We start from the raw sequence: 57671 nt of genomic DNA, 5'->3' as shown, positions 1-57671 counted from the left end.
AGCCGCTGGGGCAGGTGCTGGGCAATCTGCTCGGCTACCTGGATCCCGACGCGCTGGTGGTCACCGGCCCCGGGGCCAGCGCCGCGCTGACCGAGAAGCTGGCGGAGCGGCTGCGCGGCATCGTGCCGCTGGCAGGTCCCGACATCGAGTATTCGCCGCAGGGCGGGACCGGGGCGTTGGACGGGGCCCTGGCCGCCGCGCGCCGCCGAGCGCTGGCCGAGCTGTGGAGCGCCTACCGCCACGCGTGAGCCGCCACGTCGCACCATTGACCGCAGGCCGGGCGCTAGATATTGTAAAGAGTCCTTAATATTTTGAATGGAGTTCTTATGCCAGCTTCCGCCTCGGCCTCGCCCTATGCAGCCATCGGCCTGGATATGGGCGGCTCGTCCATCAAGTACGGCATGGTGGACTCTGAAGGAAAACTCGTCGAGAGCACCTTCAGCCACGCGCCCACCCCTGCCGGCGCGCATCCGGACGCCGTCGCCCAGGCGATGGCGGACATCGTGACCGGCCTGCAGGAGCAGGCAGGCAGCGACCTGGCCGGCGTGCCGGTGGGCGTCACGGTGCCGGGCATCGTGATCGGCGGGGTGGTGCACTCCGCAGCGAACATCGACAGCGCATGGATCGGGCTGGATGCGGTCGCCCTGATCGGCGGCGTGCTGGGCCGCGAGGTGAGCGTGTTGAACGACGCGGACGCCGCCGGCATGGCCGAGGTCTTCGCCGGCGCAGGCAGCCTCGACGGGAGGCCGCGCGCCGGCAGCACCCTGGTGCTGACCCTGGGCACCGGCATCGGCTCGGCGTTCTTCCGCGACGGGCTGCTGTTCCCCAACGTCGAATTCGGCCACCTGGAAATCGACGGGGCGGATGCCGAATCCCGCGCCGCGGCCCGGGTGATCCGCGAGGAGAACCTGAGCTGGGAGCAGTACGTCCAGCGCCTGCAGCGCTACCTGGCCCACGTGGAATTCCTGTGCAGCCCCGACCTGATCGTGATCGGCGGGGCGGTCTCGGCGGACCACGAGAAATTCATGCCGCAGCTGAAACTGCGCGCACGCATCGTGCCGGCGCAGTACAACAACGCCGCCGGAGTGCTTGGAGCCGCGCACCGGGCGATGAACCACTAGCGGCCACCCGCCACCGAAATAGGAACCGATGCATACCATTGACCCCGCCGCCCGCCTCAAGCTCGTCGCCGTCGACATGGACGGCACCTTCCTGGACGGGGCAGGGATGATCCCCGACGAGGCCTGGCAGGTCATTGCCGACCTGCAGGAGCGCGGAGTGCATTTCGTACCCGCCTCGGGCCGCCAGTACGCGACCCTCAGCGAGCAGTTCGCCCGGCTGGGCGTGATCCCGATCATCGCGGAGAACGGCACCGTGGTGATGCGCGGGCAGACCGAGGTGTATTCGAACATCATCGACCCCCAGCCGGTGGCGGCGGTCGTCGACGCGGTACGCGGCCAGCGGGAGCTGGACGCGGGACTGGTGCTGTGCGGACGGCGCACCGCCTACGTGGAGCGCGGCGATGCGGCCTTCGCCCGGGCCATCGCCCCCTACTACCGCGCGGTGGAAGTGGTCCAGGATCTGCACCTGGTGCAGGATGACATCATTAAGATGGCGGTGAACGTGGGCACCGGCAAGGTCGCGCAGATGGCCGCGGCGCTGGATGTCCCGCTTCAGGTCGTGGTTTCCGGAAGCCACTGGGTGGATGCCATGAACCACGGCGTGCACAAGGGCCTGGCCCTGGGCCGGCTGCAGGAGTCGCTGCAGATCAGCGCCGAGCAGACCGCGGTGTTCGGAGACTACCCGAACGACCTGGAGATGATGGGCCGGGCGCGCTATTCCTTCGCCATGGCCAATGCTCACCCGCAGGTGGCGCAGGCGGCGAACTTCACCGCCCCGGCCAACACCGAACACGGGGTGCTGCAGGTGCTGCGCGCCTACCTGGAGGGGCGCAGCAGCCTGTAGCCGCCCTTAGCAGCCCACGTAGTGCCCGATGCCCGCCAGTGCCGCGCGTACGCCGGTGTCCAAGGCGCCGCGGTACTCGGGCAGGAAGAATGGCGAATGGTTGCCAGCCGGCGCCGGGTCCGACGGATCCGCGCCGCCGAACATCCAGAACACGTTCGGCACCCCGATGGCGTCTCCCAGCGCGCCGAAGTCCTCGGAGCCCATCAGCGGGGCCACCAGCTTGACCCGGTCCTCGCCGAACTCGCTGGCCAGCGCGGTGGCGACATTGCCGGTCTGCTCCGGGTCGTTGAACAGGCGCGGGAAGCGGTACAGCGTGGTGATCTCGGGCTGTGGCGCGGCGGAGGCGGCCGCCTCCGCGGTGACGATGCGGGTCACCGCCGCCAGCACCTTCTCGCGCACCGCCTCGGTGAGCGTGCGGATGTTCAGCGTGAACACCGCCCGGTCAGGAATGATGTTCTCCTTCAGGCCCGCGTGGAAGGAGCCGCAGGTGACCACCGCGGCGTCCCGCGGATCCAGCTCGCGCGAGGTAATGGTCTGCAGCCGGGTGATGATGTGCGCACCGAGCACGATCGGGTCGATCGAGTCCTGCGGTTGGGAGCCGTGGGCCTGGGTGCCGTGCAGCGTGATCTCCAGCGAATCGGCCAGCGCCATGGCGGATTCAGGGGTTAAGTGGATGGTGCCTGCGGCGAAGGGGAAAACGTGCTGTCCCAGCACCACCTCGGGCACCGGGGCCTTGTCCCACAGCCCGTCGGCCAGCATGGCCGCCGCCCCGGCGCCGGTCTCCTCGCCGGGCTGGAACACCAAGACCACGGTGCCCGACCAGCCTTCGGTGCCCTGCGCCAGCACCGCCGCGGCGCCCAGCGCGCTGGCCACGTGGGTGTCGTGCCCGCAGCCGTGCATCAGCGGCACCTCGGTGCCATCAGCGAGCTGGCCTACCGCGGTGGAGGCGTACTCCGCGCCGGTGGCTTCCTTGATCGGCAGCCCGTCGGAGTCGGCGCGGAAGGCGATGACCGGGCCTGGCCCGTTGCGCAGCACGCCGACCACCCCGGTGCCGCCGCAGCGGAAGTGCTCGATGCCCAGCGCGGCCAGCCTCGATTCGATGTAGGCGGCGGTCTGGTGCTCCTGCATGGACAACTCGGGGTTTGCGTGCAGGTGAAGGTAGTCAGCGTGGACGGCGGCCTGGATGTCGGCGGTCGGTTTGAGGGAGTGGCTCATGGCGGGGTCCTGGTTGCTTGTAGTGGCTGGTTCGCGGAAGGCAGCTAGTGCTCGGAGGAAGCCTGGGTGGTGCGCTTGCGCAGCACCCAGGAGAAGACAATGGAGGCGATGACGACCAAAGCGGTGGCGAAGGCGCCGGTGGCCGGGGCCAGCGGGACCACCACGAAGTTCACCAGCAGGGCCGCGACGACCGCGACGATGGTCGGGCGCAGCGCCTTCATGGAGACGATGCACTGCACCAGCACCGCGCCCATCAGCGAAGGCAGGATGTACAGGCGGGCGACCTCGATGACCTCGACGGGGATGCTGTGCACCAGCCAGGTGCCCAGCACGCCCACGAACAGCAGCAGGCTGGTCAGGTGCACGGTGGCGGCGCCGCAGATGGCCATCACCGCGGCCAGGTCGCCGCGCTTGGTGCCCGGCTTCGCGTCAATGGCAGACTGGGCCACGATGGCCGCCGGGAGCAGCTTGTTGGAAATGTTGCCGATCATGAACGCCTGGTACATGGCGGCGGAACCGAGGATCGGGAAGTAGGTCAGCGGCTCGACTACCCACAGCACCCCGAAGGTGGCGGCCACTGCCAGCAGCGCCACCCAGACCATGCTGGCGGTCACTTCCATGCCGCTGAAGAACGCGATGTAGATCGGGCCGGCCAGCGAGAGGATCAACCCCAGGGCCATGGTGATGGAGCCGTAGCGGCTGGTCTGCCGGTCGAAGCGCTCCATGGAGGCTGCGGCATTGGCGGAAAGCGAGGTTGCGCTCATGGTCAATCCTTAGGCGGTATGCAGGTAGTAGGCGGATACGAGGGCGATGACGATGGAGATTCCCAGCGCCCATTCCTTGAGCCATTTCTGGTGCAGGGCCTTGGCCAGGTACAGGCACAGGCCCATAGCGGCGGCTGAAATCCCGACCAGGATCAGGTGCACGTTGGATTTCGGCAGTTCGGCGATGGTCAGCGCGGAGAACGCGCCGAGCAGCGCGGCGGTGGGAATCAGGGCCATGACCGCCGGGTTGCGCTTGGCCAGCGACTTGCCGCCCTTCTTCAGCAGCGGGGTCATGATCAGCGTGCAAAGCATCCACATCGCGCCGGACAGGCTCATGGCCATGAACGCGACGGCGAAGACCTGCTGGGTGTAGCTGTCCCCGCCCAGCGAGGCGCCCATGGTTCCGGCGGCGATGCTGGCCGAGGCGGTTTCGGCGGCGGCCGAGCCGATCAGGCCGATGCGCACCAGCACCGCCGGGGTGCCGAACAGCGCCAGCAGCGCGATGGCGACCAGCACCACTGCCAGCGACGGGCCGATGGAGGCCACCGCGCCAGCGCGGAACGCCTCCTTCAGCTCGCGGACCGGCATCTCGATGTGCGGTGCGGCGGCCGTGGCGGCCTTGGCGTAGAGCACTGTCTGGACGAAGATGACGGCGAAGACGCCCAGGACACAGATCCAGAGGAACGGCGTGTTGGCGATGGCCCAGATGTTCGTCGAGCTCGGGTCGGCGGCTGCCACTGCTAAAGGCGTTTGCATGGTGGTTCCTTGCGGGGGAGGTCGAGGTGCGGTGTGAGGTGGATCTCGTAGCTTTAACGGTGACCGAGCATGCCCATCGATGGCAAGAAATGGGGATTCTTGCCAAGTGTCTGACGATTTCCCGCATTTCGAGGGTCCAGATGTCGTTCAATAGGGCAATTGGCAACTGAATTCGTCATCTGCCGGTCAGCCGACGGACGAATGTTGCGCCCCGGTCGGATTAGCCCGAAAGTTGAAGTCATGGTTGATTTTCAGGAGTTGGGCGAACTCGAGCAACGCATAGTCATGGCCCTCCAGGTCGACGGCCGGGCCACCTGGCGCAAAATCGCCAAGGTCCTGGACGAGCCAGAACGCACGGTGGCGCGGCACGGGGCCGCGTTGTTGGAGGACGGCAAGGTGAACATCGCCGCCATCCGCCATCGTGCCGGAGCGGTGATCGCGGCCTTGAACTGCGTTCCGGGCACGGTTCCGGTGGCCAGCGAGGCACTGTCGGCCCGAGCTGACACGAGCTTCACCTATATGGTGACGGGGCAGAGCGACGTGGTCAGCGAACTGCACTACGACGGGGGACTGGAAGACATCCTGACCCTCCAGCTGCCGGCGACCCCGGGGCTGAGCCAGATCCAGGTGTATCCGATCCTGAAATTCTTCAAGACCATCAGGGGCTGGAGGGCCGGGAACCTGAGCACCGCGCAGTTGCGGATGCTGGAGCCGGAGGTCGGGGGCGAACGCACCGAATGGCATCCGACCGAGGCGCTGGACGCAACGGACCTGACGATCATCGATGCGTTGCGCCGCGACGGCAGGGCGAGCATCGAGGCGATCTCCCGCCAGGTGAAACTCGGGGAATCGTCGGTATCGCGCCGGGTGGAGGCGCTGCTGCGCGGGGAGCACATCAGCATCCGCACGCTGGTGGAGCCTGCCTTGCTGGGACTTCCGGTCGAAGCGCTGCTATGGGTGCAGGTCTCCCCGGAGCGCATCGACGAGTTGGGCCAGCGCCTGAGCCAGCTGCCGCAGGTGCGCTATCTGGCGGCCATCGCCGGGGACGCGCAATTGCTGGTCGACGTGACGGTGCCTTCCCAGCAGGACTTGTACCGCTTCATCGCGCAGACCGACTGGGGGCAGATGGTACAGCTGCGCACCTCGGTGGTGCTCGGTGCCCGCAAGCGCGGAGGACGGCTCGTCTCCACGGCCAGCGGACGGTAGCCGGACGCACCCGGCAGCCGACAGGACCCGATAGGTCCCGTTGGCGGGGCCAGCGCAGTAGCCCGGTTGCGGCGAACGCGAAGCCGGTTAACGGAAGGAGAATTCTTGGCTGATAGCCGATCATAATCCGTCATATGCGCTTCTGGCCCTCAAAAGGGCGCAAGATTTCGCCTATTGTCTCGATTAGAAGGCAGCGCAGGACGCTTCCGTCACCGATCGAGCATCGGTTCGTGCTGCAGAGCTGAGAGGACAACGGCAACCGTGACGATGAGGTTAGCCAAGAGCAACAAGCAGGCAATCGCGACGCCGGAGAGCGCGTGGAGAAAACGCAAAGACGCGTGGGAACACCTGGGCTACGTACTCAGCGAGATCGCCTCCATCCCGGTCGACGAAGCCGGACGACGGGAGAACGAGCAGGAAGCCGGGCGGCTGCTCGGGCTGCTGTCCGCGATCGAACCCTATTGGGCCAATCCGGGGCTTGAATACTTCAACCGCGTGGCCGCCCTGATGTCCGACGGGCACTACGAGGACGCCATGCATCTGGTCTACCAGGCCAACCAGACCTTCCGGACCCAGACCCAGTACTTCGATGCCGATGGCCATGACAGCGCCGCGCCCGAGCCTGCTGAACGAGGCGCCTCCCATGGCGGCCCCCAGCAGCACGGCGCGCGCACGGTTCCGCAGGTCGAGATCCTGCTGGTGGACAATGGCCCGGCGGAGGAAATCGAACGCTTCAAGGAGGAAATCCTCGAGCAGCGCCAGCGCACCGATCCGTTCCACTACAACTTCGTGGTGGTTCCCAGCGTCGAGGACGCGCTGGCGGCGATCGTCATCAACCCCTCGATCCAGTCGGTGGTGCTTTCGGCCAGGTATTCGCTGGAATCCAGCCGCCGGCTCAGTTCCACGCTGCAGAACTTCATCGCCGGGCGGATGGCGGGATACTTCACCTCCCGGCGCCAGATCCAGGGGCTGCTGGACCTGGAACAGATCCTGGAGAAGCTGCGCCCCGAGCTGCCGGTGTACCTGATCGCCGGGGTTGCGCTTGAATCCATCGCCCATGAGATCACCGGGCGCTTCCGCCGCATTTTCTCGCGCAATGACCGCATGGATTTGCATCTGTCGATCCTCGCCGAGATCACCGACCGCTACGACACCCCGTTCTTCGCCGCGCTGCAGAAGTACGCCAAGCGCCCGGGCGGGGTCTTCCACGCGCTGCCGATCTCCCGGGCCGCCTCGGTGAAGAATTCGCCGTGGGCGCGCGACCTGGTGGACTTCTACGGCAAGAACCTGCTGCTGGCCGAGACCTCGGCGACTTCCGGCGGGCTGGACTCGTTGCTGGACCCGCAGAGCTCCATCAAGAAGGCCCACGAACTGGCGGCCCGGGCCTTCCGGAGCCACCGCACCTACTTCGTCACCAACGGGACCTCGACCGCGAACAAGATCGTGCACCAGTCGATCCTCGCCCCGGGGGACATCGTGCTGGTGGACCGCAACTGCCACAAGTCGCACCACTATTCGCTGGTGCTGGCCGGGGCGAACGTGAGCTATCTGGAGGCCTACCCGCTCAACGAGCACTCCATGTACGGCGCGGTGCCGCTTCAGGAAATCAAGGGCCGGCTGCTGCAGCTGCGCCGCGAGGGGCTGCTGCACAAGGTCAAGATGCTGACGCTGACCAACTGCACCTTCGACGGCATCATCTACGATCCGCGCCGGGTCATGGAGGAATGCCTCGCCATCAAGCCCGACCTCGTGTTCCTCTGGGACGAGGCCTGGTTCGCCTTCGCCGGCTTCCATCCGGTCTACCGCCAGCGCACCGGCATGACCGCCGCGGCCCGTATGGAAGCGCAAATGGAGACCGTAGAGTACCAGGAGCGCTACGCGGCCCAGGCCGCCGCGCTGCCCGAGCCCGGTACCGCGCAGGATCCAGCCAACGACGAAGCCTGGTTGCGCACCCGGCTGATTCCGGATCCCGAGGCCGTCCGCCTGCGGGTGTATTCAACCCAATCGACGCACAAGACCCTGACCTCCCTGCGCCAGGGATCCATGATCCACATCTACGACCAGGATTTCGCGGCCAGGAACCTGAATACGTTCCGCGAAGCCTACATGACCCACACCTCGACCTCGCCGAACTACCAGATCCTCGCTTCGCTGGATATCGGGCGCCGGCAGGCGGAACTTGAAGGCTACGCGCTGGTCCAGCGGCAGGTGGACCTCGCCCAGTCGATCGCCAGGGCAGTCAGCCGGAACAAGCTGCTGAGCAAGTACTTCCGCATCCTGAACACCGCGGACCTGATCCCGGAGGAATACCGCTGCACGCGGACGGTGAATCCGGTGCGGGACGGGCTGGCGGTCTGGGACGAATCCTGGCAGCAGGACGAGCTGGTGGTCGACCCGTCGCGGTTGACGCTGGACATCAGCCGGACCGAAGTGGACGGGGACACGTTCAAGCACACCTACCTGATGGACGGGCATTCGATCCAGGTCAACAAGACCAGCCGCAGCTCGGTGCTGCTGATGACCAATATCGGCACGACCCGTTCGGCCGCGGCGCACCTGATCGAGGTGCTGGTGAAGATCGCCGAGGGCCTGGAACGCCAGAGCCGGATCGACGGCCGCGTGCTGGCCATGGGCACCGTGGAGGGGCCGGGACAGATCCCGCTTCCCGATTTCAGCTCATTTGCCCCGCAGTTCGCCGGTGGTGGCGGCAGCGGCAACATGCGCGCCGCCTACTACCTGACGTATCAGGACCCGGCCACCCAGTTCCTCTCCTCGGCCCAGATCAAGGAGCGCATCGGCGCCGGGCAACGGGTGGTTTCCGCGGTGTTCGTCACGCCGTACCCGCCGGGCTTCCCGGTGCTGGTGCCGGGGCAGGTCGTCACCATGGAGATCATGCGCTACATGGACGTGCTCGATACCCGCGAGATCCACGGATACCATCCGGACCTGGGCTACCAGGTCTTCACGAACCGCGCGCTGCGCGAATTCGCCGCCGACAGCTAGCGGCGCAGCCCGCCGCAACGCCCCGGACGCTGCCAGAGAGCGGCCGGGGCGTTGCTTTGCGGCCTACGGGTTCAGGCCGGGCATCCCAAGTGCCGTGCCACGGCCTCGAACGCCCGCAGGGTGGGGAAGAGCTTGGAAGCATCCTGCGGCAAGGGCCAGCTGGAGAGCTTGACCGCCACCAGCTTCACCGCGGGATCCATGTAGATCATCTGCCCGTGGATGCCCAGCGCCACCGCCGCATTCGTGGCGGGATTGGGGAACCAGATCTGGTTGCGGTACCGGCCACCGGGCATCAGGTTCTCTCCCGGCGACTGGGCGAACGCCTGGAACAGCTCATCGCTTTGCCGGAAGGTATCCTCAATCCACGCCGGAGAAAGCACCGCTTTCCCGGTCAGTGCGCGGCCGCCGTTGACGTAGAGGTGCCCGAAGCGGGCCAGATCCCGCAGCGTGGTGTTGAAGCCGCCGTCGAACATTCCGGTCCCGAATTGGTCCACACCCATCAGCAGATCCTGCTGGGCGCCGAGCTTCGACCACACGTATTCGGAGAGCAGCTGCTGCATCGGAGCTCCGCCAGCAGCCTCGCAGACCCAGCCCAGCACGTCGGTTTCACAGGACCGGTACTCAAACGGTCCGCCATGGGGTCCCTTGGCCTTGAGCGTCAGCAGGAAGTCGTACATCCCGACCGGGCCGATTGATCCGCGCTCCGGCGCCCAGCCGATGGCCTCTTCCAGCAGACGCACCTCGGCGTTGGGATCCAGATACTCCTCCGAAAACTGGATGCCCGAGCGCATATCGAGGATGTCGCGCACGCTGGCCCCGGCATAACCGGTGCGCGCCAGCGACGGAACGTAGCTGCACACCTGCCGGGACACATCCAGCAGCCCGGCATCGGCGAGTGCGCCGGCCAAGGTGCCCACCAGCGTCTTGCTCACCGACATCAGCAGATGGTCGCTCTGCGCGGTCATCGTGTTGTAGTACTTCTCCCATAGGATCCGTCCGTTGTGGATGACGAGCACCGCGTCGGTATTCGTCGCGTGGATGACTCCTCGCACCGTCAGGGCTGGATCGGTGAAGCTGGATTTGGCGACCTCGAGCTTGCCGAGCTTCTCCTCGGCCAGCGGCAGCTTGACGATCGGCCCATCGCCGCGGGAGACCCGTACGGTCGGGTGGATGCGTGCGATGTTCTGGAACGAGCGCTTGACGTTCTGCGGGGCCTGCCAGTTGGCGATGGACAGGGCGCCTGCGGGTTCAGGCCGGGCGGGAAGGACGCCATCGCCGGGAGGGCCCGCCGAATCAATGTCCATTGTCATTGGGAGGAACGTCGATGCCCTTGTACTGGGAGCGGATGGAGGAAATGAAATGCTTGGCATCGATGGTGAGTTTGGTTTTCTTTTTGCCTTCGTACTGAAGCTTGGCCTTGGTGACCAGGACCCCAAGATCGGCTCCCTTCCAACGGTAGTCGTGCTCGCCGTAGATGCGCAGGAAAAACGCTTCCTTGTGGTTCTGAAGCTGGTGCCAGTCCAGGGCCGAGCGGGAGAATTGCAGTTTGCCGCGGGAATCGAGGTAGTAGTTGCCCGTGCGCGGCGCGTGGGTCAGGTACTGGAGGATGTCGTCGGTTTCCTTGATGATCATGTGGCTCCATACGTCAGCCCCGGACATCTCCTGCCAGCGTTCGTTGATCTCGTCCACGTCCAGCTTGAAGTCCACGTCGAGGTACTCCAGCAGGTGGAAGAGGAACAGCGGAACGTCCGCGTAGGCGCCGGCGGTGACATTGGTGATTGCGCTGGCCCCTGAGATGCGCGGATTCAATTCGCCCAGGTACACCTCATCGGTGTCGGTGTCCACCAGCACGTCGACTTCGAAGAAGCCGCGGTACCCGGTATTCTGCAGGCCGCTGCCGACGTTTCGCACCAGCTCAATGGCCCGCGCTCGCTGCGAGTCCGTGAGGATATCTGGGTGCATTTCATTGCCGCACCACCCTCCCTTGTAGGGAGTGAGCTCCTTGTAACCGGCCAGTTCGGTGAGGATCGGTCCCACCACGGTGCCGCAGCGGGTCAGGACCGCCTCGACGGCCACCGGCTGGTTGTTGATGCGCTTCATGACCTTGAGGTCTTCGCCGAGAATGTACTTCGAATACTGGTTCCAGTTCTCTTCGTTGGCGATGAAGAATGTTGTCTTGCCCGAATCGCCGTAGGGGGTTTGCACCACCAGGTCGTTTCCGAGCTTGCCCTTGCGCGCCAAGGCCATCAGCTCGTGGTAGCTGGAAGCGGTGCCCAGCACATTGGGCACCGAGGGAGCTCCGGCGGCGTTGCCCAGCTTGGTAGTGACGATTTTTGAATCAAGTTCGGTGCGCAGCGCAGCCGGGGGAAGGATCAGGTCGTAGCCTAGCTCTTCGCAGATGGATTCGGTCTCTTCGTTGAAAAACACCATGGCGACCTTGGGCTTCGGCCCGCCGACGGTGCGCTGGGAGTCGATGAATTCGCGGACCTCCGAGTTCTCCAGCAGCCAGTTGTTGATCTCCTCGGCGCTGTCGAATTCGACATAGGGTTTCTCACTGGGGGTGAAGACGCGTGGATGTTGTCCGTCCCACCCGTCGTAATAGGTGATGTAGCTGAACTTTCGAACCCAGCGGTCCAGCCCCAGCAGGTTCACCGGGGTCGCGCCAATGAAATAGATCGGCGTCTGATTGGTCCGGAAGAAATGGCGCACCTCGCTCATGTTCTTCAGCTGCCGTCCGAAAGGCAGCACCTGCGGGGCCGCTTCGGGATGGGGCTCGTCGTTGTAGGCGGCGTCGGTAGCGACATTCGCGTTCAAGCCTTCGGTGGCCTGGACCTGATGGCGCAGCTTGGACAGCTCGCTGGGCTTCGGGATTCGTGGACGTGTGATGTGGGATGAAGCTTCGAGAACATTGGCCATGTCGGAGTCGGTCCTTCTCAAACGGTCAAGAGGCAGGTCACTGCGCGCACGGGGTGTGACAGTTTCATGCTCAGCGCTTGCGGTGAGCGCCGGAACACCGGGCGGTGAACGGCCGATGAACATTGGCCGGTGTCGCCCGCTGCCGCCCGGTGACATGGCGCGAAGCTGCGGGCAGCGCCTCGGCCTGAGCTTTTGTGACCCGAAATGACATGGCGAAGGCCGGAGGATCTACGAAAGATCCACCGACCTATCCCGGATCCGGCTAGCGACCAACGGTCGCCGCGAAATCCAGCTCCTTGAATTCGAAACCTGCGTCGCGAAGGACAGTGCTGGTCGCCTTGCGTCCTGTCAGGATGACCCGGGCATTGGTGCCCATGACCGCCGCGCCCACCGTGGGAATCAGGCTCCCGGTCGGCACACCGGGCATCCCGGCCAGCGAGCGCAGGGCTGTCATCACTTCCTCGTTGCGCAGCGGATTCGGGGCCGTGGCGTGCACGATTCCGTCGGGGATTTCAGGTGCTTCAAGGCGCAGCAGGCAACGGATGACGTGCAGCCAATCATCCATGCCGATCCAGCTGAACCACTGCTTGCCGTGGCCCAGCTTTCCGCCCAGCCCGGTGTTCGCCAGCAGATTCAGCGGGCCGAGCAACGGGGCGTCCGGATGCATGACCAGGGAGGTGCGCAGGATGTAGCGGTGCTCGGCATTGACCTGAGCCTGGGTGAACGCCTTCTCCCACGCGGCGGCAACACCGGTCATCTCGGGCAGCGCCTGCTCGCCGGTGGGGATGGGGCTGGACTCGGTGAGTTCCGTTTCGCCGGCATCGGAGAAGATCGCGGTGGTGCTGGACTGGATCCAGGTGGCCAGCTTCGAGCCCTTGGCGGTGGCCTCGGCCAGCGTACGGGTGGTGCGCACCCTCGAATCTGTCAGTTCGGCGATATTCTGGGCGGTGTTGCGCTTGTCCACGCGCTCGCCGGCCAGGTTGACCAGGTGCACCGGTCGGTCGCTGGCGAAGGCACCGGTCCACGGACCCTGGTGCTGCCCATCCCAGATGTACTGTTCGGTGGGGAAATCAGCCTCGCGGGTGCGCGAAAGCACCGCCACCGAGGCACCTCGGCAGACCAGGTCCGCGGCGAGGTTGCGGCCCAGGAACCCGCGCCCGCCGGCAATGACCACATGGGCGTTGAGCTTGATGTGCGCGGTGTGGGCGATCAGCCGGTAGAGCCGGGCTGCGGACACGGCGAAGTCCTCGCACAGGTCCTTGCCCACGGTGAACTTGAAGGCGGTGGTGCCCGGTCCGTGCAGCTCGACGGTGAAGTGCAGCATGCAGCCGCCTTCGTGCTCGTCGACGCGCCAGCGCAGCACCATGGAACCGCCGGGCTGAGGCTGGGTGAACTCGACCATGCGTGCGGCCTGGTTGCGGCGGGTGATGGAGCCGGACGGCGCGGTGGCCCGGTGCAACGGGCCGAAGACCTTGCCCGGAGGCAGCAGGTCCACCTTGGTGCCGACTCCGCGCTGGTCGTCATGCACCGTGAAGCCCAGCTGCTTCATCCAGTGCCCGGTCTGCGAGAGGTTTCCGACGATCGAATACACGGCGTCGGCGCCCGCCGCCAGGAACTGCGACTCAGTGCGCTGCCAGTGCGTGAACTTCTTGGTGCTGCTCATCGAGATTCCCCCTGCGTCGTGGAGCTTGCGGCTTATCCCAAGGCTACTTGGTGGAAGGCTGTTCGGTGGGCAGGAACCGGACGTGTGCTCGGACTGTTACGCGATCTGCTGTTCGGGGAAAACAACGGCTCCCGCCGTCCCCTGGGTCCGGGGATGGCGGGAGCCATATGCAGGTTGGCGCGGGCGGCGCTTAGGCGGTGACCTTGACGCCGAGCTCGTTCTCCATTTCGGTGAATTCTTCCTGCACCTGCTCGTTGTGGCGGTAGGTGCCCAGGGACACCAGCCAGGCAACCAGCAGGTTGATAGCGAAGCCAGGAACGATTTCATACATTGCATTCGAAAGATCTGGGATGTTGCCCCAGACGAAGACGACCACGGCGCCGGAGACCATGCCGGCGAAGGCGCCTATGGCGGTCAGCTTGCGCCAGTACAGGCTCAGCAGCACAATCGGGCCGAAGGCGCCGCCGAAGCCAGCCCAGGCAAACGATACGAGCTTGAGGATCGATGAATTCGGGTCCAGCGCCAGCAGCACGGCGATGACCGCGATAACCAGCACGCCGGCGCGGCCCAGATTCACCAGGGCCTTCGGGGAGGCCTTGCGGCCGGCGATGTTGTACAGGTCCTCCACCAGCGCGGAGGAGCAGACGATCAGCTGCGAGGACATGGTGGACATGATCGCCGCCAGCACCGCCGCCAACACCAGGCCGGCGATCAGCGGGTGGAAGAAGACCTGGCTGAGCAGCAGGAAGACGGTCTCGCTGCTGGACTTGTCCAGCGGGGCGTCGGCGAAGTAGGCGATGCCGATCAGTGCGGTGCACACCGCGCCCAGGGTGGTCAGGAACATCCAGCCGATGCCGATGCGGCGTGCGCTCTTGGCCTCGGCCGGGGTGCGCAGCGCCATGAAGCGCACCAGGATGTGCGGCTGGCCGAAGTAGCCGAAGCCCCAGGCTGCGGTGGAGAAGATCGCGACGATGGCCAGGAAGGTGCCGTTGCCGTCGAAGGAGGAGAACAGGTTGAAGGCCACCGGGTTGGCGTCGGTGATGCGCTGGCCCAGGGTATTGATGTCTCCGACCTGCAGGACTGCCACGATCGGCACCGCGACCAGGGCCGCGAACATCAGCAGGCCCTGGACCATGTCGGTCAGCGAGGCGCCCAGGAAGCCGCCGAACAGCGTGTACAGCAGGGTGATGCCGGCGACGAACAGCAGGCCGGTCATGTACGGCCAGTTGAAGGTGGAGTCGAAGAACTTGCCGGCGGCCACCATGCCCGAGGAGACATAGAAGGTGAAGAAGCCCAGGATGATGATCGAGGAGGCAATGCGCAGCATGTGCGTGCCGTCCTTCAGGCGCTTCTCGAAGTAGCTCGGGATGGTGATCGCGTTCTGCGCGATGGCGGTGTAGGAGCGCAGGCGCGGGGCCACGAACTTCCAGTTCAGCCAGGCGCCGATGAGCAGGCCGATGGCGATCCAGGCTTCGTGCATGCCGCCCAGGTAGATGGCACCGGGCAGGCCCATGAGCAGCCAGCCGGACATGTCCGAGGCGCCAGCCGACAGCGCGGCCACCCAGGGCTTCAGGCCGCGGTCGGCCAGCATGTAGTCATCGATGTTGTTGGTGCGGCGATACGCGATATAGCCGATGCCAAGCATGGCGGCCATGTAGATCGCGATCGCGATCATCTGAAAAGTCTGGTCGGACATGTTTCCTCATAACCTGTTCTGCCCGCCGCGATGATGTACCGGGGCGGGACGCGGGTCTTGTGGTGCGAGTCACCACTATGGCACCAATTGGAGGGTTTGTCGCGTTCCGTCCGGAGCGTTGTTACCGAAATGTGACCCAACTCATCGAAGGAGCCGTTTGGTCGGCGGCGGGTCGGCCGAACCCTGCTCGTCGATCATTCCAGGCTGCCGGTGCAGCAGCGAGCGCACCGCCTGCATGGCCGGGGACTGGGTCGAGGAATGCCGCATGGCGGTGAAGATGGTGCGCATCGGCGCGCCCGGCAGCTCGACCGCGCGCAGCGTCCCGGAATCGGTGCGCAGCACCAGTGCGGGCAGCAGCGCCACCGCGTTGCCGGACGCCACCAGCTGCAGATGGGCCTGCAGGTCCGCGGTTTCGTAGCGCACGTCCGGCTCGAAGCCGGCCAGCCGGCAGGACTGCTCGGCCCAGTGGCGGCTGGCCGCACCCTCCGGCTCCATCACCCAGGGCAGGTGCGCGGCGTGCTCCAAGGTGGCGACCCGGTCGAATTCGGCATTGCCCGCCGCACCCCGGGCCGGCAGCGCCAACCGGATGGCGTCGTGCGTCAGCACTCGTCGGTCGAGGTTTTCATAGTGCGGTGCGGCGTGCCCGGGGTACTGCTCGGCGACCACCAGGTCGAAGTTGCGGCTGCTGGTTTCGTGCAGCGCCTCGGCCGGCTCCTGCTGGCTCATCTCCACCCGCAGGCGCGGGTAGGTGGTGCGCAGCTCGCGCAGTACCGGCGGCATCAGGGCCAGCATGGCGGTTTGGAACACGGCCAGGCGCACGGTACCGGTGACCGTGGACAAGGTGGCGGCCAGCGCCGCTTCGGCCCGCTCCATGGAGCCAAGCAGTTCCTCGGTGTGGGCCACCAGGACCTGGGCCTGCGGGGTCAGCTGCAGCGTGCGTCCGGTGCGGCGCAGCAGCTCCACGCCCGCTTCCGCCTCCAGCTGGGTGAGCTGCTGCGAAACCGAGGAAGGGGAGTAGCTGAGCACGTCGGCGACCTCCGCGATGGTGCCGCGGATGCTCAATTCCCGAAGCAGCCGCAATCGGCGCAGTTCAAGCATGGTTTACCCCCGCGTTTTCCGGTGAATTTCAGACCCTGTGGAAACATTAGCAAACCCGAATGAAATCCTTCGGTTTTGTTCACTTTTGCTTAACCCGCAAAAGGGTCATACTCAATCTTGCACACAGCTTCGCGTGGCGCGTGGTTCCTGACCGGAGCAGGCGGCCAGCACAGCCCAAAAACGACCTGAGCGTTCGGTGCCGAACCCCCATGTACGAACCGCATCGAAGGGACCACAAGTGTCTTCCACCAACACCCAGCACCTCGTGCCGCCGGCCGTCGACGCCGCCGGCAACACCATGACCACCCCGGCCGAACTGGCCGACGACGCCATCAAGCTGGTCCGCCGCTGGCTCACCGAAGCCGCGCAGTTCCCGACCGACGCCTCCGCCGCCCGCCTGGCCGGAGTGCTCAAGGACCCCAACGGCCTGGACTTCACCGTCGGCTTCGTCGACGGCGTGATCCGTCCCGAGGACCTGAACGTCGCCGCCGCCAACCTCAAGGCCCTGGCCCCGAAGGTGCCGGCCTTCCTGCCGTGGTACATGCGCAAGGCAGTTGGCCTGGGCGGCGTCATGGCGCCGATCGTGCCGCAGATCGTGGTTCCGGCGGCCCGCAAGGTGCTGCGCGAGATGGTCGGCCACCTGATCATCGACGCCTCCGACGCCAAGCTGGGCGGCGCGATCTCCAAGATCAAGCGCGAAGGCGTCAACCTGAACGTCAACCTGCTGGGCGAGGCCATCCTGGGCGAGGGCGAAGCAGCCCGCCGCCTGGAGGGCACCACCAAGCTGCTGGCCCGCGACGACGTGGACTACGTGTCCATCAAGGTCTCCGCCACCGTGGCCCCGCACAACCACTGGGCCTTCGACGAGGCGGTGGAGCACATCATCGAGAAGCTCAAGCCGCTCTACGAGCTGGCCAACCGCGGCTCCAAGAAGAAATTCATCAACCTGGACATGGAAGAGTACAAGGACCTGGAGCTGACCATCGCGGTCTTCACCAGGATCCTGTCCATGGACGAGTTCAAGAACCTGGAAGCCGGCATCGTGCTGCAGGCCTACCTGCCGGATGCCCTGGGCGCCATGATCCAGCTGCAGGACTTCGCCTCGGCCCGCGTGGCCGATGGCGGCGCACCGATCAAGGTGCGTGTGGTCAAGGGCGCAAACCTGCCGATGGAAACCATGGAAGCCGACATCCACGGCTGGCCGCTGGCCACCTGGCACACCAAGCAGGACTCCGACACCAGCTACAAGATGGTCATCGACTACGCGCTGCGCCCGGAGCACGTGAAGAACGTGCGCATCGGCGTGGCCGGCCACAACCTGTTCGACGTGGCCCTGGCCTGGCTGCTGGCCAAGTCCCGCGGCGTCACCAAGGGCATCGAGTTCGAGATGCTGCTGGGCATGGCCACCGGCCAGGCCGAGGCGGTGCGCCGCGAGGTCGGCGAGTTGCTGCTCTACACCCCGGTGGTGCACCCGGAAGAATTCGACGTGGCGATCGCCTACCTGATCCGCCGCCTCGAAGAGGGCGCCAGCCAGGAGAACTTCATGTCCGCGGTCTTCGAGCTGGAGAAGAACGAGGCGCTGTTCCAGCGCGAGAAGGACCGCTTCCTGGCTTCCCTGGAGGCCATGAGCGAGCAGGTCCCGGCTCCGCACCGCGTGCAGAACCGCCAGATCCAGGACGAGGCGCTGGCCGGGAAGGTCCAGGGCCTGATCGAGGGCACCACCGGGTTCTTCAACACCCCGGACACCGATCCGGACCTGGCCCAGAACCGCGCCTGGGGCCGCGAGATCCTGGCCAAGATGCAGGACTCGTCGCTGGGCAAGGACCTGGTCTCCTCGCACACCATCCACTCCTCCTCGGAACTGGATGAGGCCATCGCCATGGGCGTGGACGCCGCCGCCGGCTGGCAGGCACTGGGCTCGGCCAAGCGCGCCGAGATCCTGCACCGCGCCGGCCAGCTCTTCGAAGAGCGCCGCGCCACCATGCTCGAGGTGCTCGGCTCCGAGTGCGGGAAGACCATCGACCAGGGCGACGTGGAAGTCTCCGAGGCGATCGACTTCGCCCACTACTACGCCCAGCGCGGCCGCGACCTGGACTCCGTCGACGGTGCGACCTTTGTGCCGTCCAAGCTGACCGTGGTCACCCCGCCGTGGAACTTCCCGATGGCGATCCCTGCCGGCTCCACCCTGTCGGCCCTGGCCGCGGGTTCCGCCGTCATCATCAAGCCTGCCAGCCAGGCCGCGCGCATCGGCGCCGTCATGGTCAAGGCCCTGTGGGACGCCGGCGTGCCGAAGGACGTGCTGCAGCTGGTCTTCGTCGGTGAGCGCGAGCTGGGCACCCAGCTGGTCTCCGACGCCCGCGTCGACCGCCTGATCCTGACCGGCGGCTACGAGACCGCCGAGCTGTTCCGCTCCTTCCGCAAGGACCTGCCGCTGCTTGCGGAGACCTCGGGCAAGAACGCCATCATCGTCACCCCGCATGCGGACCTCGACCTGGCGGCCAAGGATGTGGTGCAGTCGGCCTTCGGCCACGCAGGCCAGAAGTGCTCGGCCTCCTCGCTGGTCGTGCTGGTCGGCTCGGTGGCCACCTCGCGCCGCTTCAACAGCCAGCTGATCGACGCGGTCAAGTCGCTGAAGGTCGGCTACCCGTGGAACCCCGAGTCGCAGATGGGCCCGCTGATCGGCGAGCCGGGCGAGAAGCTCAAGCGCGGCCTGACCACCCTGGGCGCCGGAGAGCGCTGGGAACTGAAGCCCGAGCAGCTCGACGACTCGGGCAAGCTGTACTCCCCGGGCGTGCGCTACGGCGTGAAGCGCGGCAGCGAGTACCACCTGACCGAGTACTTCGGCCCGATCCTCGGCGTGATGACTGCCGAGACCCTGGAAGAAGCAGTGGCCATGGTCAATGAGATCGACTACGGCCTGACCTCGGGCCTGCACTCGCTGGACCAGGACGAACTGGCCTACTGGCTGGAGAACATCCAGGCCGGCAACATCTACGTGAACCGCGGCATCACTGGCGCCATCGTGCAGCGCCAGCCGTTCGGCGGATGGAAGAAGTCGGCCATCGGCGCCGGCACCAAGGCTGGCGGCCCGAACTACCTGGTCGGCATGGGTTCGTGGACCGATGCGCCGGTCACCGAGACCGCCGCGCTGTCCACCTTCGATGAGCGCCTGCTGATCACCGCGGGTCTGGACGAGGCCGACACCCAGTGGCTGTCCGCAGCCCTGGGCAGCGACAAGCTGTGGTGGAACACCGAGTTCAACCAGGCCAAGGACCGTTCAGGTCTGCAGGCCGAGCGCAACGTGTTCCGCTACCGCCCGGTGGACGTGACCGTGCGCTACGAGAACGAGACCAGCGGCCACGGCATTGCCGAGGCGCTGCGCGTGCTGGCCGCCGGCGTGACCGCGGGATCGCGCGTGGTGTTCTCCGCTGACGTCGAGCTGCCGCGCGGCGTGCGCAACCTGCTGGCCGAGCACTCGGTCACCGTGGTGCGCGAAGACGCAGCGGGCTTCGCGGCCCGCGCCGCCAAGCTGGCAGCCAAGACCGGTCCGCAGTCCTCGGCCCGCATCCGCCTGATCGGCGGGTCGCTCTCCGAAGTTGCAGAGGCCACCAACGGCAAGCCTGACGTGGCGATCTACGCCTCGAACGTCACCGGCGCCGGTCGTGTGGAGCTGCTCCCGTTCCTGCACGAGCAGGCAGTGTCCATCACCGCCCACCGCTTCGGCACTCCGAACCACCTGAGCGACTCGTTGATCTAGGCGCCGTCAGCACCAGGTCGAAGACAGGCCGCGGTGAGTTCCCCGACAAGGGGAGCTCACCGCGGCCTGCGGGTTTAATCGAGGTCCACTGACCAGTGGGCATGAACGCGCGATGCGCTGCCAAGGCCACGGCGATGCCTGGCCGAGCATTGCTGGTTTGGCCGGCACGCATGGGGCCTCGGAGCAGGGCACGTCGTGTTGTCCCATATCCTCGATGCCGATCTTCCCGTGCCGCCTCTGGGAGGCCACGCGGAAGGAGCGGAACGCTCGAAGCTAGGTACCAGAAGTGCCCAGGGGGATATGTTCGAGTGGGCGCGTGTGCTTCCGGGAGGAATGGATCATCTGTTCGTGGCTGCACGTTAGGCGGTCACTGCGGGCAAACAGCGGAATTTCTCGAACGCGGACATCATGGTTCCATCCCTTGGGCCGGAAGCGCACTGCGGGGCTCTGCATCGCTTTCTGACACATTTCCCGGAAGGTGTACGCTTCATTGCGCTTGAGTTCAACGCCGTCTTCGGGATGCTCGGTGGATTCCGGCCCGGAAACTTGCCACAGGGTGAGCTCGTCCGAATACGGGTCATAACATCCGATAAGGACCGCCGAGTTGTAGGTGGATACCAGCCCCATCGCGGTGTCCAGCGTTTCGTAGGGTGCAGTGATGACTATGGGCATCGCAGGCTGCCAACCATAGCGGCGAAGGTGCTCCTGCGCATGGGGTGACGTCAACAGATTCCTAAGTTCTTCGGCCGTGTGGGTCCGCAATTCTTGGTGAAACATCGCATGTGCTCCTGTCGTTCATGTCCGCAGCAAGTCCTTGCAATCTCAGGTATTCGCCAAGTGCGAGAGCTAATCTGTGTTCTATGTCGGTAGCTGAGTCACCACGAATCATAGGCCCTGCGTATTCTTGTCGCGGCGATTCCGCCTGATTCACAGCTTCCAACCATTTAGCGGGCGGCGGGCGGGGTCGGGCCATCCGCTCGCCGGCAGCAAATCGATTGCTTCTCCGGTACCGCTCAAGGTGGGCTGGAGCCGCCAGCGGGGCACTGTGCCGGCCTAGGACGATGACTGCATGCCGCTGGGGATCGGCACTGCAATGCGCCCTGGTCGCGGTCGGCACCCGGAGCCGTCCTCCCGTACGATCAGTTCGTTCAACTCGGATCGGTCTTTGGGGTTGATCCAGTGTCCCCGGTGTGGATGCGTCCTTCTTGGCCATAGGCCAAGGAAGCCGGACGAGGCCGCTTCGCTTTTCGCGGTCCTGGGTCGGTTCAGGCATCCGAGCGCCGCTGAACGAATTCTGGCCAACGGGTCGTTCTTGGTGCGAACCGTTGCTGCTCGTTCCGAAGGGGTGCGCCCGGTCTTCGGTTCGGACGCACCCCTGTCGACCACTCTGTTCAGGTTCTTCGGCCAGGCTCACCGGCTACCGGTGGTGAACGCGAATAAACCCTTGCAGGTCCGATGGCGCGTACTGACCTTTCACTCACTCGGGTATCGTTCTCTGCTTCCGGACACCGCTGACTGGGCCGCGGAACACCGTCGAGCGCGGTTCGTCGGCGCGCTCGCGGCGGCTGGTCCTGACGTGGTGCCGTGGATAGCTCGAGCTCGTATATGGCCAGAAGCAACTCGTCATCAATGACCAACGGGTGGAACACCGGATCAATGAAGGCAGACATGACACATCATCTCCGCGCATGCCCCTCAGGGGCATCCTTGACTAGCTGGTTAATTCCTTGGGGTCTTTCCCGCCGCGGTTGACCGCAACCTGGATACGGCGGGGCTTGGCACTTTCGGCCACATCAATATCCAGCCTCAGCACGCCATCGACATAGGAGGCTTGGATGCTCTCGGTATCCAAATGATCCCCCAGCACCAGTTCGCGGGTGAAGTGGCCCCACAGTCTTTCCGAACCGGTCACGTACTGACGGCCTTCCGGCTTGGTGCGCTCGGCGCGGATGGTCAAGATGTTCTTTTCCACGGCCATGTCGATCTGCTCGGCATCGATGCCTGGTAGATCGAATTCAGCATGGAATCCGTCTTCGTCCCGCCATGCCTCCATTGGCATCGGGTGGACGGGCTCAGAGCTGAGTTGGGTGTTGAAAGCTCGCTGTACCAAGCGGTCGAAATCGCGAAGTACCTCGGTCTGCATCATCTGAACTCATTCCTTTCTGGTGTGACACTCTATGATGGTGCAATTCACTTTCCGTTAGATCTATACCTAACGATGTAGATTTTATAGCATGGGAATCAGAGATCACGCAAGCTACGCAAGGTAAAAAATGTCAAAAAATTCTGCACACCCAGAAGGTGCCTCTCGAACGCATTCCATTGCCACCGCTGCGCAGAGCGTGGGGGTGAGCGTGCAAACTGTCAGGCTTTATGAAGTGCGAGGCTTGATCACCCCAGCACGGACCAGCGGGGGCACGCGCAGGTACCACGCGGAAGATTTGGCCCGGCTGAAGCAGATATCTGAGCTGATCGAGCAGGGCGTGAATCTGGCCGGCATCGGCATCATCTTGGAGCTGGAAGCTGAAAATATCGGCCTACGGGAGCAGCTTGCCGAACAGTCTGCCGAGGGGACGAATGAGCGCATCAGGGAATGAGCCTTGATCCGCCATCCGCCAAGGCCCGGAGGCCAGGGATGCGTTTCTCCTGCGTGGGAGAATGTGCAGTCGGGGGTTTGCTGACGTGGCCGTGCATCAACGAGAGAGCCATCGCCAAGAACGCTGGGACGTCGAGCTTGAGCGGCGATCGAGATGACCGGGCCATGCGCGTCCTGTGTCCCGATGGTCTTCCGGACTCTGCGCGCAGATTCACCAGCAGCTCGAAAAAGGGCAGGGCGGACCGTTGGCCAAGATCTGCCGGTGCTGTGCTCCGCCAGGCAACGTGACTGCCATGCCTGCTTGCCGGCATTGGAGAGGAAGCAGCAGAGACAGAGCAAGCGGACGAAGCCTCTTAAAAGGAGGAACATCCCATTGGGCAATGGGATGCTTCCTCGCAAAAGTTACCGCAGCGCGGGATCCGTTGCCCACGGTACTGCCCTTCCGGATCTGCATACGCAAATGCGTGGAAAATTACTCGACGAAAGCACGCATCCGCAAAGGGCACCTCACGAGCGTTTTGACGCTATCTGGGAGTATCCACTCGAAGGACATGGGCAAGAGTTCCGCACTCTTAGTAATCTGCCGGTGGATCCGAGGCCGGGAACGATTCCTTCTCCCACTCGCGGGCCAGGGCCTCCTCTTCCTCTTTGGTCTCCTTGCTAAGTACTTCATTTTTCTTCGGGACTAGCGTCCACTCGATCTCGGTTCATCTTGTTCCCTGCCTTCTTGGGAATCCCTGAATCACCTCGTTGACGATTCGTCCGCAAATAATTGCGCGGCAGCCTCTGCGAATCGCGGGTCCGCCTGCGGCACGAGCCAGCCCTCTGGCATGCCCTGGCCTTGGCGGCTGACGGCTCTTCGACCCGTAGGCTCCGTGCAGCGCGTTCCCCTGGATCCCGGTGGCGGGATGGGACAGCCGGTTCCACGCGCCAGCAAGCACATCTCAAGCAGACGAAGGCGGCGTGCAGGCATCAACCAGCGGGGAAGGAAGTGAAACTACAGTGCCCTCCGTCTCGCCCTAGCTTGGGAGGCAACTGCGTTCGGCTGCGAACCCCCGGCAGGTAGTTCTCGTTCCCGCATGCCAGCTGCGCAATAACGCGCCGGTCGTTGAACCCTTGAAGTCGTGGAAAAGCCCGGATTCCGGGGCCTGGCAAATGGCAGGGCGGGTAAAGATTCTCGCAGCGCTGGCGGTGCCGTCCGCAGCCTGCTTGGCCAGTTCCATAAGGGCCTGTCTTGCGCCCTCGCCGCCTGCCGGGATTCCCCGGGATCCGTTGCCAGCGATCCGGCATGTTCGGCAATCAGCGCGGGAGCACCCGCGCCGAATAGCGTGCCACAGCGAAATCGGCCAGAGCCGCCAGTGCGGCAGGCACGATGTAGCGGGCGACGGTGACCACGGCGAAGAGGGTGAAGGTTCCGTCCACGGATCGGGAGACAGCCTGCACCGCGAAGCCCATGCCCAGGGTGGAAGCCAGTCCGACCAGCCAGCCAGCCAGCCGGCGCTGGCGCAGGATGAACCAACCGGTCATGCTCAGCACCGGCAGCAGCAGGCCCCAGACGGTGAAGTAGCCGGCGTACGCGCCGGTGAGGTCCAGTGCCGAGACCAGGAACCAGTCCGCGTCTTGCACCGAACCTAGCACCGGAAACTTGAGCAGCACGTCGAGGACCAAAGACAGCAGCACCAGCCCGATGCCGAAGATCTTCGTGTCCCGCGGCAGCGGCAGCAGCCAGAAGCTTGCGAGCACGAGAACCCGGAGGGCCCACAGGGCGATGACCGACAGCACGCCGGTATCGAAGACGTAGTGCGCGGTGGCCAGGATGGTTGAGCCGATGATTCCGCTCAGGGCCACCAGCCAAACGACGATCAGCCGGGCGGACAAATTCACAAGGGGTTTCTCTTCTCGCACCCGAATGATTTTAGCGACCCCGCCTGTGCACCGGCTGATCCGCGACGTGCGGTTTTCCGGCAGCTGGCGCTAGAGCTCGAGCTTCATGGCCCTGCGAAGGGTCAGTGCCCCGCCGGTGTGCATGACCGCGCGGCGGTAGATGCGTTCGGAGAAGAGCAGCACGGCCCAGCACGCGGCCAGCAGCACGGCCAGCGACAGCAGCGGTTCCCACAGGGCCACGTCCCCGGACAGCATGCGGATGGGCATCGCCACCGAAGAGGCGATCGGGATATACGAGGCGAGGACCAGGAAGCCGCCCTTGGCGTAGATGCCAATGAACATCACCGCCACCAGCGCGCCGATGATCGGGCCGCTGGACTGCTGCAGGTCCTCGGTGCGGGTGGCCAGTGCGCCCAGCGCTGCCCAGATGCCCGCGAGCAGCATGAACCCGCCGAGGAAGAAGACAACGAACCATCCGGCCACGGTGGAGACCACGCCGAGGAACGGGATCTCGCCCGGCGCCAGGTAGGCCGCCAGCAGGCCGACACCGAGGAACACGAGCAGCTGGACCATGGCCAGGATGACGTTGCCGATGATCTTGCCGGCCAGCAGCTGGCGCAGCCTGACGGTGCTGGCAAGGATCTCGACCACGCGGTTCTGCTTCTCCTCGATCACCGAGTTGGCGATCGGCATGCCGAAGATCAGCGCCGCCATGTAGAAGAGGAAGGAGAAGATGAAGGCCATCGCGCGGATCATCGAGCTGCGTTCGGAATCTCCCTGCAACTGCTCGGTTTCCAGGTCATCCGCCGTCGGCAGCGCGAAGGCGTCCAGCCCTTGGGCGGACAATAGCTGGTCGGTGAGCACCGTGCGCATCGCGGTGGAGACCAGCTGTTCCAGATCGGCGTCGAGCTCGTCGAAGCCGGTGAGCGTCATGCTGCGCTGGTCGGCGGAGGAGGCCAGCATCGCGTCGATGTCCTGCGACTGAACCTGGTCACGGGCCTGTCCGGGGTCGAGCTGGGAGATGGCAAGGCTCATGTTCTCCGGGCGCTGGTCCTGGGCCTCGGTGAGCACCTGGTAGCTGAGCGGGTCGGTGGCGGCCACGGAGTAGTCCGCGGACTTGCTGCCCAGGAATCCGGTGAGCGCGACGGCGCCGATGATCAGCGCCAGGGTGCCGAGGGTGGAGATGACGAAGGCCTTGTCCTTGAGCTTCGTCTCGACTTCGCGCAGGGCCACGATCAGCCAGGGGGCGGAGGTGGTGTTCATTTGATGATCTCCCGGTAGATGTCGGCCAGGGCGGGGCGGTGGATCGCGAACTCGGTGACGGTGCCCAGCGACAGGGCCTCGCGCAGCACGCGCTGGGAGTCGGTCTCGGTCTGGAAGTTCACCAGTGCCCGGGAGCCGGAGATGTCGATCACCTCGACCCCGGGCTCGTCGCGCAGCCATCCGGCGTCCGCGCCGAGCGAGAGCTTGTGGCGGGTGGCCTGCGATGCTCGCAGGTCCTCGGCGGAGGCGTTGGCCAGGATGCGGCCGTCCTGGATGATGACCAGGTGGTCGACCAGCACGTCGAGCAGGTCCAGCTGGTGGGAGGAGAACAGCACCGGGACGCCGCGGGAAGCGTAGTCGCGCAGGATGGAGCTCATGGAGTCCACCGCAATGGGGTCCAAGCCGCTGAAGGGTTCGTCGAGGATCAGCACCTCCGGCTCATGCAGCAGCGCCGCGGCGACCTGGACGCGCTGCTGGTTGCCCAGCGAGAGGGATTCGAGCTTGGACTTGGCGCGGTCGTCCAGGCCGAAGCGGGCCAGCAGCTCCATGGCGCGGCGGCGGGCCTCGGACCGGGAGAGCGAATGCAGCTGGCCGAGGTACACCAGCTGGTCGATGATCGGCTGCTTGGGATACAGTCCGCGCTCCTCGGGCATGTAGCCGAAGTGGGGGCGGGTATCGCCCTCCAGCGGCTTCCCGTCCAGGCTCACGGTGCCCGAACTGGCCTTCAGCAGCCCCATGATGATGCGCATCGTGGTGGTCTTGCCGGCCCCGTTGGCGCCGACGAAGCCGGTCAGCGCGCCGCGCGGCACGGTGAAATTGACGTCGTCCAACACAAGCCGCTCCGCGAAGGAACGCGACACGTTGTGTACCTCTAGCATGGTCATCCTTTAGCTGCTGTGCCTTGTCTACCTCCTAGCCTAGGAATCCAGGCGGCGGCGGGGCTCACTCTGCAGGCTGAAACTATTGGATGAGTCCGACGCGGTGGGCGAAGAGCACACCCTGGACCCGGTCCCTCAGATGCAGTTTCGCCAGCAGGTTCGACAGGTGGGTCTTCACCGTCGCCTCCGACAGGGAGAGCACCGCGGCGATCTCCTGGTTGTTCTTGCCCTTGGCCAGCTCGGTGAGCACCTGCAGCTCGCGTTCGGTCAGGGCGGAGAGCAGGTCCTGCCCGTCCGCGTCCGGCGCCGCCTCGGCCGGGGCGGAGCGGTGGCGGATGAGCTTGAGGGTGACCTCGGGGGAGAGCAGGCCGTGGCCCGCGGCGACCTGGTGCACTGCGGTGATCAGCGTTTCCGGGTCGGTGTTCTTCAGCAGGAAGCCGCTGGCCCCGGCGTCCAGGGCGTCGAAGAGGTAGTCGTCGCGGTTGAACGTGGTCAGCACCACGACCTTGGTGTCGGTGTCCCGGCTGATCCGGGAGGTGGCGGCGATGCCGTCCAGCTGCGGCATCTGGATGTCCATCAGGACCACGCTTGGATTCAGCTCGGTGACCAGCGCCACCCCCTGCTCGCCGTTCTCAGCGGTGCCCACCACGCTGATCTGCGGGTCGGTTTCCAGGATCAGCTTCAGCGAGGAGACGATCAGAGGCTGGTCGTCGCAGATCACGACGGATATCTTGCTCATGGCACCAGTGTAGTTTCCGCGCCGGCCACCACCCGCAGCCGCGCCCGGGTGCGCCAGCCGTGCGGGACGCGCGGGCCGATCTCCACCAGACCGTGGTGCAGATTGGCCCGCTCTCGGATGCCGCGCAAGCCGAAGCCGCTGCCGGAGCTGTCAGGGAGCGTAGTTCCCTCGTCGGTGATCTCTGCTTCGACCCACGGGCCCTGCTCGTCGACGCCCGAGCGCAGGCTCAGGGTGGCGCGGCGGGCGGTGGAGTGCCGGCGGACATTGGCCAGGGCCTCGCCGCAGATCCGGTAGAGGGCCAGGGACACGCCGGCGGGCAGCGAGTCCAGGTAGCCGGGGGTGTGCTCGGCACGGGAGAGCTCGACGGCCAGGCCTTGCGCGCGGTTCTCCGCCAGCAGCGTCGGCAGCTGCTTCATCGACGGTTCAGGCCGGCGCGCGTCGCCGCCGGAATCAGGCAGCATGTCGCCCCCGCTTTCGCGCAGCACGCCGAGCAGCGCGCGGGTCTCGCCCACGGCGCTGCGCGCCGAGTCCTCGATGCCCTTCATGAGCTCGGCGGCTTTTTCCGGGTCGCGCCGCTGGACCATGCGCGCGGCGCCGGCCTGGACCCCGACCGAGGCGATGTGGTGGGCGATCACGTCGTGCAGCTCGCGGGCGATGCGCAGGCGCTCCTCGTTCACCGCGCGGTCCGCCAGTTGCTGGGACTGGTCGGCGATGCGCTGCGCTTGGGTCTTGACCAGTTCGTTGGCGTAGGCATTGGACCAGCTGACCAGCCCGAGGAAGATGGAGCCGCCGAAGAACAGCAGGTTGATCAGGAAGGTGTACAGCGGGAAGGCGATATCCGCCGGGATGTCGCCGGCGGGGTTGTCCACCATGCTGACGTCCATGGATTTCATCAGGTCCGAGGTGAACAGGTCGATGATGATCCAGACGGCCATGGCCAGCAGCACGATGCTCAAGATGCTCCACAGCGCGCGGCGGTTCCGCGACCAGGTGACGGCAGTGTACAGGCCCAGGAAGTAGGCAAGCTGCGCGCAGATCTGCATGGTGACCATGTAGGCCTCCGAGGTGCCGCTGACCATGAAGGCGGCGGAGCCCAGAAGCATCATGGAAATCGGCCAGCGCCTGCGGAACATCAGCGGCAGGATCATCGCCGACAGCACTGCCAGCGACGCCCCCTGAGATGGGGCGTGCTCGACCTCGGTCAGCGAGAGGCTCAGCTGCTGCATCACGATGGCGAAGGCCAGCAGCCCCAGCGCGGCGAACATGTCGCGGCGCAGGCCGGCCTTGTCGGGGGCCGGGCGTTCCCAGTCGGCGGGCGGGAGGGAAGGAAGCCGCCGGTGGACGTAGTCGGTCAGTCGGCGCATGGCGGCTCCTTGGACAAGTGCGTCGTTCAAAAGTCGCTTTCGACTTTAGCGGGCGGCGAGGGGAAAACGCGTGATCCGGCAGGATTAGGCCAAAGGTTGAGAGCGGAGGAAACAACTGGGAAAACAAGTTACCGAACGGTAATGTGATGGTATGCACATGATTTTTCGAATCCTGATGGTGTTCTTCAAAAGCAAGAAAGCACCGAAGCTGTCGATGTTCGACACCGGCTCGGTGAGCATGCGGGCCACGCTGACCGACATCGACTTCGCAGGCCACATCAACAACGGCATGTACTTCTCGATCTTCGACCTGGGCCGCTTCGACCTGATGTTCCGCTCGGGCGTCTGGGACATCCTGCGCAAGAAGAAGTGGACCCCGGTGGTGCAGTGCGAAACCATCACCTTCCGCAAATCCGTCGAGCTGGGCAAGAAGTTCTCCCAGGAAACCCGCTTGCTGGGGCTGGACGAGAAATGCATCTACTTCGAGCAGCGCATCGTGGTCGACGGGGAGATCTACGCCCGCGCCTACATCGCGACCCGCATGACCTCGAAGAAGGGCGCGGTGTCCAACGAGGAGATCATGCAGGCGGTGGGGCTGGAGGTTCCCGCGGACCGTGTGGTCCCGCAGTGGCTGCACGACTGGCGCGAAAACGGCGCGCTGCCAGGCTCCCGCAAGCCCGCGCCGCACAACTGGCTGGGCTAGCCGGCTATGGTCTTCGCGGCGTCGAGAAACGCGGCGATCAGCTGCGGGTCCTTGACCCCGCGCGAGGATTCCACCCCGGAGGAGACATCCGCGCCGGAGGCCTGCGATTGCTCCAGCGCGCCGGCCACGTTGCCGGAATGCAGCCCCCCGGCCACCAGCCAGCGGCGCCCCGCCGCCAGCTCGCGCACCGCGGCGTAGTCCCAGCTTTCGCCGCTGCCGGGAACGGCTGCGTCGATCAGCAGGAAGTCCTCGCCCCAGTCCTCGAACTCGCTTGCTCCGGCATCCATGCGCACGGCGCGGATCGCATGGAATCCAGCAGCCTTGACCGCGGCGATGTCCTCAGGGGTGCGCCGTCCGTGCAGCTGGATCCAGCCGACGCCGGCCTGCCGGGAGAGCCGGATCGCGGTGTCCGCGTCCTCGGAGCGGAATACCGCCACCGTGGCCACCGCGGCGGGAACAGCGGAGAGCAGTTCGGCGGCCAGGGCGGGGGAGACCTCGCGCGGGCTGGGGGTCAGCACGAAGCCCAGGGCGTCGGCGCCGTGGGCCACGGCGGCCGCGACGTCCTGTGCGGTGGACAGCCCGCAGACCTTCACGAAGGGCGAAGCGCTCACTTGGACTGCTCCTGGGCTGCGCCGGCCTGCCCCGGATCGTGCGCCAGGTGGGTCGGGGTGTAGCCGCCGGGGGCGTTGGCGCGGATGGTCAGCAGCTCCAGCGCGTGGTCGTGCAGGCGGTGGTCCTCCTCGGTGACCGGGATCCATGGCTTGACCGGCACCGCGGTGCCGGTCTCGTCGCGGGTGACCATGATGGTCAGGCAGTAGGTGGTCAGGTTCATTTCGCGGGTCTTCGGGTTGCCCGAGCGCACGTGCACCGCGATGTGCATGCCCTTGGTGCCGGTGTAGACCAAGCGGGCCTCGACCTCCACCAGGTCCCCGATGAACAACGGGCGGTAGAAGCGGATGCCGCCGGAGAACACCGCGACGGTGTCCAGCCCGCAGTAGCGCGAGGCGCACAGTGCCGCGGCCTCGTCGATCCACTTCATCACGATGCCGCCGTGCACCTTGCCGCCCCAGTTCACGTCGGTGGGCGAGGCCATGAAGCGCAGGACTACGCGCTCGGCGGTGCCGGCGTTCGAGTAGACCTGGTCCTTCATCGAGGCGACGATCTGGTTGCGGACCTCGATGCGGGCCAGCGCGTTGTTGCGCAGCTCGATCTCCCGCAGGGATTCGGGAACGTAGTTCGGCACCGCGGTGGGCTTGCCGTTGCCGTCCACCGCCACGAAGATCACCAGGCAGGTGGTGGACATGGTGGGGCGCAGCTCGCGCGGATCCGAGAAGGAGACCTCGGTGCGGATGTGCATGGAGGTGCTGCCGGTGTAGACCACCGAAGCGGTGACCTCCACCAGGTCGCCGGAGCTGATGGGATCCTCGAAGCGGATGTTCCCCACGTAGGCGGTGACGCAGTAGCTGGAGGACCAGCCCACGGCCGCGGCGTAGGCGGCCTTGTCGACCCATTCCAGCACGGTGCCGGCGGAGACCGTGCCGGCCACCCCGACATCCATCGGGGCCGCCAGGAAGCGAAGGGTCACCGAATTCGGTCGGGTGGCAGGTGCAGGACTCATCATGCGTTCAAGTCTGACTGATGCGAAACCCTGCGGGCAATCTGTGACATCCCGGCCCCGCCGCGGGCGCTGGCCTAGGATTGAAGCTGTGCATAGGGTCTTTGGTCTTTTCTCGGCGTCCACGGCACTGGTGGTCGCGCTCAGCCTGCTCGGAGCGGCCGGCACCGCGGGGCTGGCGGTCCTCATCGGCCGCGCCATCGACGTCGTCGCCGCCGGCGGCATGCCGGATGCCGGCTGGTACCTCGGCGCCGTCGGCGAACTGCTCACCGTCGCGGTGTGCGCCTGGCTGGTTCCGGTGCTCGCCGCGCAGGCGGGCCGTCAGCTGACCGAGCACCACCGCACCCGGCTGCTGCAGCACTACCTGGCCATCGGCCCGCTGGCCGTGCGGCGCGCCGGGGAAGGCGAGCTGGTGCAGGCGGCCATGGACTCGGTGGACCGCTCGGTCAAGTACCGCACCGCCTTCATGGGCCCGGCGATCGCCGCGGTGTCCACCCCGGTGCTGGTGCTGGTGTTCATCGCGCTGTTCATCGACCCGCTCTCCGCGGGGCTGATGCTGCTGCCCACCGCCCTGGTCCCGCTGATCGTGCTCGGATTCCAGAAGCTGTTCAGCGCCTCCTCCGGCGAATACCGCCGGGCGCAGGGCATCCTGACGGCGACCTTCCTCGACGCGCTGCGCTCGCTGGGCATGCTCAAGCTCAACGGCGCCGGAGGCTGGATGGGGCGCCGGGTGGCCAGGGCCTCCGAGCGGGTGCGCCGGCAGGTCATGAAGCTGCTGGCCCGCAACCAGATCGTGCTGCTGGTCATCGACGCCAGCTTCGCCATCCTGCTGCTGTCCACCGCCTCGATCCTGGCCTGGTGGCGTTTGGGCAGCGGGGCCTTCACCACCGGCGAAGCGGCCGCGCTGGTCATCCTCAGCTTCCTGATGCTCGCCCCGGTGAACTACGTGGGCAGCTTCTTCTACATCGGCCTGACCGGGCGCAGCGCGGAGAAGAAGATCGCCGAGATCGAAGAGATCCCGGTGCACCAGTCAGTCGCCCGGCCGCTGGATATCGACCTGCACACCGGGGATCTGGTGCTGGAGAACGTCGGCGCGAGCTACGACGGCGAGCACCGCACGCTGCGTGGCGTCAACGCGGTGTTCCCGGCCGGCTCGCGCACCGCGGTGATCGGCCCTTCGGGCAGCGGCAAGACCACGCTGCTGCGAGTGCTGCAGGGGCAGCTGGAACCGGACGAGGGCATCATCCACGACGGCCGCCACGGCATGGGGCCCGCCACGCTGAAGCACAACGCGGCGGTGGTGGAGCAGCACGCGACGCTCTTCGCCCTGACGCTGCGCGAGAACCTGCAGCTGGCCGCCCCGCTGGCCACCAATGCCCAGATGGTCCACGCGCTGGAGCAGGCAGGGCTCGGCGGCTGGCTGGGCGACCAGGCGACCAGGAGGCTCGACGAGCCGCTGGGCGAATCCGGGGCGCGGCTGTCCGGCGGCCAGGCCCAGCGCCTGGCGCTGGCCCGGGCGCTGCTGGCCGGCCGCCCGCTGCTGCTGCTCGACGAGCCCACCAGCTCGCTGGACGTGCAGACCGAGGCCGAGGTGCTGGCGACCCTGCGCGGCCTGGATCGCTCCATCACCACCGTCACCGTCACCCACCGGCTGGGCCTGCTGGCCGACTACGACCGGGTCATCGTGATGGACGGCGGGCGGATCATCCAGTCCGGGGACCGGCAGGCCCTGCTGGCCCAAGACGGCTACCTGAAACGCGCCATGGAACATTTCACGCAGCGCGCCCGCGGGCTGCGCACCGCCCACAGCGGAAGGGACAAGTAGATGAGGCCCCAGCCAACCGCCCCGGCCGCGCCGGAGCCCGGGACCGCCGCCACGCTGCGCTGGCTTGTCGGGGCCACCTCCGACCTGCTGCCGCCGCTGGCCCTGGCCTGCCTGCTTTCCTGCCTGACCCGCTTCGCCTCGCTGGGCATCTACCTGGTCGCCGCGCTGGGCCTGGCCAAGGCCGCCGGGATCCAGGTGCTCGGCATCTCCGCCTCCTGGACCGCACTGGCGCTGGGCATCCTCGCGCTCGGCCTGGCCAAGGGGGCGCTGCGCTACGGCGAGCAGTACGTCGGGCACAAGGTGGCGTTCCTGTCGCTGTCGCGGCTGCGCAACACGCTGTATGCGGCCGCCGAGCACCAGGCGCCCTTCGCCGCGCGGAGCCGGAATTCCGGCGGCCTGCTGGCCGTCGCCACCCGCGATGTGGACCGGGTCGAGGTGTTCTTCGCCCACACCCTGCCGCCGGCGGTCTCAGCCGTGGTGGTCAGCGGCGCCGTCACCTGGTGGACCTGGTCGTCCTTCGGCAGCGCTGCTGCGGTGGTCCTGCTGGCAGGCTACGTGCTGCTGGGCCTGGTGATCCCGGCGCTGGGCATCCCGACGCTGCGCCGGGCCGCCGCTGGGCAGGCGCGTGTGCGCGGCATCCAGAACCAGCAGCTGGCCGAGCTGCTCAACGGCATCGACGTGGTCCACGGCTACGAGGCGGGGCCACGGATGCTCGCCCGCTTCAACGGGACGGCCAAGCCCTCCACGGCGGACACCCTGCGCGCCGGACGCATCACCGGCCTGCGCGCCGCGCTGTCCCAGGCGGTCATCTGGGGCAGCGTGCTCGCGCTGCTGGTGGTCGCGGCCCGGGACCACGAACTGGGGGCGCTGCTGGTGCTCACGGTGATCGCGGTGCCTTCCTATGAGGCGGTGCGCGCGGTGGACGGCTTCGTACTGGGGCTGCAGGACTCGCTGGCCAGCGCCAAGCGGCTGCATGCCATGGCGCTGGGCGAGCCGCAGGTGGCCGAACCTGATATGCCGCGGCTGCTGCCTGAATCAGGCACGCTGTCGGTCAGGGGCCTTTCCGTGGCCTACGGGAAGGACACCGTGCTTTCCGGCCTAGACCTTCAGCTGGCTCCCGGGCAGCTGGTGGCGCTGGTGGGAGACAGCGGATCGGGCAAGTCCACCGCGGCTTCCGCGCTGGTCCGCGCGGTGCCCAGCACCGGTGAATGCTCCTATGGCGGAATCCCGCTGGAGAGCGCGCCGCTGCGCGAGGTGCGCTCTCACCTGCTGCTGGTGTCCCAGGAGGCGGTCATGGTGCGCGGCACGCTGCGCGAGAACCTGCTGCTGGGCCTGGAGCACATCGAGGACGCCGAGCTGGTCGCCGTGCTCGAAGAGCTGGGCCTGGGAACCTGGCTGGCAAGCCAGAAGCAGGGCCTGGACACCAGGCTGGGGGACCGTGCCACCCGGCTCTCCGGCGGGCAGCGCCAGCGTCTGGCTCTGGCCCGCGCGCTGATCCGCCGCCCGAAGGTGCTGATCCTCGACGAGTCGACCAGCGCGCTGGACGCCGCCAGCGAGCAGCTGGTGCTCGCGGCGGTCGAAGCCCGGCGCACCGCGGGAATGGCGGTGCTGATGATCAGCCACCGGATCTCCATCCTGCACGGGGCCGACCGGATCGTGGTGCTGCGCGAGGGGCAGGTTGCCGAATCCGGCACCCCTGAGCAGCTGCTGGCCCAGCCGGATTCGCTGTTCAGCCGCATGGCAGTGCGCGAAGCCGACCGGATCGAACCTGCGAACTAGCTTGGCGCAAGGCGACTATTTCCCCGGCGCACCTGACAGGGAACCCCGTGCGGGGTTAGGCTCGCCACATGATGCGCATAGTTGTCCTCCTGTTTTTAGCTGTGCTGGTGGCGGGCTTCGTCATCACGGCAATCCTCGCGGGAACCTCCGGGGAGTGGGTCTGGTGGATCCTAGTGGGGCTGACCGGCCTGCTGGTGGCCCTGGGCATCCACGATCTGGTGCAGAAACGCCACGCGATCCTGCGCAATTTCCCGATCGTCGGCCATGCACGCTACCTGTTCGAGTTCATCCGGCCAGAGATCCAGCAGTACTTCATCGAGCGAAACACCGATGGGAAGCCATTCAGCCGGGATACCCGTTCGGTGGTCTACGCCCGCGCCAAGGGGGTGGACAGCCACAAGGCCTTCGGCACCGAGCTTGACGTGAACCGGGTGGGGCACGAGTACCTGGTGCACTCCACCGCGCCGGTGGCGCCGCCCTCCGAGCAGCACAAGGTCCGTATCGGCTCCAGCCAATGCACCCGTCCCTATGAAATCTCGCTGCTGAATATCTCCTCGATGAGTTTCGGTGCGCTGTCCTCCCACGCTGTCATGGCGATGAACAAGGGCGCTTCCATGGGCGGATTCGTGCAGGAGACCGGCGAAGGCGGGCTGACCAAATACCATCTGGAGTACGGCGCAGACCTTTTCTGGGAGATCGGCTCCGGGTACTTCGGCTGCCGCACCGAGGAGGGGCGCTTCGCGCCGGAAACCTTCCGCGCCAAGGCCAGCCGCGAGGAAGTCAAGGGCATCACCATCAAGATCTCCCAGGGCGCCAAGCCCGGTTTGGGCGGCGTGCTGCCGGCGGCGAAGATCAACGAAGAGATCGCCGAGGCGCGCGGCGTCCCCATGGGGCAGGACTGTATCTCCCCGGCGAGCCACCCTGAATTCTCCACCCCGCGCGAGCTGCTGGAGTTCGTGGCCCTGCTGCGCGAGCTCAGCGGCGGCAAGCCGGTGGGCATCAAGTTCTGCGTGGGCTCGCGCACCGACGTGATGGCGATCTGCAAGGCGATGCTGGAGACCGGGACCCTGGTCGACTTCATCACCGTGGACGGCGCCGAAGGCGGCACCGGTGCGGCGCCGATCGAGTACGAGGACCATGTAGGCACCCCGCTGACGGAGGCGCTGATGCTGGTGCACACGATCCTGGTGGGCACCGGGTTGCGCGAGGAGATCCGGCTTGCGGCCGCCGGCAAGGTGGCCAGCGGCTCGGATATCGTCAAGCGGCTGATCCAGGGCGCCGACTTCACCTTCGCCGCCCGCTCCATGATGATGGCCACCGGCTGCATCCAGGCCCAGCAGTGCCACACCAACCATTGCCCGGTGGGCGTGACCACGCAGAACAAGCGCCTGGAACGCGCGCTGGACGTCCAGGACAAGGGGCACCGCGTGTACAACTACCACCGGCTCACGGTCACGGAAGCCGGCCAGCTGATGGCGTCCATGGGACTGACCAGTCCGGAGCAGCTGAACACGCGGATGCTGCGCCGCCGGGTGAACCTGCAATCAACCCGTTCCTATGCGGAGCTGTTCCACTGGCTGCGCCCCAACGAGCTGCTGGAGAATCCGCCGGCTTCCTGGGTCAAGGACTGGCAGGAAGCGGATCCGGACCACTTCGGCGAATTCGTACCGGTGCCCTACGGGGTGCCGCGCGGGGTGGGCATCGAACCGCCCCGGCGGGAAGAGGAACCGGCCGACGCGGTCAGCGCACCGCGCGTGGAGCCGCGCAACTCCACGAAAGTGCATCCGGTGCACCAGGACGTCACGCGTCCCGAAGGGCAGCCCGGGAACCAGCTCGTGGACCAGCAGCACGAGCCGCAGCAGCCCTAGGCATCGGCCGGGTCCATCAGCTCCAGCAGCGCGTCCTGGTCGACGGCTTCCAGGGTGCCCGGGGTCCACGAGGGGTTGCGGTCCTTGTCGATGACCTGGGCGCGGATTCCCTCGGCCAGGTCGGGCCGGTGCATCAGGTGCGCGGCCAGCCGCAGCTCGCGGTCCAGCGCCGAACGCAGGTTGTCCTCGGCGCGGGCGGCGCGCACCGCATGGAACGCCGAGGCGACGGAGGTGGGGGAGTTCTGGGCGATCAGAGCGGCCGCCTGCTTGGCATGCGGGTGCACCATCTGCTCCAGACGCTGCACGACGTCCTCCGGGCTGGCGGCGCTGAAGGCGTGGTCCACCCAGCCCTGGTCCAGTTCAAGCCGGTGGGATTCCGCCGCGCCGTGCATCACCTCGATCGCCGCGGCCAGGTCCCCGGCGTTCAGGCCCATGTATTCGTCGAGGTGGTCAAGGATGTTTGCGGCGAACTCCTCCGAGACCACGACGTCGGCGAAGCCCAGGTAGACGGCGTCCGCGCCGGTGAAGGAGTCCGCGGTCATGGCGAAGTATTCGCCGAAGTGGCCGGGCATGTTGGCCAGCAGGTGGCTGCCGCCGACATCCGGGGTGTAGCCGATCTTGGCCTCCGGCATGCCCATGCGGGCCCCGGCGGTCACCAGACGCACCGGCGCATGGCTGGCCAGGCCGATGCCGCCGCCCATGGTGATGCCGTGCGCCAGGGTGACCAGCGGCTTGGGGTAGGAGGCGATGAGCTGGTCGGTGTCGAACTCGTTGGACAGCAGGTTGAGGAAGTCCTCGTGGCGTCCGGTGGTCACCGCGGCGTGGAAGTCGGCGATGTCCCCGCCGGCGCAGAATCCGCGCGATCCGCGCCCGGTGAGCAGCACCGTGGAGATCTTCGGGTCCTCGGCCCAGGCCTTGAGCACGCGGTGCAGCTCCAGCAGCATCTGGAGGTTCAGTGCGTTCAGCTTCGCGGGGCGGTTCAGTTTCAGATGGCCCAATGCGCCGTAGACCGTCGAAATGACCAATGGTTCTGCCGGAGAATTGCTGTCGTGCGCCACGAAGTACCTGCCCTGCTGAGTTCTTGAACGAGTGTTGTTGGCTTAAGCCTAGTGGGCCAGCACCTGGGCGAGGCGGTCCAAAACCAGGTCAGCCTTCGGCTTCTTCGAATTCTCCGGTTTCAGCGCGAAGATGGAGCGGGCCAGCCGGATTTCCGGGGCGTCGACGATGCGGATGCCTTCCGGGGCGTTGGCCATGGCCAGGTCGGGCACCAGCGCCGCGCCCAGCCCGGAGGCGACCAGGCTCAGCGAGGCGTTGAAGTCGTCGCAGTAGGCCGAGACCTGCGGATGAATGTTGTAGGAGGCGAACAGCCGCGAGATCAGCGTCGCGTCCGAGGTGCCGGGGTGGTGGAAGATCCAGGGCCATTCGGCCAGCTGGTCCACGGTCAGCCGGGCGTCCTCGGCGATCGGCCAGGAGGAAGGGATGACCACGCGGAACTGGTCGTCGCCCAGCCAGGTGCGTTCCAGGGAGGCTGGCCAGGACAGGCCGCCGGGGCCCACCTGGAAGATGAGCGCCAGGTCCAGGTCGCCGCCGCTGCCCAGCCCGGCCACGGTCTGCTGTGGTTCGCCGATCCACAGGCGCAGGTTGATGCCCAGCGAGGGCCAGTCCTCGGCGGTGAGGATCTGCGGCAGCGCGAAGGTCGCCAGCGACGGGAAGATGCCGAGCTTGATTTCCTCGTTCTCCGCCGAATCGGTGGAGATGGTCGCGACGTCCGCCATGAGGGCGTCGAGATCCGTGAGGACACGTTTCGCGTGGCGCACCATGCGCAGCGCTCCGGCGGTCGGGGTGATGGAACGGGCGCCGCGGACGAACAGGGTGGTGCCCGTGCTGCGTTCCAGGGCGGTCATCTGCTGGGAGACGGCGCTGGCGGTATAGCCCAAGCGGGTCGCGGCGGTCGCGAATGAACGGTGTGCAACCACCTCGAGCAGGGTACGCAAGTGAACTGGATTAATCACTTCTAAAGTCTAAGACCTTCAGCCCAACCTTCGCTTAGTCAGTGAGCTAGTCCTCATCTTCGCGCTCGCCGTCCTCCGAATCCTCGTCGTCGTCCTGGCCGTCCTCGCTGAACTCGTTGTCCAGCTCGTCTTCGGTTTCCAGGTCATCGTCATAGAGGTAGTGGCGCTGGGCCAACGGGTCGATGTTGCGCATGGTTTCGGGCATGTCGCTGGATCCCTCGTAGGCCTGCGAGTCGCGGCCGTCGTCCGGCTCGTAGATGTCGTTGCCGTATTCGGGGGCGAAGTCGGTGGGTTCAAAGTCCCGGCTCATGGCGTGCTCCTTCGATTGGACGAGGATCTGCCGGAAGTCGGGCACATACCTCGTGACTTCTCTTGGCTCCAGCCTAGAACCCTTATGACCTGAACAAAAGACTTGTAATTGCGTGTCGCGGGTGGTTGCGATCAGTGGTCGTGCTCGGCGTAGTGCTCCAGCAGCGGAGCGGTGCGATAGGCCAGGTGGGAGTGCAACGCGAAGGTCGTTTCCGAGCGGGTCACGCCCTTGATGCGCAGGATTTGGCGCAGCACCGACTGCAGCTGGTGGGTGTCGGTGGCGATGAGGCGGACCCAGACGTCTCCGCGCCCGGAGGTCTCGTGGATTTCCAGCACGTTCGGGATCTGGCGCAGCGCGGTGATGACCGCGTCCAGCTCCCGGTGGTTCACCTCCAGGGTGACGAAGGCCAGCACGTCGTAGCCCAGCACACCCAGGTCGATGTCGCGCCCGCCTTCGCGCAGCACCTCGGAGCGCTGCAGCCGGCGCAGGCGGGACTGCGCGGTGTTGCGGGCGACCCCGGCTTCGTCGGCAAGCTCTGAAACCTGGATGCGTGGATCCCGGATCAGGGCCAGAAGAATCTTCAGGTCAACGTCGTCCAACCGCACCATTTGCTCACTCCCGATACCGCCATAGGCCCTAAATTTGACCATATTGCTCAAATTCTATCAATAAACAATCCTTGGTGAGATCAGAGGGCGGATATTTGTGAGAGAACGATCTGTTGTAGTAGACAAACGCAAGCAGAACGCTCAAACAACCGGTGGGGCAGCGAGTGGCCCCACCGGTAAAAATTTTTCCCCTGCCGACAGCTATTTCCGCGGGAGCGCCAATGTCCGTCATCAGTGAGCTGCGTATGCAGCACGGCACGCCGCGCATGATGTCATGGAACCCCGGCACCGCCACCCGCTTGACCATTACCATCCTGGTCAGCTTCACGCTGCTGGTCGGCGCGAACCTGGCAACGCCGCTGTATCCCCAGCTGCAGGCCGACCTGCACCTGGGCGCCATGGGCACCACGATCGCCTTCGCCTCCTATGTCTGCTCCCTGATGTTCTTCCTGCTGGTGGTCGGGCATTGGTCGGACCATGTGGGCCGCCGCGCCGCCCTGGTGCTGGCCGTCGGGGTCTCGCTGCTCGGTACGCTGGCGTTCGGAGCGGCCGGGAACCTGTGGCAGCTGTGCCTCGGACGAGGGCTGCAGGGCGCTGGAGTCGCCCTGGCCACCGGGGCCAGCGCCGCGGCGCTGCGCGAACTGCTGCCGAGCAAACCCGAATGGGCTTCGCGTTTCACCCTCCTGGCTTCGTCGGGAGGCGTGGCATTCGGACCACTGATCGGCGGCGCGCTGGCGGGCCTTCCGGGAGGCCGCTCCACGGTGTTCCTGATTCAGGCCGTCCTGCTGCTGGTCGTCCTGGTTCCACTGGGCACACTGCAAGCGCGCCCGGCCATTGCCATGGCGAACCGCGGTGAAAGAAGCCGCGCGCTGGCTCCGCGCCGCGTGGGCATTCCGTCCAACGCCCGCACCGAGTTCTGGATGGCTTCGCTTGTCGGTTTCCTCAGCTTCGCGATCTTCGGTTTCGTGCTGTCCTTGGCACCGGGCTACCTGGCCGGCGCCTTCGAGCTGCAGTCCCTGTGGGCCGTCGGGCTGGTTGCCGGGCTGCCGCTGGGTATCGCCGCGCTGTCGCAGATCGTGGTGCGCGGCGGAAAGATCCTGCTGCCGCTGGGCTTGGGGCTGATGGCCGCCGGGACCCTTGCCTTGCTCGTTGGCGCCACCCTGGGCTGGCTCTGGCTCGGGGTGCTGGCCATGGTGGTCCTCGGCTTGGGCCAGGGCATCGCCTTCCGCACGGCATTCGGCCTGTGCGTGGATGCTGTCAGCCCTGCGTCCCATGCGCAGACCGTCTCCAGCATCTACCTGGTCACCTATCTGGGCAGCGCGCTGCCGGTGATCGTGCTGGGTTGGGCCGCGGGGCGCTTCGGGCAGCTGCCGAGCATCATGGTGTTCTGCATTGCCGGTGCGGCGGCTGCCCTGCTGCTGCTGGTATGGTCGGCGCTGTCCCTGCGCAGGACTGGCGGCCCCTCGCGCGTAGTGTAGGGGGGTATGAGCGCTTCGGCCCTACGTGCACCGACCGCGCCGCCCTGTGGGCCGCAGCAGCCAGGTCCTTGCTCCCGCGCTGCGGCTGGGCTTGGTGACCGGTATTTCCTTCATCGAGGCACCGCTGAAATTCACCGCCCCGGGGATCACCATTCCGCTGGGGTCGGGCATCGGGCGCCTGGTCTTTGCGATTGAACATCGTTGGAATCCTGCTGTTCATCGCCCTGCTGCTCGGCACACCCAGGCGCGGCACCGACACGGCCTGGAAAGGGGGCGTGGGGATTGCCGGCCTCGTGCTGCTGCTGAAGAAGGCAGCGATCCGCCCCGGCTCGTCCCGCCGCACCGATGCGGTGCTGTCCGGGAACTTCGAGGGCGGATCGCTGTGGCACGACGCCTACATCGGCGCCGAAGGAGTATTGACCGTGGCGCTGGTTGTGCTGCTGGTCATGGCGGTGCGGCGCTGGGTGACGATCAGCGCGCGCTGACCAGCTCGGCGGCGTCGGCGGTGATCATGACCGATTCCAGGCGGGCCTGCTCGTCGGTCGGGTAGTGCACGGTGATCAATTCATCAGCCTGGGCTGTCTGCGCGAAATGCGCGAGGTACTCGGTGACCTGTTCGCCGGTGCCGACCGCCGAATACCGCATCATGTCCAGGATCTGCTGGGCCTGCGGTGTGTCCATGAGCATGTCGATTTCAGCCTCGGTGAACTCCTTGTTCGCTCCGCGGCCCAGGAAACTGGCCACGCGGTGGCGGCGTGCGACATTGAACAGTTCATGGGCCCGCTCGCTGGTCTGCGCGGCCAGCACACCGACGCCTGCGATGACGTACGGCTCGGAGAGCTGCTCGGAGGGGGTGAATTCCTCGCGGTACAGCTTTACCGCTTGGTGCAGGGCCGCGGGGGCGAAGTGCGATGCGAAGGAATATGGCAGGCCCAGCTGGGCTGCCAGCTTCGCCCCGAACAAGGACGAACCCAGGATGTACAGCGGGACGTTCGTTCCGGCCCCGGGGATGGCCTGCACCGAGGGGATGCGGGATTTGCCGGCGAGGTACGCCTGCAGTTCCAGCACGTCGTGCGGGAAGGAATCCGCGGCCGACGGATCGCGGCGCAATGCGCGAAGGGTCGTCATGTCGGTGCCCGGGGCACGGCCCAGTCCCAGATCAATGCGGTCGCCGAAAATCGTGGCCAAAGTGCCAAACTGCTCCGCGATCACCAACGGCGAGTGGTTCGGGAGCATGACGCCGCCGGATCCCAAGCGGATGCGCTCGGTGTGGTGGGCGATGTGGCCAATCAGCACGGAGGTCGCACTGGAGGCGATGTTCGGCATGTTGTGATGTTCGGCGTACCAGATGCGTTCGTAGCCGTGGCGTTCAGCGGTTTGCGCAAGCCGGACGGATGATTTGAATGAGTCTGCAATTGAGCCGCCGGGAGACACCGGGGCGAGGTCCAAAATCGATAGCTTCACCTTGGGCATAACCATGTGCCGGCTGCGTCTATTCCGTGGCGGGCACGGAAAAACCGATGGGTGGCTATCCATTGCGGATAGCCACCCATCGGGTGAAGTCAGGCGTTAGTGCCAAAGACCTTCTTTAGAGAGCACGGATGTCTGCAGCCTGCAGACCCTTTGGACCCTCAACTACTTCGAACTCAACCTTCTGGCCCTCGTCCAGGGTGCGGAAGCCCTGGGTCTGGATTGCGGTGAAGTGTGCGAAGACGTCTGGATCGCCGCTGTCTGGAGCGATGAAGCCGAAGCCCTTTTCAGCGTTGAACCACTTGACGATTCCGGTTGCCATATTCTTATTTGGTCCTTTCAGACGTTTCTCGCCATGGTTTGTGCGGCGAGCTTGGTTGTATCCACGCAAGTTCCACGCTGGTTGCGCGAGGTGAACTTGCGAAGCAGCCAAGTCATTCACTTCACGTCTAGAAGGGGTTCGCGCCAACCAGGGATGGTCCGACATTCACAAACTTCTAAAGGGTACTTCGCGAATTACTTTGGAACTACACTGCCTAGCCTACGTGGTCAAAGTCGACTTTTGAATAACTTTGCAGCAATTTATCGAAAATTTGAGATATCGTCGCGAAAGCTTCACTTCACGGCTGGTTTGATGATTTTCACGACCATGACCGCAGCGATCAGCGAAAGCACCGCGGCGATGCCCGAGGTGAACAGCACGCCGTGGTCGAAAGCCTGCGCGGCGGATTCGATCAGGGCCTGCGCCGAGGCCGGGTCCAGACCCGCAGCCACGTGGTGCGCGCCGCTGAGGGTTTCGCCCGCCTGGGCCGCCGCATCGGGGGACATGCTGCCCGGCACCTTGAGGTTCGAGCTGTAGACAGTGTTCAGGATGGTGCCCAGCACGGCGGTGCCCAGCACGGCGCCGACCTCGTACGCGGTCTCGGAAATGGCCGAGGCAGCCCCGGCCTTGGAAGCCGGCACCGCGGCCAGCGCCATGTCGTTGGACAGCGTTTCGGTCATGCCGATGCCGATGCCCAGCACGCAGAAGGCTGCCATGAGCAGCACGACGTTCGGGTTGCTGCCCGCCACGATCACCATGGTGTAGGCCGTGGCCGAGAACAGCAGGCCCAGGATCATGATGTTCGGCGAACCGAAGCGCTTGGACAGCGGTACGGAGAGCAGGCCGAAGCCCATGGTCAGGATCAGGCCCGGAGTCATCAACAGTCCGGCCTCGATCGGGCTGTAGCCGGCGATCAGCTGCAGGTGCTGGGAGACGAAGTAGATGAAGCCGACCAGCGAGAACACGCCGATGAGGTTCACGATCAGCGAGCCGGAGAAGCGGCCGTTGTTGAACAGGCGGACGTCGATCATCGGCTTGTCGGAGCCCAGCTGGCGCCGCACGAAGGTCACGCCGCACACCACCGCCAGTGCCAGGGCGCCCAGCGGGATGTACCATGGGCTGCTCGAGAAGGACTTGATGGCGTAGGTGAATGGCAGCAGGGTCATCACGATCAGCAGGATCGAGACCGGATCCACGCGTCCCGGGTTCGGGTCCTTGGACTCCGGAACCAGGATCAGCCCGCCGATCAGCAGCGGCAGCAGCATCGGGACGGCGATCAGGAAGACCGAGCCCCACCAGAAGTGCTCCAGCAGCAGGCCGCCGACGATCGGGCCGAGCACCGAGCCGCCGGAGAAGGCAGAGGCCCAGACAGCGATCGCGGTGCGGCGTTCGGTGTCATCGGTGAAGATATTGCGGATCAGCGACAGCGTGGCAGGCATCAGCATCGCGCCGAAGATGCCCAGCAGGGCGCGGGCGGCGATCAGCTGGCTCGCGTCGGTGGCGAACGAGGCCAGCGCGGAGACAATGGCGAAACCCGAGGCGCCGATCAGCAGCAGCCGGCGGCGTCCGATGCGGTCGCCCAGCGAGCCGAACGGCACCAGCAGGCCGGCGAGGATCAGCGGGTAGATGTCGATGATCCACAGCAGCTGCGCGCCGCTGGGGGAGAGGGCTTCGGAAATCGCCGGAACCGCGAAGGTGAGCACGGTGTTGTCCACCGAAATCAGCAGCACCGGGAAGAGGAGCGCTACCAGCGCCGCCCAACGTCGCGGCTTGGACAGCGTTGAGGTGTGGTCGGAGAGCAGTGGGCTCATGGGTATCATCCTGATGATCGTTAACGGGGCTGAATGCCTGAACAATTCGTAACTATACCGTCTGGACGGTATAGTTACAATTCTTGGGTATGGTTGTATCCATCACTTCAACTAATCGAATGGAGTCCCATGGCAAGGCCGGCGGCAGCGCGCGTCAAGGTTCTGGACGCATACATCTCATTGCTCTGCGAGGAAGGCGAGCGTGCAGCAACCCTGGAAGCGACCGCCGCGCTGGCCGGGGTGTCCAAGGGCGGGCTGCTGTACCACTTCGCCTCGAAGGAAGCCCTGGCCGATGCGGTTATTAAGTTAAGTGAAGAACTGATCCTGATCGACCTGAAGGACATGGCCCAGGCCGAAGAGGGGCCCGCCGCCTACTTCATCCGGACCAGCGCCGAGGTGAACACCGAACTGGACCGCCTGCTGGTGGCCCTGCATAGGCTTGCGCATTCGGGGGTTGAAGCGGCCACCGCGCAGATGGAAAGCATCAACGAGCGCTGGCTGGCCGCGCTCATGGAGGAAATCGGCGACAAGGATATCGCCCATCTGGTGATGCTGGTCAGCGAGGGGCTTTATGCTTTCTCCGGTACTCCGGGCACCTGGTACGCCCGCCATTTTGAAGGTAACCTGTCTCACTTACTAGAGTTGGTTCCGCAACTGAAAAAGTTGGGAACTAACAACCAGTAGTCAGCGGAGAACCAATCGATGTCGAATGCCAGCCCGAAAACCTCACTCAAGGGAAGAATCGGGGCACTGCTGGGCATTCTGCTGATGGCCCTGTCCCTGCGCGCAGCGGTCGTTTCCGTGCCGCCGCTGCTGGCCCGGATCCAGGTCGACATCGAATTCACCGAGTTCACCATCGGCCTGCTCGCCACCCTGGCGCCCATCGTCTTCGCTTGCTTCGGTCTGCTGACGCCGCGCCTGATCCGTTCCTTCGGGCTTGAGAAGACCCTCATCACCGCCATCGCGCTGGCCGTGGTCGGGCAGGTGGCTCGCGTCTTCATGCCGGAGGTCTATTCCTTCCTGGCGCTTTCGATCATCGCGCTGGCCGGATACGGCATGGGCAACGTGGTGCTCCCGCCGCTGGTCAAGAAATACTTCCCCGACCGCATCGGACTGGTGACCAGCGGCTACGTCACGATGCTTGCGGTAGGCACTTGGATGGCCCCGCAGTTCTCGGTGCCGTTGGCCAACGCCAGCGACTGGAAGATCTCCATCGGTTCCTGGGCGCTGCTGTCGATGATCGTCCTGGTGCCGTGGATCATCCAGCTGGTGGCCGACCGCAATGTGGACCGCCCGGACCAGCCGGTGCAGGCGGTCGGCGCGGCGCAGCCAATCGCGAAGATCAATCCGTGGAAGTCCAAGGTCGCCTGGGGCTTGGCCATCTTCCTGGCCGGCAATTCCGCGCAGACCTACGTGTACTTCACCTGGCTGCCGCCGTACCTGCAGGACCGCGGGCTGAGCGAGCTGTCCGCCGGCAACATGCTGGCCCTGTTCGCGATCCTCGGCCTGCCGGTCTCCCTCCTGGTGCCGCTGTGGGTTCCGCGCCTGAAGAATCCGATCATCGCTGTGCTGATCTTCACCGCCTGCTGGGTTTCGGGGCACCTTGGCATCTACCTGTCTCCCACCGAAGGCACCGTGCTGTGGGTCTGCCTGGCCGGTCTGGGCCAGGGAACCTTTGCCATCGCCCTGCTCATGATGAATCTGCGCTCGCGCACCACGTACGGATCCGGCGTGCTTTCGGGATTCGCCCAGGGCCTGGGTTACGCCGGCGCGGGCATCGTTCCGCTGCTGTTCGGCGTGGTGCAGAAGTCCACCGGCTCGTGGGGCCCTGCCTTCGCGATGCTCGGGGCCTGTGTGCTGGTGATGCTCATCGGCGCGATCATCATCAACCCGTCGCGCACCATCGAGGACAGCGTGGAAGGCTCCGAGAAAGCCGGCCGGCTCGAACGCATCGGGTAGGTTCCCGGGCGCCCGTGGCCTAGAAGTTCCGGCGTGGCCCGTCGCCGTGGTTCGGGATGTTCGGCTGCCGGTGCCAATGTCCGGCCGCCAGCGGGACGCTCCAGCCGAACCGGATCGAGGCCAGCCGCAAGACGAAGGTCAATCCGGCGATGCCAGTGCCAACCGCGATATTCAGCACATCGAAGTGCCAGGCGAACGCGGTGGCGGTGGCGCCGAGGATGGCCGGGAGGGCGTAGACGTCGCGGGGGTTGAACAAATCCGGGGTGACGTTCGAGATGACATCGCGCAGCATGCCGCCGCCCACGCCAGTGATCACCCCGAGCAGCACCGCGGTCACCGGGTTCACGTCGTTCTCCAGCGCCTTCATGGTGCCGGTCATGCAGAACAGCCCCAATCCCGCCGCGTCGAAGATCTGCACCAGCCGGTGCAGCTTCTGTACCGCAGGAGTGAAGGCGTACACGCACAGCGCTGCCAGCACCGGCGGCAGGAAATACACCGGATGCGCGAAGGTGGCGGGGGACTGGTTCAGGATCAGGTCGCGGACCACGCCACCGCCCAGGCCGGTGACGCCGCCGAGGAACGCCGATCCGAGCATGTCGAATCCTCGCCGCGCCGCCATCAGCGATCCTGAGACGGCAAAAAAGAAAATACCAACGAGTTCGATAAGGGTCAGCATTCACGGACTTTCACTGAGGATCCAACGGCAAAAAAGCGCAACGCTCAATTATTGCCCGTGAAGGCGCTCAGCGAATAATCGCCGCCAGCTTCACCAAGGTGTTGTGGTTCCGGGTCGTGATCACCCGCTTGCGGGCCTGGGCGGTGGTGAGCTTGGCCAGCGGATCGGTGGTGCTCTGCCCCTTGCGCACGATCCAGCACAGAGCCCTGCCCAGCACGTCCACCGCCGGCTGCGGATCAAGGCCGCGGGCCAGCTCGCAGAGCTCCGCCGCATCGGCGGCGGATTCGCACAGGGTGAGGTATCCGTGGTGCTCGGCCGCGGGCTCGGGCAGTTCCAGGACGAAGGGCTGCGCCAGCTGGAGGATCTCCTCCCGGGTATAGATCAGTGTGGGAATGCTCCGGCCGTAGCGCTCCTCCAGCAGCTCGTTGCACCGCCGCTGCACGGCCTGCGCCTCGGAGAGCTCGGATTCGAGGACTACGTTGCCGCTGGCCAGCAGCGTGCGCACCTCGGTGAAGCCGCCGTCGGCCAGCAACGAGGCCAAATCCTTCATCAGGACCTTGACCCCGCCCACGTTCACGCCGCGCAGAAAGACCGCAAAAGTTGTCATGAGTTAATCCAAGCCGAACATCTTTGTACTTGTCGAGGGTCGTTTGGCATCAAAAATCTGGTTAGGATCGAATCATGCCTTCGAAACTGCCCTACGGATCCTGGCCCTCGACTATTTCCGCGAACGACGTCGCCGCGGGGACCAAACCACTAGGCGGTGCATGCTTCCACGGGCAGAACGTCATCGTCCAGGAAGGCCGCCCTGCGGAAGGCGGACGCATCACCCTGGTCAGCTACCCGCTGGATCAGCCGGGTGAACCAATCGAGTTGATCAGCAAGCCCTACAACGTCCGCTCCCGGGTCCACGAGTACGGCGGTGCCAGCTGGAAGCTGGTCACCGGGCGCCTGCAGGACGCCATCGTCTTCACCAACTTCGCCGACCAGCGGGTGTACCTGCAGCAGCTCGGGCAGGTTACCCCGATCGCACTGACCCCGGACTCGATGTCCGGCGGGAACCCGCAGCTGCGCTTCGCGGAGTTCATCGACGGACCCAACCGCAGCGTGCTGGCCATCATGGAAGACCTGCGCTCCGAGCCGGTGCGCCACATCGTGCAGATCCCGCTGGACGGCTCCGCGGCCCAGGACGCCACCCGTATCCGGGTGCTCACCGCGCCGGCCCGCTTCGTGGCCGCGCCCCGGCTGAGCCCCTCGGGAAAGATGCTGACCTGGATCAGCTGGGAACACCCGAACATGCCCTGGGACGGAACGCAGCTGCACCTGGCCGAGGTGGCAGGCAACGGGCAGCTGGAAGACACCGTGATCGCCGGGGCCCAAGACATCTCGATCATGCAGCCCGAATGGGTGGACGAGGACCGCATCGCGTACGTCAGCGACGAATCCGGCTGGTGGAATCCCTACATCCACCAGGTCAGCTCCGCCCGCGCCACCCGGCTGGTAGACCGCGCCGCGGAATTCGCCGGACCGCTGTGGCAGGTCGGAAGTGCCTGGTACGTGCTGGAGGACCAGCGCACCCTGCTGTGCTCCTACGGCACCGGTACCACCAAGCTGGCACGGGTCCATGCGCTGACCGGGGGACTGGAGGACCTGCCGCTGCCCTTCACCCGGGTGCGCCCGCTGCAGGTGCGCGACGGCTGGCTGCTGGCCGGAACCTCCTCGATGACCCAGGGCGAGCAGATCACGCTGGTCAACCTTGACACCCTGGAGCACCGCGCCGTCGCCGGTTCCATCGCGCGGCTTCCTGATCCGGCCATGCTGCCGCAGGTCGAGGAATTCGAGTGCACGAACGTGGCCGGCCAATCGGTCCACGCGCTGCTGTACCGCCCGCGCCAGGACGGTTTGACCGGCCTTGACGGCGAGCTGCCGCCCTATGTCACCTTCGTGCACGGCGGGCCGACCGCGCAGGCCGCGGCCACGCTGAATGCAACCATCGCCTACTACACCTCGCGCGGCATCGGCGTGGTGGACGTGAACTACGGCGGCTCCACCGGATACGGCCGCGACTACCGCAACCGCCTGCGCGGCCAGTGGGGCGTCGTGGATGTTGCGGATACCGTCTCGGTGATCAAGGCGCTGGTGGCCCGCGGGATCGCGGATCCGGCGCGCATGGGCATCGAAGGCGGCAGTGCCGGCGGATGGACGGTGCTCAGCGCGTTGACCAACTCCGAGGTGTTCCGCGCCGGGATCAGCCGCTACGGCGTCTCGGACCTGGTCGCCCTGGTGCAGGACACCCATGATTTCGAGTCCCAGTACATGTTCTCGCTGGTCGGACCATACCCCGAAGCCGCGGAGCTGTATGAGAAGCGCGCGCCGATCAACCACGTGTCAAAGATTTCCTGTCCGGTCCTGTTGCTGCAGGGGGACGAGGACCTGGTGGTTCCGCCGTCGCAGTCGCAGGTCGTGGCCGACGCGCTCGCCGCCCGCGGCATTCCCCATGCCTACATCCTGTTTCCCGGGGAGCAGCACGGTTTCCGCCAATCGGAGAACATCGTCAGCGCCCTGGAAAGCTCGCTGGCCTTCTACGCGCAGATCTTCGGCTTCGAAACCGATGCCCCGGCCATCGAGCTGTCGTAGCGCGGCGGATGACCCGGCCTAGTCTTCGGGGTCGATCCAGGAGGCCCTCAGACGATCCATTTCGCGGCGGTCCTTCTTGGTGGGGCGGCCTGCACCGCGTTCGCGCACCGGAACCTGCGGGACGATGATTTTCTCGCGCGGTTCGCTGTGGTCGATGTAGCATTTCACGGCCACGGAGGCGCTCATGCGCTTGGAGATCAGGCCGACGACTTCCAGCTCGCGATCGAAGCCGTTCTTGCGCACACGCACGCGGTCGCCCGGAACCACCGGCTGCGCGGCCTTTGCGGACACTCCATTCAGCCTCACATGGCCGGCGCGGCAGGCAGCCGTCGCCTCGGACCGCGTCTTGTAGGCGCGGACAGCCCAAAGCCAGGCATCAATTCGGATTTTGCCGGTTGTCGGAATTTCGAGCATGAAAAAAGTCTAGGCCAGGACCTGAGCGGGCCGCGCGCACTAGTTGGCTTGGGCGGTCGCGTCGTCGCAGGCCTGCACGAGGCGTTCCTGCAATCGGGTGGACACCGAGTCGCCGGAATCGGCCAGATCGTTCAGGACGTCAACCAGATCCTGTGGCAGGCCCCCGCCTTCTACCGCACCGACCAGCGATGTCAGTACACGCAGTTCGCTCGCGTCGATTCGACCGTCCTGGATCGGCGCGCAAGCCTGCCGGACGATTTCCTTGGACGCCGCATCGGTGAGCTCGTTGGCCGCCGAATTCGCCGTGTCCTGGATGACCGAGCAGCCCGCGCTGAAGAGTGTTGCCGATGACACCAGAAGCAGGATTGCCGCGTTCCGAACCTTTACTTTCCCCATGGCAATAAATCTTAGCCGCGAACTTTTGGGATCTCCTGAAAGCCAGCCGAGTCGATCATTAGAACCGAAACGCTCATGGGGCACAATGGTTCGGTGAGTAGCGATCAGAAGAACAACGCAGTCAGCAATGCCACCGAACAGCGCATCATCGAGGTGCTGGCCCGGGAACTGTCCGTCGAATCGATGGTGCAGCCCTGGCAGGTCAAGGCCGCTATTGAACTGCTGGATTCCGGATCGACGGTGCCCTTCATTGCGCGCTACCGCAAGGAAGTCACCGGCATGCTCAGCGACAGCCAGCTGCGACTGCTCGAAGAACGCCTGCGCTACCTGCGCGAACTCGAAGACCGCCGCGTGGTGGTCCGCGAAGCTATTTCCGAAGCCGGCAAGCTGACCGACCAGCTCGATGCGGCCATCACCGCAGCGAGCACCAAATCCGAGCTGGAGGACATCTACCTCCCGTTCAAGTCCAAGCGCCGCACCAAGGCCCAGATTGCCCGCGAAGCCGGCCTGGAGCCGCTGGCGGACCTGCTGCTCACCAATCCGCAGACCGACCCGGCGGCCGCTGCCGCCGACTATCTCAACGCCGACGCCGGATTCCCGACAGATCTGGAGGTGCTTTCCGGAGCCCGTTCAATCGTCACCGAGCGGGTTTCCCAGGATGTCGTGCTGGCGGCAGACCTGCGAGAGCGCCTGTGGACCAACGGCAAGATCGGCGCCAGCGTCGCCGCCGGAGCCACAGCGGAAGGCCAAGGCAAGTACTCCGACTATCTGGACTACGTGGCGGACTTGGACAACCTGCCATCCCACCGCGTGCTCGCGCTGCTGCGCGGGGAACGCGACGGGGTGCTGAACCTTCAGCTGGCCGAGGCGGACCCGCGCGACGCGGAAGCCGTTGACCAGGCCCGCGCAGGCTACGAGAACGCGATCGCCGCTTCGCTGGGAATCAATGCCCCGGCTGACGCCCCGGCCGGCAAGTGGCTGGCCCAGACCGTGCGCCTGGCCTGGAAGGCCCGCCTGCTCACCCGCTTCGAATCGGATCTGCGTTCGCGCCTGTTCGAGGAAGCCGAGGACGCCTCGGTGAAGATCTTCGCCGCGAACCTGCGCGACGTGCTGCTGGCCGCACCGGCCGGCAACAAGGCAGTTCTGGGGCTGGATCCGGGACTGCGCACCGGCGTCAAGGTCGCAGTCGTGGACCTGACCGGCAAGTCCATCGAGACTGCCACCATCTACCCGCACGCACCGGCGAACAAGTGGAACGAATCGGTCGCGATCCTGACCCGGCTGGCGCAGAAGCACGGCACCACCTTGATCGCAGTGGGCAACGGCACCGCAGGGCGCGAAACCGACCGGCTGGCCGCCGAAGTCATCAAGGCACTGGGTACCGCCGAGGTCAGCAAGGTCATCGTCTCGGAGGCCGGTGCCTCGGTGTACTCGGCTTCCGAACTGGCAAGCCAGGAGCTGCCGGGCATGGACGTGTCGCTGCGCGGCGCGGTTTCCATCGCCCGCCGGTTGCAGGATCCGCTGGCTGAACTGGTCAAGATCGACCCCAAGTCCATCGGCGTGGGCCAGTACCAGCACGATGTCACCGCCTCGAAGCTCGACCGCGCGCTGGACGCCGTGGTTGAGGACTGCGTGAACGCCGTGGGCGTCGACGTGAACACCGCGTCCCCGTCGCTGCTGGCCCGCGTGGCCGGCGTCGGACCGCTGCTGAGCCGCAACATCGTCGAGCACCGCAACGCCAACGGGCCCTTCGCCACGCGCAAGGACCTGCTCAAGGTGCCGCGCCTCGGCGCCAAGGCATTCGAGCAGTGCGCTGGATTCCTGCGCATCACCGGCGGCGAGGAACCGCTTGACGCCTCTTCGGTGCACCCGGAAGCCTACGACCTGGCCCGCGCACTGCAGAAGGCCGCCGCGCAGCAGGGCCGCCGCCTTGAGGAACTGAAGCCTGCGGACTTCGTCACCGAGCAGTTCGGCGAACCGACCATCCGCGACGTGGTGGCAGAGCTGCAGCGTCCGGCCCGCGACCCGCGCGGCGAATTCGTCACTGCGACGCTGAAGGAAGGCGTTGAATCAATCGGCGACGTCAAGCCGGGAATGATCATGGAAGGCACAGTCTCCAACGTGGCGGCGTTCGGCGCCTTCGTCGATCTGGGTGTGCACCAGGACGGGCTGATCCACGTGTCGGCGATGAGCACCAAGTTCATCTCGGATCCGCGCGAAGTGGTCAGCTCCGGGCAGATCGTCAAGGTCAAGGTGCTGGAGGTGGATACGGCCCGCAAGCGCATCTCGTTGACCCTGCGACTGGATGATGAGCTGCCGGCCGCCGGCGAATCCGGCAAGCCGAACGGGCAGCGCGAGCGCAGCCCGCGCGGCCACGGACAGAATTCCCGCTCCGGACAGCAGCGCTCGGGCAACCGGGGCCGGCCGAATGGCGGCAACCGGGCCGAAGCTCCTTCGGGAAACACGGCCATGGCAGAAGCCCTGCGGCGGGCAGGATTGGGCAAATAGGACGTGCATGTTCGCCTTCCCTAAGTTAGGTTAGTGCGGGCTATGTCAACCCGGGCCCAACTAGGGTTTATTGCCTAATTCCAGTACGACTAAGTGAGTCCAAACTTCGATGACAACGGTTTTGAAGCGTTCTAGTCTAAAGACATGGAACTTACAGGAAAACTGGCAGAAGCCTTCAACACGCAGGTAACCCTCGAACTGACTGCTGCAACGGTTTACCGCCAGCTGGCAGTTGAAATGGATATCATGAGCCTTCCTGGCATCGCCGGTTGGTTCCGAGCCCAGGCCGCTGAAGAAATCGTCCATGCTGAAAAGTTCATGGACCACATGACCGACCGATCGGCACACCCGAGGATCGGCGAGCAGTCGGCTCCCGTAGTCAACGTGAAATCCGTTGCGGATGCCTTCGCTGCATCCTTGGCCCACGAGCAGAAGGTCTCGGAAGCGATCCGCGAGCTGTACCGCTTGGCGCAGACCGAGGGGGATATCGACTCGCTTCCGTTGCTGCACTGGTTCATCGACGAACAGGTCGAAGAAGAAGCCACGGTCTCCGAGATCCTGGACCGTGTCAACTTGATCGGAAACGACGGCAACGGACTGCTTCGCCTGGATTCCGAATTGGGCGCGCGCAAGTGAAACTAATACGCAGAAGAACCAACTTCTAAAAATGGAATAAACTTAGGGGAAGCGACATTTGTTGCTTCCCCTAAGTTTTCTTTTTGAGGTGCTCGTGAATCAGATGGGTTATTCGCAGTCAACGGCTCGTTCGTCGTCGGCATCGCGTACGCATCGAACCACGGCACCATTGAAACTGCGCAAGGGCGCAGGCCGGCACTACCTGGTGCAAAGCAATTTGGATCAGGGAACCGAGCTGACCTTGGTCAAGGTGCACGGTTCGTGGGCGCACGTCTATGTTCACAAGATTTATGGATGGGTGCCGAACATTTATCTGGAACCGATTCCGGCGGAGTTCGATGAGCCTGTGGTTAACCAGTCTGACGACGATCACGACGAACGAACCCTCTCACGTTACTCCCTGGTCGAGACGACGCACTCGACCACCGCGACCCTCAATCTGCGCAAGGGCAGCGGCACCGGATATCCGGTGCTCATGGTGATCGATCAGGGCGCCAAGGTGCGTCTGCTGCTCCAGCAGGGGCTGTGGTCCCAGATCCAATGCGGAAAGCTGCACGGCTGGGTGCCGAGCATGTACCTTCACGAGCTGCCGGCCCGACCTGCAAAGGGCGGATTGATGGCAGTTCCCAATCAGCGTGCGCTGACTACGATCGGCTTGAACGCACGTCGCGGACCGGGCGACCACTACGGTTTGGCGCGCATCCTCCAGGCGGACACCGCCGTGGTGATTGTCGCCCGACAGGGTGCCTGGCGACAGATCGACCGCGACGGTGAACAAATGTGGATCCCGGCCAGCCAGCTGCGCACTGTCTACTAGAACTCAGGCAATCTGCAGATCAGCGGACGTGATCAGGCCGGTTTCCGCCGCAATGACTGCAAGCTGCACCCGGTTTGTCACCGAAAGCTCATCCATGATGCGTGCCAGATAGAGTTTCACCGAGCCCTCACTGATGTGCACCGCACGGGAAATCTGGACATTGGTCAGACCTGCGGCAACCAGGCTGACCAGCTGCCGGTCGCGTCCGGACAATGCCCGGATAATCGTCTGGTTTTCCGTGCGCTTCTCCATGCGAACCGGGTACTCCCAGCCATCCGTTGGCGGAGCGAACAACTGGTACCCGGCGGCCACCATGCGCAGCGCACTGGGCAATTCCGTGCTGATGGAACTCTTGGAGATGATTCCTGAGCTTCCCGCATCGTAGGCCTGTGTCACTTCGTCGCGGTTGTACCTGGTAGCCAACACGACCACTTTGCTGTTTGGCGCCGCGGCTACGATTTGGCGGACGGACTTGAAAAGGCTGTCTCCGCTCAGCGAAGTCTCCAATAGAATAATGTCTGGCTTTGTCTGCGATGCGTTCTCCAACGCTTCAGCCATCGATCCTGCAATAGATTCAACGACGATATCTCGTTCTGCTGTCAGTGCACCTACGATTCCGGCACGCGAAAAATGATCGCTGTCGGCAAGATGAACTCGAATTTCAGTCATTGGGGGCATCCTTGGCTTGGCTTCCGTCAACTCAGGCCTGCAGCATCTTGCCCCTCACGTCCCCGCGTGATCCCGTGCTGCAACTAGGTTCATTCTATGGCCAAGCAGTTAGAGGAAATAACCCCACCGGCAAATGTTAATTGTTCACTTGACCAGTTGCAGAGTGAGCCAATCCTCTTTACGAATTCTGTTAACCGGCGAGAACGCCGAAGATACGCGCAAGCAGAGAAATAAGTTACCGCGCAGTTTATCCCATTAGTGATGGAAATTATCCAACTGGATAGAAAATATGACCTCAATCTGCCAAGAAATAGCTGAAAGAAACCTGAGTGCGCAGATACCTCGCACCTAGGGTCGATATGGGGCTTGCCTAAAGTTCCGCGATCACAAACAACCAGGGAGGACTGCGGTGCAAGATAGTCATTTGCCGCCTGAGAAGAAGGGTGCGGCCCCTCGTGCTGCTCGTCGGGTTCTAGCCGGCGCTGTAGTTACAAGTCTGTTTATCGCACCATGTGTGACCGCCGCTTATGCGGCACCGACAGATACGTCCGAGGCTCTAGGCCGGACAATCGACCTTAATCTATTGACGATTCCTGTAGCAGATGCAGGATTCGCACACTCCGGAAGTCCGAGTTCACCGGCTGCGGAACACGCACCTTTGAACGTAAGCGCGCTTGGCGCGCTAAATCTGGATCTGGGGCAGGGTCTGCAACTTCCACTTATCGGCGAGGCAGGCACTGGGCTCCTTCAGCTCGGCCAAGCCGGCGTGCTCAATTCTTTCGCTGAGGCTTCATCGGCCACCAGCGCCAAGGCTGGAGCCGGTGCAGTAAGCGCAAACGGCGCGATTGCGCTGGATGCCGAGGGCTCGGACTCAATGATGGCGAATATTGATCTGACTAAGTTGCTTGAGCAACTTGAGGTCGACAATCTGACTGACGCGCTAATTGATGAAGCGTCCTTGGAAATTGGCGCTCTCGGCTCGACTGCTGAGAAGACGAACGGTTCCGTGAAGACCGAATACTTGATCGCTGGCGCCAATGCAACGATCAGCAGCCCCGCTGTTGAAGGGCTGACTACCTCACTTGGCGGTGTGGTTGACGGACTCGGCACTACGTTGAATACGACGCTGTCGTCTGATGGTGTCTTGGGAACCATTACTTCTGGTCTCGAAGCTATCGATATTGATCTGAGGCCCTTGGCCCGGATCGGCGTTACTGATTCCAAGGTTGCGCTCGACGGTGTAGATGCTGCATTGAACCAGGTGAAGACCGATGTGCTGCAAGGCGTCATCACCTCCGAAACTGGCCTTGTTTCGATCGACCTGAGCACAGGAGAAGTCTCAGTTGATCTGTCTAAGGTAACGACCGGTGGTCTGAACGGGAAAACGGCAAACTATGAGCTTCTTAGCGCGGAAGCGGTTCAGGAAATTGCCGATGAAGTTACTTCGGCCCTGTCCAGTATTATCACCGATCTGCGAGATGCACTTGTCGCAGCTCTAGACGAAATTGATATCGTGGTCGATCTGGGCCTGGAAGCACGACTCTTGGTACCTTTGGCAACGGGTGACGCGAAAATTACGGGCAGCGTCGCAAGCTTCCTTGGGCTAGTGGATACTGAGCCAACTACCGTTGTGAACTTGAACCTTGCAGGACTCAACCTTGGTGCGCTCGTCACACCGCTCGTTGAGGGCGTCGTTGGAGTCGTCGGTGGAGCCATCGGTCCGGTTCTTAACCCAGTGGTTGATGGGCTTGCCGGAACTATCACGGGCATTGTTGATGGCGTAACCAAGCCGCTTGAACCTGTGCTTGAAGGCGTTTTGAATGAAATCGTTGAAGTCACCCTGAACGAACAGGGCAAAACCACCATCGACGATCCGAGCGTAGACCCTGACTCTACGCAAGAAGCGGACTACGTGACTGCTTTGTCCGTGACTTTGCTGCCAGGAATGGGCGAGCAAGCGAATAAAGTTTCGCTGGCTCGTTCGGAAGTTCGTGCTGATGATCAGGCGACGGCAAAGGTCGAGATCTTATCGCCAGAAGATTCTTCCGTACTAGAGCCTGGTGATGTTGAAGTGACGGGCAAGGGCGAGCCTGGTACTGAGATTCTGGTTGCCCTTGACGGTGGTGAAGCAGTTTCTGTAGTGGTTGATCCTGACGGCAACTGGCGGCACGTCTTCACTGGTGTTCCTGAAGGTGAACATTTCATCACCGCAGCAGATGAGCTTACTAATGATCGGGTTGATTTCAAATCCGAAGCTCAAAGTTCGGGGGAAAACGTCTCAGATAACACTGCGGATAATACCGCTGTGAACACTGCGGATAACGCGGCTGAGAACACCGATGCGAACACGGATGTGAACACTGCGGATAACGCGGCTGCGAACACCGATGCGAAC

General features: G+C 65.1%; 49 protein-coding genes (1 of these 49 running past the window's edge). 20 read left to right on the top strand and 29 right to left on the bottom strand.

The features are described from left to right. From C1H84_RS06830 to C1H84_RS06820, 3 genes are all read left to right on the top strand, one after another. Positions 1 to 248: the 3' portion of an ROK family transcriptional regulator gene (locus C1H84_RS06830; RefSeq protein ID WP_113606950.1), read on the top strand. 823 nt of this gene lie to the left of the window's left edge; 248 of the gene's 1071 nt are visible here — the last part of the coding sequence; the start codon falls outside the window, past its left edge; the stop codon is at positions 246 to 248. A gap of 78 nt (positions 249 to 326) precedes the next feature. Next, on the top strand, positions 327 to 1121 hold the full coding sequence (ppgK, locus tag C1H84_RS06825) for a polyphosphate--glucose phosphotransferase (protein WP_113606949.1): 795 nt from the start codon (positions 327 to 329) through the stop codon (positions 1119 to 1121). A gap of 28 nt (positions 1122 to 1149) precedes the next feature. Then, positions 1150 to 1965 carry an HAD family hydrolase gene (locus C1H84_RS06820; protein ID WP_113606948.1) on the top strand — a complete coding sequence of 272 codons (816 nt, stop codon included), beginning with the start codon at positions 1150 to 1152 and terminating at the stop codon, positions 1963 to 1965. Positions 1966 to 1971: 6 nt separating this feature from the next. Here the strand turns inward: C1H84_RS06820 and C1H84_RS06815 are convergent, their stop codons facing one another. The 3 genes from C1H84_RS06815 to C1H84_RS06805 are packed head-to-tail and all read right to left on the bottom strand — an operon-like array spanning position 1972 to position 4700. After that, positions 1972 to 3180: an amidohydrolase gene (locus C1H84_RS06815; protein WP_047120019.1), complete on the bottom strand. Its 1209-nt coding sequence runs from the start codon at positions 3178 to 3180 to the stop codon at positions 1972 to 1974. 44 nt (positions 3181 to 3224) lie between these two features. Continuing rightward, positions 3225 to 3944: a hypothetical protein gene (locus tag C1H84_RS06810; protein WP_113606947.1), complete on the bottom strand. Its 720-nt coding sequence runs from the start codon at positions 3942 to 3944 to the stop codon at positions 3225 to 3227. A gap of 9 nt (positions 3945 to 3953) precedes the next feature. Then, positions 3954 to 4700: a DUF5058 family protein gene (locus tag C1H84_RS06805; RefSeq protein WP_113606946.1), complete on the bottom strand. Its 747-nt coding sequence runs from the start codon at positions 4698 to 4700 to the stop codon at positions 3954 to 3956. Positions 4701 to 4940: 240 nt separating this feature from the next. On the opposite strand from C1H84_RS06805, the gene C1H84_RS06800 reads away from it, so the two are divergent. Continuing rightward, complete coding sequence (locus C1H84_RS06800) at positions 4941 to 5906, top strand: Lrp/AsnC family transcriptional regulator (RefSeq protein WP_047120016.1); 966 nt, start codon at positions 4941 to 4943, stop codon at positions 5904 to 5906. 267 nt (positions 5907 to 6173) lie between these two features. Then, positions 6174 to 8909, top strand: coding sequence for an aminotransferase class I/II-fold pyridoxal phosphate-dependent enzyme (locus C1H84_RS06795; RefSeq protein ID WP_113606945.1), 2736 nt, complete (start codon positions 6174 to 6176; stop codon positions 8907 to 8909). 71 nt (positions 8910 to 8980) lie between these two features. Here the strand turns inward: C1H84_RS06795 and C1H84_RS06790 are convergent, their stop codons facing one another. The 5 genes from C1H84_RS06790 to C1H84_RS06770 all read right to left on the bottom strand — a co-directional run bounded on the left by C1H84_RS06790 (position 8981) and on the right by C1H84_RS06770 (position 16282). Further along, complete coding sequence (locus C1H84_RS06790; RefSeq protein ID WP_113606944.1) at positions 8981 to 10213, bottom strand: serine hydrolase domain-containing protein; 1233 nt, start codon at positions 10211 to 10213, stop codon at positions 8981 to 8983. Next, positions 10203 to 11825, bottom strand: coding sequence for a biotin carboxylase (locus tag C1H84_RS06785; RefSeq protein WP_113606943.1), 1623 nt, complete (start codon positions 11823 to 11825; stop codon positions 10203 to 10205). Before C1H84_RS06785 ends, C1H84_RS06790 begins: the two co-directional genes overlap by 11 nt. Positions 11826 to 12087: 262 nt before the next feature. Beyond that, positions 12088 to 13488, bottom strand: coding sequence for an NAD-dependent epimerase/dehydratase family protein (locus C1H84_RS06780; RefSeq protein WP_244910836.1), 1401 nt, complete (start codon positions 13486 to 13488; stop codon positions 12088 to 12090). Between the two features lie 190 nt (positions 13489 to 13678). Then, positions 13679 to 15184 (bottom strand): sodium/proline symporter PutP, encoded by a 1506-nt coding sequence (gene putP, locus C1H84_RS06775; RefSeq protein ID WP_047120013.1) that lies wholly within the window; start codon positions 15182 to 15184, stop codon positions 13679 to 13681. A gap of 141 nt (positions 15185 to 15325) precedes the next feature. Continuing rightward, positions 15326 to 16282 (bottom strand): LysR substrate-binding domain-containing protein, encoded by a 957-nt coding sequence (locus C1H84_RS06770; protein ID WP_047120012.1) that lies wholly within the window; start codon positions 16280 to 16282, stop codon positions 15326 to 15328. 298 nt (positions 16283 to 16580) lie between these two features. Between C1H84_RS06770 and C1H84_RS06765 the strand changes: the two genes are divergently transcribed. Next, the gene (locus C1H84_RS06765) at positions 16581 to 20039 is read left to right on the top strand and encodes a proline dehydrogenase family protein (RefSeq protein WP_113607221.1); all 3459 of its coding nucleotides are present in this window, start codon (positions 16581 to 16583) and stop codon (positions 20037 to 20039) included. A gap of 273 nt (positions 20040 to 20312) precedes the next feature. On the opposite strand, the gene C1H84_RS06760 is transcribed toward C1H84_RS06765, so the two are convergent. Further along, entirely contained in the window at positions 20313 to 20816 is a 504-nt protein-coding gene (locus C1H84_RS06760; protein ID WP_113606942.1) for a hypothetical protein, read from the bottom strand. Positions 20817 to 21750: 934 nt separating this feature from the next. Continuing rightward, positions 21751 to 22185 carry an Hsp20/alpha crystallin family protein gene (locus C1H84_RS06755; protein ID WP_113606941.1) on the bottom strand — a complete coding sequence of 145 codons (435 nt, stop codon included), beginning with the start codon at positions 22183 to 22185 and terminating at the stop codon, positions 21751 to 21753. 127 nt (positions 22186 to 22312) lie between these two features. On the opposite strand from C1H84_RS06755, the gene C1H84_RS06750 reads away from it, so the two are divergent. Next, positions 22313 to 22636: a MerR family transcriptional regulator gene (locus tag C1H84_RS06750; RefSeq protein ID WP_113606940.1), complete on the top strand. Its 324-nt coding sequence runs from the start codon at positions 22313 to 22315 to the stop codon at positions 22634 to 22636. 1298 nt (positions 22637 to 23934) lie between these two features. On the opposite strand, the gene C1H84_RS06745 is transcribed toward C1H84_RS06750, so the two are convergent. The 5 genes from C1H84_RS06745 to C1H84_RS06725 form a co-directional block, all read right to left on the bottom strand. Beyond that, complete coding sequence (locus C1H84_RS06745; protein WP_113606939.1) at positions 23935 to 24519, bottom strand: hypothetical protein; 585 nt, start codon at positions 24517 to 24519, stop codon at positions 23935 to 23937. Between the two features lie 90 nt (positions 24520 to 24609). Further along, positions 24610 to 25782, bottom strand: a complete 1173-nt coding sequence (locus C1H84_RS06740) for an ABC transporter permease (protein ID WP_113606938.1) — start codon at positions 25780 to 25782, stop codon at positions 24610 to 24612. Beyond that, on the bottom strand, positions 25779 to 26660 hold the full coding sequence (locus C1H84_RS06735) for an ABC transporter ATP-binding protein (RefSeq protein WP_047120895.1): 882 nt from the start codon (positions 26658 to 26660) through the stop codon (positions 25779 to 25781). Before C1H84_RS06735 ends, C1H84_RS06740 begins: the two co-directional genes overlap by 4 nt. An 82-nt stretch (positions 26661 to 26742) precedes the next feature. Beyond that, positions 26743 to 27399 carry a response regulator gene (locus C1H84_RS06730; RefSeq protein ID WP_047120005.1) on the bottom strand — a complete coding sequence of 219 codons (657 nt, stop codon included), beginning with the start codon at positions 27397 to 27399 and terminating at the stop codon, positions 26743 to 26745. Further along, positions 27396 to 28763 carry a sensor histidine kinase gene (locus C1H84_RS06725; protein ID WP_047120004.1) on the bottom strand — a complete coding sequence of 456 codons (1368 nt, stop codon included), beginning with the start codon at positions 28761 to 28763 and terminating at the stop codon, positions 27396 to 27398. The genes C1H84_RS06730 and C1H84_RS06725 overlap by 4 nt, the downstream gene beginning before the upstream one ends. Positions 28764 to 28914: 151 nt before the next feature. On the opposite strand from C1H84_RS06725, the gene C1H84_RS06720 reads away from it, so the two are divergent. Then, on the top strand, positions 28915 to 29466 hold the full coding sequence (locus C1H84_RS06720; RefSeq protein ID WP_047120003.1) for an acyl-CoA thioesterase: 552 nt from the start codon (positions 28915 to 28917) through the stop codon (positions 29464 to 29466). On the opposite strand, the gene C1H84_RS06715 is transcribed toward C1H84_RS06720, so the two are convergent. Together C1H84_RS06715 and C1H84_RS06710 are read right to left on the bottom strand one after the other, a co-directional pair. Further along, a complete protein-coding gene (locus C1H84_RS06715; protein ID WP_113606937.1) occupies positions 29463 to 30077 on the bottom strand; it encodes a phosphoribosylanthranilate isomerase in 615 nt (204 codons plus the stop codon). The genes C1H84_RS06720 and C1H84_RS06715 overlap by 4 nt on opposite strands. Beyond that, positions 30074 to 31087, bottom strand: a complete 1014-nt coding sequence (locus C1H84_RS06710) for an acyl-CoA thioesterase (protein ID WP_237562179.1) — start codon at positions 31085 to 31087, stop codon at positions 30074 to 30076. Before C1H84_RS06710 ends, C1H84_RS06715 begins: the two co-directional genes overlap by 4 nt. An 85-nt stretch (positions 31088 to 31172) precedes the next feature. Between C1H84_RS06710 and C1H84_RS06705 the strand changes: the two genes are divergently transcribed. The 3 genes from C1H84_RS06705 (at position 31173) to C1H84_RS06695 (ending at position 36553) form a co-directional block, all read left to right on the top strand. Further along, on the top strand, positions 31173 to 32906 hold the full coding sequence (locus tag C1H84_RS06705) for an ABC transporter ATP-binding protein/permease (RefSeq protein WP_181728061.1): 1734 nt from the start codon (positions 31173 to 31175) through the stop codon (positions 32904 to 32906). Next, a complete protein-coding gene (locus C1H84_RS06700) occupies positions 32907 to 34685 on the top strand; it encodes an amino acid ABC transporter ATP-binding/permease protein (RefSeq protein WP_113606935.1) in 1779 nt (592 codons plus the stop codon). 68 nt (positions 34686 to 34753) lie between these two features. Continuing rightward, positions 34754 to 36553: an FMN-binding glutamate synthase family protein gene (locus tag C1H84_RS06695; RefSeq protein ID WP_113606934.1), complete on the top strand. Its 1800-nt coding sequence runs from the start codon at positions 34754 to 34756 to the stop codon at positions 36551 to 36553. Here C1H84_RS06695 and C1H84_RS06690 read toward each other — a convergent pair. The 4 genes from C1H84_RS06690 to C1H84_RS06675 form a co-directional block, all read right to left on the bottom strand. After that, positions 36550 to 37611 carry an enoyl-CoA hydratase/isomerase family protein gene (locus C1H84_RS06690; protein ID WP_113606933.1) on the bottom strand — a complete coding sequence of 354 codons (1062 nt, stop codon included), beginning with the start codon at positions 37609 to 37611 and terminating at the stop codon, positions 36550 to 36552. The two genes, C1H84_RS06695 and C1H84_RS06690, sit on opposite strands and share 4 nt — an antisense overlap. A gap of 48 nt (positions 37612 to 37659) precedes the next feature. Continuing rightward, positions 37660 to 38565, bottom strand: coding sequence for a LysR family transcriptional regulator (locus C1H84_RS06685; RefSeq protein ID WP_113606932.1), 906 nt, complete (start codon positions 38563 to 38565; stop codon positions 37660 to 37662). A 46-nt stretch (positions 38566 to 38611) separates the two neighbouring features. Next, positions 38612 to 38875: a hypothetical protein gene (locus tag C1H84_RS06680; RefSeq protein ID WP_047119996.1), complete on the bottom strand. Its 264-nt coding sequence runs from the start codon at positions 38873 to 38875 to the stop codon at positions 38612 to 38614. A 131-nt stretch (positions 38876 to 39006) separates the two neighbouring features. Further along, entirely contained in the window at positions 39007 to 39483 is a 477-nt protein-coding gene (locus tag C1H84_RS06675; protein WP_047119995.1) for an Lrp/AsnC family transcriptional regulator, read from the bottom strand. Positions 39484 to 39704: 221 nt separating this feature from the next. On the opposite strand from C1H84_RS06675, the gene C1H84_RS06670 reads away from it, so the two are divergent. Both C1H84_RS06670 and C1H84_RS06665 read left to right on the top strand, forming a co-directional pair. Beyond that, on the top strand, positions 39705 to 40961 hold the full coding sequence (locus tag C1H84_RS06670) for an MFS transporter (RefSeq protein WP_113606931.1): 1257 nt from the start codon (positions 39705 to 39707) through the stop codon (positions 40959 to 40961). A gap of 191 nt (positions 40962 to 41152) precedes the next feature. Continuing rightward, the gene (locus tag C1H84_RS06665; RefSeq protein WP_244910835.1) at positions 41153 to 41446 is read left to right on the top strand and encodes a hypothetical protein; all 294 of its coding nucleotides are present in this window, start codon (positions 41153 to 41155) and stop codon (positions 41444 to 41446) included. Here the strand turns inward: C1H84_RS06665 and C1H84_RS06660 are convergent. From C1H84_RS06660 to C1H84_RS06650, 3 genes are all read right to left on the bottom strand, one after another. Further along, positions 41433 to 42440 (bottom strand): LLM class flavin-dependent oxidoreductase, encoded by a 1008-nt coding sequence (locus C1H84_RS06660; protein WP_220124887.1) that lies wholly within the window; start codon positions 42438 to 42440, stop codon positions 41433 to 41435. The two genes, C1H84_RS06665 and C1H84_RS06660, sit on opposite strands and share 14 nt — an antisense overlap. A gap of 109 nt (positions 42441 to 42549) precedes the next feature. Next, positions 42550 to 42753: a cold-shock protein gene (locus tag C1H84_RS06655; RefSeq protein ID WP_028268826.1), complete on the bottom strand. Its 204-nt coding sequence runs from the start codon at positions 42751 to 42753 to the stop codon at positions 42550 to 42552. Between the two features lie 293 nt (positions 42754 to 43046). Then, entirely contained in the window at positions 43047 to 44564 is a 1518-nt protein-coding gene (locus tag C1H84_RS06650; protein WP_113606929.1) for an MFS transporter, read from the bottom strand. A gap of 129 nt (positions 44565 to 44693) precedes the next feature. Between C1H84_RS06650 and C1H84_RS06645 the strand changes: the two genes are divergently transcribed. Both C1H84_RS06645 and C1H84_RS06640 read left to right on the top strand, forming a co-directional pair. Next, positions 44694 to 45248 (top strand): TetR/AcrR family transcriptional regulator, encoded by a 555-nt coding sequence (locus C1H84_RS06645; RefSeq protein ID WP_047119991.1) that lies wholly within the window; start codon positions 44694 to 44696, stop codon positions 45246 to 45248. Between the two features lie 18 nt (positions 45249 to 45266). Further along, on the top strand, positions 45267 to 46523 hold the full coding sequence (locus C1H84_RS06640; RefSeq protein WP_047119990.1) for an MFS transporter: 1257 nt from the start codon (positions 45267 to 45269) through the stop codon (positions 46521 to 46523). Positions 46524 to 46542: 19 nt separating this feature from the next. Here C1H84_RS06640 and C1H84_RS06635 read toward each other — a convergent pair whose 3' ends face one another. Next, entirely contained in the window at positions 46543 to 47199 is a 657-nt protein-coding gene (locus C1H84_RS06635) for a trimeric intracellular cation channel family protein (protein ID WP_053798706.1), read from the bottom strand. A 67-nt stretch (positions 47200 to 47266) separates the two neighbouring features. Then, on the bottom strand, positions 47267 to 47806 hold the full coding sequence (locus C1H84_RS06630) for a DUF1697 domain-containing protein (protein WP_113606928.1): 540 nt from the start codon (positions 47804 to 47806) through the stop codon (positions 47267 to 47269). A gap of 74 nt (positions 47807 to 47880) precedes the next feature. On the opposite strand from C1H84_RS06630, the gene C1H84_RS06625 reads away from it, so the two are divergent. Next, positions 47881 to 49836 carry a S9 family peptidase gene (locus C1H84_RS06625; RefSeq protein WP_113606927.1) on the top strand — a complete coding sequence of 652 codons (1956 nt, stop codon included), beginning with the start codon at positions 47881 to 47883 and terminating at the stop codon, positions 49834 to 49836. Between the two features lie 18 nt (positions 49837 to 49854). Here the strand turns inward: C1H84_RS06625 and C1H84_RS06620 are convergent, their stop codons facing one another. Beyond that, positions 49855 to 50250, bottom strand: coding sequence for an RNA-binding S4 domain-containing protein (locus C1H84_RS06620; protein WP_113606926.1), 396 nt, complete (start codon positions 50248 to 50250; stop codon positions 49855 to 49857). 39 nt (positions 50251 to 50289) lie between these two features. Then, positions 50290 to 50604: a hypothetical protein gene (locus C1H84_RS06615; protein ID WP_244910834.1), complete on the bottom strand. Its 315-nt coding sequence runs from the start codon at positions 50602 to 50604 to the stop codon at positions 50290 to 50292. 135 nt (positions 50605 to 50739) lie between these two features. Between C1H84_RS06615 and C1H84_RS06610 the strand changes: the two genes are divergently transcribed. The 3 genes from C1H84_RS06610 to C1H84_RS06600 all read left to right on the top strand — a co-directional run bounded on the left by C1H84_RS06610 (position 50740) and on the right by C1H84_RS06600 (position 54607). After that, on the top strand, positions 50740 to 53154 hold the full coding sequence (locus C1H84_RS06610) for a Tex family protein (protein WP_244910833.1): 2415 nt from the start codon (positions 50740 to 50742) through the stop codon (positions 53152 to 53154). Between the two features lie 144 nt (positions 53155 to 53298). Beyond that, complete coding sequence (locus C1H84_RS06605; RefSeq protein ID WP_047119984.1) at positions 53299 to 53790, top strand: ferritin; 492 nt, start codon at positions 53299 to 53301, stop codon at positions 53788 to 53790. Between the two features lie 169 nt (positions 53791 to 53959). Then, the gene (locus C1H84_RS06600) at positions 53960 to 54607 is read left to right on the top strand and encodes an SH3 domain-containing protein (protein WP_053798700.1); all 648 of its coding nucleotides are present in this window, start codon (positions 53960 to 53962) and stop codon (positions 54605 to 54607) included. A 3-nt stretch (positions 54608 to 54610) separates the two neighbouring features. On the opposite strand, the gene C1H84_RS06595 is transcribed toward C1H84_RS06600, so the two are convergent. Further along, entirely contained in the window at positions 54611 to 55276 is a 666-nt protein-coding gene (locus tag C1H84_RS06595; RefSeq protein WP_181728059.1) for a response regulator transcription factor, read from the bottom strand. A gap of 514 nt (positions 55277 to 55790) precedes the next feature. Here C1H84_RS06595 and C1H84_RS06590 point away from each other — a divergent pair. Then, on the top strand, positions 55791 to 57671 hold a 1881-nt coding region (locus C1H84_RS06590; protein WP_181728058.1), incomplete at its 3' end, for a choice-of-anchor G family protein.

It is taken from the genome of Glutamicibacter soli (assembly GCF_003309065.1).
Lineage (GTDB): Bacteria > Actinomycetota > Actinomycetes > Actinomycetales > Micrococcaceae > Glutamicibacter > Glutamicibacter soli.
This window is presented reverse-complemented; position numbering and strand designations above follow the sequence as displayed.

Bases quoted from the DNA above. Each gene is read 5' to 3' on its own strand.
- C1H84_RS06805 (WP_113606946.1), bottom strand. From the start codon at position 4,700: ATGCAAACGCCTTTAGCAGTGGCAGCCGCCGACCCGAGCTCGACGAAC.
- C1H84_RS06785 (WP_113606943.1), bottom strand. From the start codon at position 11,825: ATGGCCAATGTTCTCGAAGCTTCATCCCACATCACACGTCCACGAATC.
- C1H84_RS06675 (WP_047119995.1), bottom strand. From the start codon at position 39,483: ATGGTGCGGTTGGACGACGTTGACCTGAAGATTCTTCTGGCCCTGATC.
- C1H84_RS06620 (WP_113606926.1), bottom strand. From the start codon at position 50,250: ATGCTCGAAATTCCGACAACCGGCAAAATCCGAATTGATGCCTGGCTT.
- C1H84_RS06795 (WP_113606945.1), top strand. From the start codon at position 6,174: ATGAGGTTAGCCAAGAGCAACAAGCAGGCAATCGCGACGCCGGAGAGC.
- C1H84_RS06740 (WP_113606938.1), bottom strand. From the start codon at position 25,782: ATGAACACCACCTCCGCCCCCTGGCTGATCGTGGCCCTGCGCGAAGTC.
- C1H84_RS06810 (WP_113606947.1), bottom strand. From the start codon at position 3,944: ATGAGCGCAACCTCGCTTTCCGCCAATGCCGCAGCCTCCATGGAGCGC.
- C1H84_RS06760 (WP_113606942.1), bottom strand. From the start codon at position 20,816: ATGTTTCACCAAGAATTGCGGACCCACACGGCCGAAGAACTTAGGAAT.
- C1H84_RS06720 (WP_047120003.1), top strand. From the start codon at position 28,915: ATGCACATGATTTTTCGAATCCTGATGGTGTTCTTCAAAAGCAAGAAA.
- C1H84_RS06770 (WP_047120012.1), bottom strand. From the start codon at position 16,282: ATGCTTGAACTGCGCCGATTGCGGCTGCTTCGGGAATTGAGCATCCGC.
- C1H84_RS06725 (WP_047120004.1), bottom strand. From the start codon at position 28,763: ATGCGCCGACTGACCGACTACGTCCACCGGCGGCTTCCTTCCCTCCCG.
- C1H84_RS06635 (WP_053798706.1), bottom strand. From the start codon at position 47,199: ATGCTGACCCTTATCGAACTCGTTGGTATTTTCTTTTTTGCCGTCTCA.
- C1H84_RS06750 (WP_113606940.1), top strand. From the start codon at position 22,313: ATGTCAAAAAATTCTGCACACCCAGAAGGTGCCTCTCGAACGCATTCC.
- C1H84_RS06680 (WP_047119996.1), bottom strand. From the start codon at position 38,875: ATGAGCCGGGACTTTGAACCCACCGACTTCGCCCCCGAATACGGCAAC.
- C1H84_RS06595 (WP_181728059.1), bottom strand. From the start codon at position 55,276: ATGACTGAAATTCGAGTTCATCTTGCCGACAGCGATCATTTTTCGCGT.
- C1H84_RS06630 (WP_113606928.1), bottom strand. From the start codon at position 47,806: ATGACAACTTTTGCGGTCTTTCTGCGCGGCGTGAACGTGGGCGGGGTC.
- C1H84_RS06655 (WP_028268826.1), bottom strand. From the start codon at position 42,753: ATGGCAACCGGAATCGTCAAGTGGTTCAACGCTGAAAAGGGCTTCGGC.
- C1H84_RS06815 (WP_047120019.1), bottom strand. From the start codon at position 3,180: ATGAGCCACTCCCTCAAACCGACCGCCGACATCCAGGCCGCCGTCCAC.
- C1H84_RS06670 (WP_113606931.1), top strand. From the start codon at position 39,705: ATGTCCGTCATCAGTGAGCTGCGTATGCAGCACGGCACGCCGCGCATG.
- C1H84_RS06650 (WP_113606929.1), bottom strand. From the start codon at position 44,564: ATGAGCCCACTGCTCTCCGACCACACCTCAACGCTGTCCAAGCCGCGA.
- C1H84_RS06660 (WP_220124887.1), bottom strand. From the start codon at position 42,440: ATGGTTATGCCCAAGGTGAAGCTATCGATTTTGGACCTCGCCCCGGTG.
- C1H84_RS06820 (WP_113606948.1), top strand. From the start codon at position 1,150: ATGCATACCATTGACCCCGCCGCCCGCCTCAAGCTCGTCGCCGTCGAC.
- ppgK (WP_113606949.1), top strand. From the start codon at position 327: ATGCCAGCTTCCGCCTCGGCCTCGCCCTATGCAGCCATCGGCCTGGAT.
- C1H84_RS06755 (WP_113606941.1), bottom strand. From the start codon at position 22,185: ATGATGCAGACCGAGGTACTTCGCGATTTCGACCGCTTGGTACAGCGA.
- putP (WP_047120013.1), bottom strand. From the start codon at position 15,184: ATGTCCGACCAGACTTTTCAGATGATCGCGATCGCGATCTACATGGCC.
- C1H84_RS06730 (WP_047120005.1), bottom strand. From the start codon at position 27,399: ATGAGCAAGATATCCGTCGTGATCTGCGACGACCAGCCTCTGATCGTC.
- C1H84_RS06735 (WP_047120895.1), bottom strand. From the start codon at position 26,660: ATGCTAGAGGTACACAACGTGTCGCGTTCCTTCGCGGAGCGGCTTGTG.
- C1H84_RS06780 (WP_244910836.1), bottom strand. From the start codon at position 13,488: ATGAGCAGCACCAAGAAGTTCACGCACTGGCAGCGCACTGAGTCGCAG.
- C1H84_RS06605 (WP_047119984.1), top strand. From the start codon at position 53,299: ATGGAACTTACAGGAAAACTGGCAGAAGCCTTCAACACGCAGGTAACC.
- C1H84_RS06645 (WP_047119991.1), top strand. From the start codon at position 44,694: ATGGCAAGGCCGGCGGCAGCGCGCGTCAAGGTTCTGGACGCATACATC.
- C1H84_RS06700 (WP_113606935.1), top strand. From the start codon at position 32,907: ATGAGGCCCCAGCCAACCGCCCCGGCCGCGCCGGAGCCCGGGACCGCC.
- C1H84_RS06765 (WP_113607221.1), top strand. From the start codon at position 16,581: ATGACCACCCCGGCCGAACTGGCCGACGACGCCATCAAGCTGGTCCGC.
- C1H84_RS06710 (WP_237562179.1), bottom strand. From the start codon at position 31,087: ATGATGAGTCCTGCACCTGCCACCCGACCGAATTCGGTGACCCTTCGC.
- C1H84_RS06640 (WP_047119990.1), top strand. From the start codon at position 45,267: ATGTCGAATGCCAGCCCGAAAACCTCACTCAAGGGAAGAATCGGGGCA.
- C1H84_RS06790 (WP_113606944.1), bottom strand. From the start codon at position 10,213: ATGGACATTGATTCGGCGGGCCCTCCCGGCGATGGCGTCCTTCCCGCC.
- C1H84_RS06625 (WP_113606927.1), top strand. From the start codon at position 47,881: ATGCCTTCGAAACTGCCCTACGGATCCTGGCCCTCGACTATTTCCGCG.
- C1H84_RS06800 (WP_047120016.1), top strand. From the start codon at position 4,941: ATGGTTGATTTTCAGGAGTTGGGCGAACTCGAGCAACGCATAGTCATG.
- C1H84_RS06695 (WP_113606934.1), top strand. From the start codon at position 34,754: ATGATGCGCATAGTTGTCCTCCTGTTTTTAGCTGTGCTGGTGGCGGGC.